This is a genomic window from Microbacterium sp. MF43 (assembly GCF_012847295.1).
Taxonomy (GTDB): Bacteria; Actinomycetota; Actinomycetes; order Actinomycetales; family Microbacteriaceae; genus Microbacterium.
The window spans coordinates 920609-977147 of the sequence record NZ_JABBDY010000001.1; the positions used below are offsets into that span (position 1 = coordinate 920609).

Here is a 56539-nt window from a genome sequence, read left to right on the forward strand (position 1 = left end):
ACGGTGGGCGAGCCGTTCGGCGACCTCGAGAAGCGTGCGTGGACATGGACCCGCACGATGGGCCGCGACGCGCTCTTGGACATGGTCTCCTCCCGCAGCTTCGTGATCACGGCTGCGCCGGTCGAGCGCGAGCGCATCCTGCGCGAGGTCGGCGCCCTGTTCGACGCCACCCGCCGCACCGCGGACGATGGCGGCGAGGTGGTCGACCTGCCGTACCGCACCGAGGCGTTCCGCACCATTCGCTCGTAGCCCGTGTCGGCGCGCGCGACTAGCGTGGCGCCATGCGCGCACTCACCGTCTGCAACTTCGTCACCGTCGACGGCAGGTACGAGGACGACGAGCACGACATCGCGTCCTTCTTCGAGCATCAGCATCCCGACTACGCCGACGCGGACACCTTCGACCACTACACGACGAGCCTGCTGCGCGACGCGGGCACGCTCGTGCTCTCCGGCCGCCGCTCGGCGCTGGGGAACCTCGAGTACTGGACCGGCGTGAGGGGGGATCCGGATGCCTCGGCGATCCGCCGCGAGTTCGCCGACCTGATCCTCGGCGTGGAGAAAGTCGTCGTCTCCGACACCGTCACCGGTGACGACCTCGCACCGTACGAGAATGCCCGGATCGTGCCGGTGGCCGACGCGCGCGGCGAGATCGCACGGCTGAAGGGAGGCGAGGGTTCGGGCATCCTGATCCTCCTCGGACGCGTGCTGTGGAACGACCTCATGCGGGCCGGGCTCGTGGACGAGCTGCACCTCGTGACATTCCCGCTGATCGCGGGCTCGGGAGTGCCGCTCTTCGACGCCCGTCCTCCGGTGGCGCTGAAGCTCCTCGGCACGCGGACGTGGAAGGAGTCGGGCAACGTCCTCATGCGGTGGCGCGTCGACCCGGCGTGAGGCGCCGGTCGAGGCATCCGGCCACACGTAGACTGGATGCCCGTGGCTCTCACCATCGGAATCGTCGGACTGCCCAACGTCGGCAAGTCCACCCTGTTCAACGCCCTGACCAAGAACCAGGTGCTCGCGGCGAACTACCCGTTCGCGACGATCGAGCCCAACATCGGGGTCGTCAACCTTCCCGATCCGCGCCTCGACACGCTCGCCGAGATCTTCCACAGCGAGCGCATCCTGCCCGCGGCGGTGTCGTTCGTCGACATCGCCGGCATCGTCCGCGGTGCATCGGAGGGTGAGGGCCTGGGCAACAAGTTCCTCGCGAACATCCGAGAGGCCGATGCGATCGCCCAGGTGGTGCGCGGTTTCGCCGACGACGACGTCGTGCACGTCGAGGGTGCGGTGAATCCGCAGAGCGACATGGAGACGATCAACGCCGAGCTGCAGCTGGCCGACCTCGAGACGCTCGAGAAGGCGATCGCGCGGTACGAGAAGGAGGTCAAGGGCAAGAAGCTCGATCCCTCGGTGCTCGCCACGGCGATCGAGGCGCGTGACGCGCTGCAGCGCGGTGAGCTGCTGTCGGCGTCCGGAATCGACCTCGCGCCCATCAAGGAGCTCGGTCTGCTGACCGCGAAGCCGTTCATCTTCGTCTTCAACGTCGACGAGGCGGTGCTGACGGATGCCTCGCGCAAGGCGGAGCTCGAAGCGCTCGTCGCCCCGGCGAAGGCCGTGTTCCTCGATGCGAAGATCGAGTCCGAGCTGATCGACCTCGACCCCGCGGATGCCGCCGAACTGCTCGCCTCGACCGGTCAGGAGGAGTCGGGACTCGACCAGCTCGCCCGCATCGGCTTCGACACGCTCGGGCTGCAGACCTATCTCACGGCCGGGCCGAAAGAGGCCCGCGCGTGGACGATCGGCAAAGGCTGGAAGGCCCCGCAGGCGGCGGGCGTCATCCACACCGACTTCGAGAAGGGCTTCATCAAGGCCGAGGTCATCTCGTTCGACGATCTCGTGGCGACCGGCTCGGTCGTCGAGGCGCGCGCCAAGGGCAAGGCCCGCCTCGAGGGCAAGGACTACGTCATGCAGGACGGCGACGTCGTCGAGTTCCGCTTCAACGTCTGACACCCGGCCCCGTCCGCCCCGCATCGCCACCGCCGCGCCCCCGAATCCGTGAGCCCGAGAGGACTTCCGCACACATGACCGACATCCAGATCTTCGAGCCCGACGGACGCGCCGTGCCGTATCTCGTGGAGGGCGAGGGCCCGGTCGCACTCGTGATGGTCCCCGATCGCGGTCAGGACGCCCTCGGCGTCGTCGGTCACTACCTCGCCGAGGAGGCGGGGTTCCATGTCATCCGCATCGGATACCGTGCCGGCTCGAGCGGCCGGCTCGCGGCGGCGGAGCACGCGGAAGACGTCGTCGCCGTCATGGATCACCTGGGGCTCGATCACGCGTGGATCGGCGGTCACGGGTTCGGCGGCACCGTCGCGCGTCAGATCGTCGCGGCCCATCACGACCGCGCGAACGGCCTGCTGCTCCTCGGCGTCGAGGACGTCGACATCCCGCTCGCACCGGTGATCCCCGTGCTGATCATCCAGGGATCCGACGACGACGTGACCCCGCCGGCTCACGGAGAGCGCCTGCAGTCCGCCGCGCCCGAGCGCGCCAGCGTCAAGACGCTCGCCGGGCAGGGGCACTCCTTCCCCTCGACCGATCCGATCGAGACGGCCGTGATCATCGAGGAGTATCTCGACTGGGACTGAGTCCCGTGCGTGGAGCAGAGGAGGAGCGGATGCCGCGGCCCTCGCCTGCCGCGGCATCCGCCCTTCTCACCGGGCCGAGATCCAGACCGTTGTCTCTCCGGGGAGCACCCTCCCATCGAGGGGACCGCTCGACAAGGCGATGTCGGCGTCGGCGGGCAGGTCGAACGGCTCGGTCCCGAAGTTGGTGACGACCGTCCAGCCGTTCGGCCGGTGGAACTGCAGCACGTCGTGGCGCCCCGTCTCCACCCATGTCAGCGCCTCGCCTGTCTGCAGTTCGTGACGAAGCGCGAGCGCGCGGCGGTAGAGCGCCAGCGTCGAAGCAGGGTCGCCGTCCTGCACCGCGACGGCCAGATCGGCGAACCATGCCGGCTGCGGCAGGTGCGCGCCGTCGTCGCCGAAGCCGAACGACGATCCTTCCGCGGTCCAGGGCAGCGGCACGCGGCATCCGTCCCGCCCGATGTCCTCACCGGGGCTGCGGAAGAAGGTCGGGTCCTGACGGTGCTCGTCGTCGATCGCGGCGACCTCGTGCAGTCCCAGCTCCTCTCCCTGGTAGACGTACGCCGATCCGGGCAGTCCCAGCACGAAGAGGCTGGCGGCGCGTGCGCGACGGATGCCGGCAGCGGCGTCGAGCTCCGGCCGGGTTCCGCCTGAGAGCAGCCACTCGTTGCCGTGCTTGCGCAGCGGCCGCCCGTCGGTGCCGCGCTCGGCATCGGGCAGCCCGTAGCGGGTGGCGTGGCGCACCACGTCATGGTTCGACAGCACCCACGTCGTCGACGAGCCGGACTGCGCCGCCAGGGTCAGGTTGTCGGTGACGATGCGCCGGAACTGGGTCGCGTCGAAGTCGGCCTCCAGCAGATCGAAGTTGAACGCCTGCCCGAGGCTCTCGGCGCGCGCGTACAGCGGGATGCGGGACGGCTCGACCCAGGCCTCCGCGACCGCCGTTCGCGGCGGATCGTACGAGTCGAACACTTCGCGCCACTCCGCATACACCTCGTGAACGTCGTCGCGGTCGATCATCGGGTGGTTGCCGTCGCGGGGGATGGCGTCGAGTTCGGCCTGCGACGGCAGCGGGTCGACGAAGTCCTTCGTGAGCATGTGGGCGACGTCGATGCGGAAGCCGTCCACCCCGCGGTCGGACCAGAAGCGCAGGGTGTGGACGAAGTCCGCGCGCACCTGTGGATTCGACCAGTCGAGGTCGGGCTGCTCGACGGCGAAGTTGTGGAAGTACCACTGGCCGTCGCCGACCGGCTCCCACGCGGGGCCGCCGAACACCGACACCCAGTCCGCGGGAGGCTGCGAGCCGTCGGGACCGGCGCCGTCGCGGAAGATGTAGCGCGCACGCGCTGCCGAGCCGCGGCCGGCGGCGAGCGCCTCCTGGAACCACGCGTGCTTGTTCGACGTGTGGTTGGGGACGATGTCGACCACCACTCGGATGCCCTCCGCGTGGAGCGCCTCGACGAGCGCGTCGAAGTCGTCGAGGGTGCCCAGGCGCGGATCGACGTCGCGGTAGTCGGCGACGTCGTAGCCGCCGTCGGCGAGCTCGGACGGATAGAACGGGCTGAGCCAGACCGCGTCGATTCCGAGGTCCGCGAGATAGCGCACACGGGAGAGGATTCCCCGCAGGTCGCCGATGCCGTCGCCGTCGGCATCGGCGAAGCTGCGCGGATACACCTGGTAGACGACGGCTTGCCGCCACCACTCGGGCGGTTCGGGGTCGGTGTGGTCGGAGGTGAGGGGTGCGGTGTGCACGTGGGTCGTCACAGGGACGCAGTCCTTTCGCGGTTGCGTTGTTCGGTTCGATTGTGAGGGAGGGGATGCCTCGGGCCTCAGCCCTTGACAGCGCCCTGGGTGACGCCTTCCACGACCCATCGCTGGGTGAAGAGGTAGACGACGATCGCGGGTGCCATCGCCATGAGGTAGGAGGCGAAGGACACGTTGTAGTTGTTGCTGAACTGCGTCTGGAACTGGTTCTGGACGACCGGCAGCGTCTGCAGCGCGGGATCCGAGATGATCAGCGACGGCATCATGAAGTCGTTCCACGACGCCAGGAAGGCGAAGATGCCCACCGTGGCGCTCATCGGCGCGAGGAGCGGGAAGATCAGTCGCCAGAAGGTCTGCCACGTGGTGGCGCCGTCGATGCGTGCGCTCTCCTCCAGCTCCGCCGGGATCGAGCGCAGAAAGGCGGTGAAGAGCAGAATGCTGAAGCTCAGCTGGAACATCACCTTCAGGATCACCACGCCGGCGGGATTGTCGAGCCCGGTGAGCCCCGTCAGCTGGATCTGCGGGAGGGCGACGACGGGGAACGGCAGGAACATCGCGGCGAGCAGGTAGTAGAACGAGTACCGGAAGAGCTTGCGGTCCCAGTTGCGCGAGATCGCGAAGGATGCGAGCGCCGCGAGGAGGATCGTGCCGACCACGGTGAAGACCGTGATCAGCAGCGAGATCGTGAACGATCGCGGGAAGTTGGTGAGCTCCCAGGCCTCGACGAAGCCGTCCAGGCTCCACGGGGCCGGCCACGAGAACGCGTTGCCGTCGACCGCCTGGGACTGCGTCTTGAACGCCATCATGACCGTGACGTACAGGGGGATGAGCACCGTGACGGCGCACAGCGCCAGCACGATGGTGCCCGGCCAGTTCACGCGCTCCATGGCGAAGCGGGACCGTGCGGGTTTGCGCGCGGCGTCACCGGCGAGCACGCGCTCGGCGGCCATGTCCTCGACAGCGAGGGCGGGTTGCGTTGTCATCAGAACACGTTCCTTCCGCGGGTGAGACGGAGCTGGAGAAGCGACAGGCTGATCGCGATGAGGAAGAAGATCGTCGCGTTGGCCATCTGGTAGGCGTAGTCGCCCCCGGTGAAGCCGGTGAAGATCGTCATCGCGATGGTCCGGGTCGCGGTCCCCGGGCCGCCGTTGGTGAGGCCGACGATGATGTCGTAGGCGTTGAGGAAGTCCTTGAATCCGATGATCACGTTGATCACGACATAGCCGGCCACGAGGGGCAGCGTGATCCGCAGCAGCTGCTGCAGCTTGCCGGCGCCGTCGATGGCGGCCGCCTCGTAGACGTCACCGGGAATCGACAGGAGTCCGGCGATGTAGATGAGCAGCGTTCCGGGGATCGCCTGCCAGGCGGTCACGATCACGATCGCGATCCAAGCGAGGTCGGGATCGGCGAGGATGCTCTCGCTCATCCATCCGATTCCCCAGGCCTGACCGAGAGCCGGGACCGAGTTGGAGAACAGGAAGTTGAAGACGTAAGCGATGATGATGCCCGAGATGACCATCGGGATCACGAAGATCGCCCGCAGCCCGGTCTTGAGGCGCACGCGGGACACGAGCCCCACGGCGAGCAGGAACGCCAGCGCGTTCACGGCGATCACCGTGACCGCGGCGAAGCCGAACGTGAACAGGTAGCTCTGCAGGATCGCCGGGTCGGAGAAGACCGCCACGTAGTTGATGAGGCCGATGAACTCCCATTCGCCGAAGCCGATGGAGTTGGTGAAGCTGAAGAAGATCCCGATCACGGCGGGCACCGTGATCGCGAGCGTGAACAGGATGAGGGCGGGCAGCAGGAAGAGGTAGTAGACCCCCTCCACGCGTCGGCGCGTGCGCGGCATCGTCGCCGCCCCGCTCCGCCGGCTCGTCTTCGGCGCCGTGAGAGCGGCCGTCGTGGTTGCCATGGGTTTCCGTCCCTTCGTATCGCGCTATTGGCGCAACGCCAGGCGTGCCCAGTCGGCGTCCATCACACGCAGCGTGCTCTCGACGTCGGACCCGGTCACGACGCCCTGCATGTAGTTGTCGGTCGGGATGGTCAGCGGAATCGCCTTCGAAGCGCCCTGGTAGAACTTCGCGGAGTCGTAGTACTCCTTCATGCCGAGAATCCGCTCGTCGGTGACGGGTGCGGAGTCGGTCGTCGTGCCGTACCCGAGGAAAGCCGCGTTGTACTCGTCCATGACGTCCTTCCGGAACAGGTAGCTGAGGAAGTCCCGCGCACCCTCCTTCTGATCCGACGCCTCGGGGATCCATGCTGCGAGGTCGATGTTCACTCGCACGCGGAGGTCGTCGGGGTCGTCCGTCATGGGCAGCGGGAACGTGCCGAGATCCAGATCGGGGTCGGTCTTGGCGATCTCGCCGAATGCCCACGGTCCCTGGATGTACATCGCCGCCTCGCCGTTGGCGAAGGCGAGATTGCCATCGCCGTACCCTCGGCTCGCGGCGTCCGGATTCGTGTACTCGCGCGCGAGCTGGGCCATCTTCTCGACAGGCCCCGCCAGCGTCTTCTCGAACGAGACCGGCGAGTCGGGCCCGACCTCTGTGCCCAGCTCGTTCATCTGGTCGTAGAAGTCGGCGACGTCGATCTCGCCGCCCACCGCGTAGTCGAACCAGCCCTGTCCGACGGTCCAGGGATCCTTGAAAGTGGCGTAGAACGGCGTGACGCCCGCGGCCTCGAGAGTGTCGCACACCTCGATCAGCTCGTCCCACGTGGTCGGGACGGCGAGGCCCTGCTCTTCGAAGATCTGCCTGTTGTAGATGACCGACGCGGCCATCACCGAGTACGGGAGGACACTCGTGCGCCCGGGATAGGTGGCGTACTGGTCCACGAGGTCCTGCACCTCGGGGAGGATGCGGTCGGCCTCGGGCATGTCGCTCAGGTCGCTCAGAGCCCCGCGCTCCATGAAGCGCGCCATCTCCATGTTGTAGTTGAGCAGTCCGAGGTCCGGGGGATTGCCCCGGAGGAAGCCCGCCTGCAGGTTGGAAGACGTGTCGAACACCACCTCGACGTCGTCCTGGCTGGCGTTGTACTCCGCGATGAGATCGCGGAAGTAGGGGATCGCCTCGGGTTTGCTCAGGTGGAAACGCACCTCGGCGGGCCCGGCCGGAGCCCCGCAGGCGACGAGCGCCGCTCCGAGGAGCGTCACGATGGCGCCCGCGGAAGCGGCTCGGCGGAGGTGAGTGGGGGAGTCAGGCACGACGTTGTCCCTTCCGTGATCGTGGGGCGATCGTTGGTCCGACGACTAGATTTAGGTATCGAATCAACTGGATGTGAACCATAATGACGGGGAAGCCGCGAAAGGTCAATGCCCCGATGCCTCAGACTCCGCCCAGCTCCGGCGTGCTCCGCCGGGCGAGCCTCGACGCCGTGCTCGGCCACGCGTGGGATGCCGAGGCGTTCACCGCCTCCGACGTTCTCGAGGCCGTGGGCATCACGCGTTCCACGGCGATCGACGTCATCGACGAGCTGGTCGATCGCGGGCTGCTCTCCGAGCTGCCCAACGCGCGCGCGGTCGGGGAGTACCGCAAGGGCCGCCCGGCGCGCCGGTTCGCTTTCCGCGCCGACGCGGCGGTGGTCGTCGGCGTCGATGCCGGTCGCGCGAATCTCACGGCGACCGTCGCCGACCTGAGGGGGGCCGCCCTCGCGGTGCGGCATCTGGCGGTGGACCCGCAGCAGGACTCGCCGGAGCAGCGGCGGCGGGATGCCTCGGCCGTCGTGGACGGCGCGCTGGAGGACGCCGGCCGATCGCGCACCGATGTTGCCGCGGTCTGCGTGGGCGTGCCCGCACCCGTCGATGCGCGGGGGGAATCGCCGCAGCATCGCGACGACTTCTGGCGGCGGATGAATCCCGGCTTCGCCGAGCTGTTCGCCGCGTGGGCGCCTGTGGTGCGCGTCGAGAACGATGCGTCGCTCGCCGCGGTCGCGGAGCACTCGGTCGGCGCCGCGATCGGCCATGACGACTTCGTGACGCTCCTCGCGGGCGAGCGGCTCGGGGCCGGCGTGTGGGTCGACGGCCGGCTGCTGCACGGAGCGCACGGCGGTGCGGCCGAGATGGTCGCATTCGATCACGTCCGCGGTGTGGACGGCGCGTGGGGTCTCGGCTACCGTGCCGCGAACCTGGCCCGTCAGGCGCGGGACGCAGGTGCACTGCCCGCATCGAGCGCGCTGCGGCGGCTGGCGGCCGACGAGATCGACGGCAAGACCGTGCTGTCCCTCGCCTCGGCTGGAGACGAAGGGGCGCTTCTCATCGCGCGGCAGGTGGGGGAGACGCTGGCCGTCGTCGCCGGCGTGCTGGGGAGCCTGTTCGACTCCCGCCTCATCGTCGTGTGCGGCGCCGTGGCGGAGGGTGCCGGCCCCCTCATCGAGGCCGCGCTCGGCGCGCTTCACAGCGAACTCGACCTGCCGGCCCCCGATATCGTCGCCTCCACGCTCGGAGCCGACATCGTGTCGGTCGGCGCCGTGCGCGCCGCCGTCGACGCCGCCCGTGCCGGCATCCTGGGGCTCCCCGCGTTCGCGGCGCCGCTTCAGGAGGCGAGGGCCGGCGCCGATCGCTGACGTCGCGCCGGCACCGCGCAGGCCGGCCGCGCGGCAGGTGCTGTGCGGAGCCGGGCCGCGGGTGTATCGTTCGGGCTGTCCGCTCGCACCGGTGCCGTGGGAGTCCGGTGGAGCCGGCGGATCCCACCTGGGGGTGCGACATGGTCACGAAGCTGCCGTCGTCCGGCGCCATGCCCGCGGGGCAGGAAGCCGGCTGCGACACGTCCGGGCTGATCCTGGTGCACCGGATCTTCCGGTGGCTCTACCGCGAACTTCCGCTGCTGATCCGTGACGTCAAGCCCGGAGACACCGCGAGGGCGGCGATCGTCGGCAGGTATGCGCACCTCGACTTCTTCGCGCTGCACATGCACCACGAGACCGAGGACATGGCGCTGTGGGATCGGCTGACGGCCCGTGATCCGGGATGTGCGCTCCACGTCGACCAGATGCGTGCGCAGCACGCCGAGGTCGCCGCGCTGCTGGCGCGCATCGAGCCGCAGCTCGACCCCTGGGTCGCCTCCGCCGATCCCGAGCTGGGCGAGGCGTTCGCCCGCGACATCGAGACACTGCGCGACACGCTCTCCACGCACCTCGGCCACGAGGAGGAGCTCATCATGCCCGTCGCCGGTGCGGTGCTCTCGCAGCAGGAGTGGGACTGGATGGAAGAGCACACCCGCGCGACGCTGTCCAAGCACCGCAAGGAGCTCGGCAAGGACATCATGGCGCTGCAGGCCGGACTGCTGATCGCCGCCGTTCCCGAGGACGAGCGGGAGGCGTGGATGCGCGCCAACATCCCCGCCCCGATCCGGCTCCTGTATGCGCTCCTCATGAAGCGGCAGTACGAACGCGCGATGCGCGAGCTCTATCCGGATCGGCCCATTCCGGCGATGGTGTGACGATCGTGTGGAAGCGCGTGGTGATCGATGTGCACATGCCGCACCCTCCGTCGCGCGTGTTCCCGCTTCTCGCCGACCCGGGGAGGTGGCCCGACTTCGCGCCGGCCGTCGCCTTCCGCCAGCGCATCGGAGACGATCCGGTCGGGATCGGCGAGCGGTGGTGGGCCGTCGACCGCATCGGGCCGTTCCGCGTGCGCTTCGCCGATGTGCTCGAGAGCCTCGACCCGGGCCGGCGGGTGGTGTGGCACTCGACCTCGCCGTGGAACTCCCGGGTCGAGTACGCGTGCCTGCCCGAGGGAGGCGGGACGCGCGTGCACGCCGAGTACGAGGGCGATATCGCGGGGTGGCTGGGGCTGACGGCGCTGATCCCGGACCTCGTGTGGCAGGGGATCCTGATGCGGGACTTCCACGGTCTGACGCGGCTGCTCCACGCCGAGGATCTCCGGGGTGATGTCGACCGGGGCCGCCGGCCTGCGAACCCGGAGGCTGCCCGGATCACGGGTGCCGGGGCATCCGTCGCCCGCGCCGGCTAGAGCGAGACGTCGTTCTCGATGTCCTCGGCGAGCTCCTCGATCGCGTCGGGGCGCAGCGCGACGCCCGCCGCTTCGAGGCGCTCCCCGAGCACACGACTGACGTCGTCGGTCACCCTGCCGTGACGGATGTCGTCCTCCACCTCGGCGACGACGCGTTCGATCGTCTCGGCGCGATCGTCGTCCAGGGCGCCGCTGAGGTTGCCGTTGTGGATGCTCATGCGCTCACCCTGGCCTCGGCGCCCGGTCGTGCGCACCCCCTTGACGCCGGCCGCGACCCGTGCGTGGACCCGTGTCGGCGGAGGGCGATAGCGTGCACCCATGCCGCTCCCCGAACACCTGCGCGACTGGATGCTCGACTCCGACCCCGCGTTGCGATGGCAGGTGGAGCGCGACCTCCTCGGCACGCCGACGCCGCAGTGGCAGGCCACCCGGGCTCGCGTCGTGACCGACGGGTTCGGTGCCGCGCTGCTGGCCCAGCAGGATCCCGACGGGCAGTGGGCTGGGGGCTCCTTCTTCCCCGCGGGCTTCTTCGACAGTGACGAGCCCGATCAGCCCGGGCAGCCCTGGATCGCGACGACGTGGGTGCTGCGCGACCTGCGTGAGTGGGGAGCGGATGCCTCGGCCCTCGGCGACACGGCGGCCAGGCTCGATGCGAACAGCCGGTGGGACTACGACGACCTGCCCTATTGGGGCGGCGAGATCGACGTCTGCATCAACTCATACACGCTGGCGACCGGGGCCTGGCTCGGCGCCGATGTCTCGTCGCTGGCGGCATGGTTTCCGGAGCACCAGCTCGCCGACGGCGGCTGGAACTGCGAGGCCGAGGAAGGCAGGTCGACGCGCTCATCCTTCCACTCGACGCTCAACGCGCTCCGCGGCATGATGCAGTACGAACGGCTCACAGGCGACACGGGTCTGCGCGAGTCGCGCCGCCGTGGCGAGGAGTACCTGCTCGAGCGGCGGCTGCTCTATCGGGCGACGACGGGCGAGCCGGTCGGCGAGTTCGTCAGCCGCTTCGTGTACCCCAACCGGCACCGTTACAGCGCCCTGTACGCCCTCGACTACTTCCGCGAGGCGTCGCTGTGGGAAGGGCGAGATCCCGACCCGCGACTGGCCGACGCCATCGCCGTGGTGCGCGACGCGCGGCAGCCCGACGGCACCTGGCTGCAGACCACTCCGCTGGCCGGGCGCACGTGGTTCGAAGTGGACGTGCCGGAGGGGCAGCCGTCGAAGTGGCTCACGCTGTTCGGGACGCGAGTGCTGGACTGGTGGGATTCCGTGCGCTGAGCGGCCGCCGACGCCGCGAGCGTCTCCTCTCCTCGGCGCGGGGCGGCACGGTCGGCGGGGGATTCACGCGCTCGCGAGCTCGAGGAGTCGTCGACGGCCGGCGCCGATGATCGCCTTGAGACGTGTGCGCGCTGCGACGACCGCGGGGTCATCCGCGCGATCGGCCGGCACGCGCGCCGGATTGAGGGCGGTCGTGTTGGCCCAGGCGCGGAGGTCGGGCTCCGTCGTCATGGCCAGGGACGCATCTCCGCCGATGACCTGCATGCGCGCCCAGTCCGTGGGGGTGTTCGAGTAGGGAGACGGGCGACAGACCCGGTTCTTCTCCTCGTCGTCGTCGCGAGTCGCCTCGACGTACCCGGCGAGGGCGGCACCGAAGCACGGGAAGCCCACGCGCACCGGCTGCGGTGTGATCGCGGCGCGTGTCCAGATGGGGCGCAGCCCGGGGTACTTCAGGCCGTCCGCCGCGCAGTGGATCACGAGCGCATCGGCCGGCACTCCGACGTCTGCGTCGTCGAAGCGGAGGCGACCCGGCGCGACCGAACGCAGGTGCCCCCGGCGCACCACGTCTTCCACGCTGCGCAGCAGCTCGAGCTCCCAGGTCGCGAGCGTGGGCGTCTTGGCCATCGTGGGCGTGACGCCCGTGTCGATCCTCAGCATGATCCCGGCCTCCTCCAGTCGCCGGAAGACGTCGTCCGCACTTGAGGCCGCCGCAGCCGCCTCCATCGTGTCTGCGGCCATTCCGAGGAAGATGGCGGGGTCGGGCTGCACGACCGCTCGGTTGAGCAGCCACGGGTCACGCGGACGCACCCACGTCAGGTCGTCGGCCGCCACCCCCTGCTGCAGCAGCCACACGCACGCATCGGTCGCCGTCTTGCCCGCGCCGACGATCACGAAGTGCGGCGGAGGCGATTCCACGCGCGCCACGTCGTTGACGGAGATCACGCGCGTATCGTCCTCGACCGCGAACGGCGGGGGAGTGAGGGAGGGGATGCTCGGCGAGAGGTAACGGGCATCGACGACGCGCGCTCGTGGCGCGATGAACCCCGCGCCGCTCACCATCGACAGGAAGCGCCCGTCGCCGACGTATTCGCACATGCCGTGGAAGTCGACGCGACCGGTGGCCAGCAGGTGTTCGAGGACGCGGTCGTAGTAGGCGCAGACCTCCGCGCCGCTCGCCCGCTCGTGCAGGCCGCGCTCGGGCCCTACGCCCTGCAGACGACCGTCGCCGAGGAGCGTCGAGGCGACGCCGTAGAACGCGGATGCCTGATGCAGCCGGACGAACCCGTACGCATCGCGCCAGTGTCCGCCTGCCGCTGGACGTCGATCGACGATCGCGACGGATGCCTCCGCGTTCGCGCTCACGAGGGAATCGATGAACGCCATCCCCATCGCGCCGGCACCGACCACGAGGTAGTCGACGTCGACGACCGACTCCATGGGCCTATGAGAGCACCGGCTCCGAAGCGCGTCAATGGCACCCTCGCACGGTCAGTGCGCGGCATCCGTCGACTCGGCCTCCACCTCGTCCAGCCCGGACCCGCCCGCGGCCTCCCAGCGGAGGAGGTCGCCGGGCTGGCAGTCGAGCGCTTCGCACAGTGCGTCGAGGGTCGAGAAGCGCACCGCCTTGGCGCGCCCGTTCTTGAGCACGGCGAGGTTCGCGGGCGTCACGCCGACCCGCTCGGCGAGTGCGCCGACCGACATCTTGCGCCGTGCGAGCATCACGTCGATGTCCACGATGATGGGCATCAGATCACCTCGTCCATCTCGGAGCGCAGCGCGCGCGCCTCGGCGTCGCGGTCGATCGCCTGCCTGAGCAGCATGCGCATCACCACGACGAGCAGCGCCATGCCGAACAGCGCGAGCGAGAAGCCGCACACGATGCCCACCGCCCCGGGAGCCGCTTCGCCGAGCGCCATCAGCACGGCGAGCCCGAACAGGGCGATCGCGGCCGCGATGATGCTCCCGATGATGATGTTCACCCATATGAAGGCCGCAGGCGAGAACACCGCGCCGCGACGCACGAGGGTCAGAAGCTGCCACACGCACACCGCGAAGACCTGCATGGTCAGCACGCCGAACACGATGATGATCATGAGCGTGATGCGGCGCCACAGCTGCCCGCCCTCGGTGTCCTCCCAGAGCAGCGGCACGATGACCGTCTGCACCACGAGCGATCCCGCGAGCGACAGCGCGATCACGACGCGCAGCGTCAGAATCGTGAACCTTCCCATTTACCGGCCTCTCGCTTCAGTAACGAGAGAAATCTATCGAAAGTCGATAGGTAATGCAAGAGGAACGATAGGTGGAGCGGCCCTCATGACCTCACTGCACGGCGAACGAGAGGTGGCGGGCTCGCGCCGAGAAGCGTTCGGGCGAGCATCGTCGCCCCGGCCACCGCCGCAGGCATCGTGGCGACGGCTCCGAGCGGCACCATGAAGCACAGCTGGGTGGCGACACCGAAGCCCAGGACCCGCAGCCGGTGGGTCCGCAGAATCCGGCGCCGAGCCGCCGCCGGGATCCCGCGGGCACTGAGGGCTCGAGACGTCAGCTCGTCGGCGACGAGCCAGCCGGTCAGCGAGACCGCGAAGACGGTGCCGAGCACACCGCCCACGACCGGGATGAGTGCGATGAGTGCGGCCAGCGCGGCGACGGCGATACCCCGCGAGATGAGCCAGATCCCGTCCGCCACGGAGCGCCAGAACCCGTACGGCACGTCCGGAGCGTCGCCGTCGTGCTCGGCCTCGATCGCCCGCCAGATGCGCTCGTAGAAGGGATCGCCGATCACCAGAGTGAGCGCGGTGAAGGACACCGCGACCAGGACGAGCGCGGCGCCGAACAGTGCGGTGCCGATCGTGACCCGGATCACCGTCGCCCATACGCCGGGCCAGGTGTCGGCGAACGGGGTCATCGCCTCGGTGATCGCGGGAAGGAAGGCGCCGAGGGCGATGAGCCCCGACAGGAACAGCACTCCGACGATCGCAGCGGGGACGAGCCCGAGCGCCATCAGGCCGGGCCGGCGCCGCCAATACGCGAAGCCGCGCCCGAGCAGCCTCACACCTTCGGCGAGTTCGCGCACGCGCTCAGCCTAGATCGGGCCCGATGGATTCACTCCGACCTGGCGCAGCGGAACCCGATGTGCGTCGCCGCCGAGTCGTCGGCCTGCGGGGACCGCGCGGCCGGCCGGAACCTCAGGCAGTAGTCGGGGGAGCAGAGGTACGACCCGCCCTTGAGCACACGCCGAGGCATGCGGGATCCCGGCTCGGCGCTCGCCGCGGCGAGGAGCTCCGGCCGGTGCTCCCGGTAGAGGGCCGCCGTGGTGGGGAACCGGTGGCGCGGAAGGTAGTAGTCCGTGGTCCATTCCCACACGTTGCCGATCGCATCGAAGAGACCGAAGCCGTTCGCCGGATACGAGCCCACCGGCGCCGTCGACCCGCCGTGATCTCCCTGGACGTCGTACGGGAACCGCCCGAGCCAGCTGTTCGCCTGCGCCACGCCGCCGGGATATGCCTCGTCGCCCCACGCGAACGCCGTGGCGGTGCCGCCCCGCGCCGCATACTCGAACTCGGCCTCGGTCGGCAGGCGCTTGCCCCTCCAGGCCGCGTAGGCGGCGGCATCCTCGAACGCCACCTGCACCACGGGATGCGACATCCGCCCGTCGATCGATGAATCGGGGCCCTCGGGATGGCGCCACTGCGCGCCGGGCTGCCAGCGCCACCACTGTCGCCAGTCGCGCAGGTCGACGGGTCCCGTCGCCGGGGTGAACACCATCGAGCCGGGCGCGAGGTCGTCGAGGTCCACGTCGGGGAAGTCCGCCGGATCGAGGCCCCGCTCGGCCACCGTGAGGTATCCGGTGTCGGCCACGAACTCCGAGAACGCCGCGTTGGTCACCTGATGCGTGTCGATCCAGAACGGGTCGACGGATGCCTCGTGCGCCGGCCGTTCGTCCGGATAGAAGTCGTCGCTGCCCATCGTGAACGAGCCGCCGGGGAGCAGCACCATGCCGTCCACGATCAAGCCGCCCCGCCCGTCACGACGCGTACGCCACGTGGAACCGCTGGATCGTTCCGTCGAACGTGAACGGCATCCGGTCGGCGTACGCGCGCGACACGGCTCCGCCGTAGGCGCGTCCGACGTCGAGGCAGTCATTGGCGGAGAACAGCAGCGGGGCACTGACGGGCACGACACCCGACGCGACCTCGTCGCCGTCCACGCGCAGCGCCACGGTGAGCGGACCGCCGGGCCGCGGCTCGACGTACGACGTCGCGACCTCGATCGTGTGCGTGCCCGCGGTGAGCGGCGAGGGTGCTGCCACCGTCGTGCGCTGCACCAGGAACAGGTTGTACTCGTACGTCAGCACGCCGTCCACGACGAACAGCGTGAGACCGCCGCCGGCCCCGCCGAGCTTGTACAGCACGCCGTTGGCGTGCTCGCCCACGTCGACGGCGATCGTGACCGAGTTCGGCTTGTTCCCCAGCGCCGGAGCACAGAACTCCGGAACGCGGGTCGTCTCGCCCGAGAACTCCCATTGCGAGTACGGCGGGGTGATGCGGAACTCCGGATGATAGACGGGCACCCACAGCCCGGCGCCGACGGGGAGCACCTTGTTCTTCGCCGCCTCGATCGCGAAGAGCTCCTTGAGCGCTGCGAGCTTCTCGGGGTGCTCGTCGGCGAGGTCGTGTGCCTGGCTCCAGTCCGCGTCGAGGTGGTACAGCTCCCACGTGTCCTCATCCGGAGTCCACGTGCGGATTCCGGGCGGCGCGCCCGGCACCCAGGGGAGGCGCGGGCCAGGGGTCGACGCGATCCAGCCGTCCTCGTAGATCGATCGGCTCGCCATGATCTCGAAGTACTGGACCCGGTGGCGACCCTCGGCCGTCTTGTCGTCGATCGAGTACGCGAAGCTCGTGCCGTCGATCGGGTCCTGATGGATGCCGTTCACCGTCTCGGGAGCGGAGATGCCGAGGATCTCGTAGATCGTCGGGGCCAGATCGATGACGTGGTGGAACTGCGTGCGAGGCACCGGGTCGTGCTCGATCCGGCCGGGCCACTGGATGAACATCGGATTGCGCGTGCCGCCGAGGTGCGAGGCCATGAGCTTCATGCCCTGGTAGGGCGTCGACCCCGCCCATGCCCACGCCGCGTGGTACTGGTTGTCGGTCGCCGGCGTGCCGAGCGCGTCGAGCCCGCCGAGCTCCTCGAGCGCCGCGATGTGCTGGTCGACGGTGGTCGGGATCATGTTCTGCGCGAGGAGCTCGCTGATCGTGCCGTTCTGGCCCTCGCCCGACGAGCCGTTGTCTCCCCAGATGTACACCACGATGGTGTTGTCGCCGTAGCCCAGCCGTTCGAGCTCGTCGATCACGCGACCCGCCTGCACGTCGGCGTGTTCGCCGAACCCCGCGCACACCTCCATGAGGCGCGCCTGGAACGGCTTCTGGTGGTCAGGGATCTCATCCCAGCCCTGCAGAGAGTCCGGGCGTGGCGTGAGCACCGCGTCCTCCGGCACCCAACCCGCCGCCTTGGCACCCGCGAGCGCTTCCTCGCGGTAGACGTCCCAGCCGTCGTCGAAGGCTCCCGCGTATTTGTCGGCCCACTCCTTCATGATGTGGTGCGGGCCGTGGATCGCGCCGGTCGCCCAGTACATGAAGAACGGCTTGTCCGGCGAGAGCGCCTTGTGGTCGCGCAGCCACGAGATCGCGTCGTCCGCGATGTCCTCGCTGAGGTGGTAGCCGTCTTCCGGGGACTTCGGGGGCAGGACGCTGGTCGTGTTCCGCACGAGGTTCGGTTCGTAATGGGATGCCTCGCCGGCGAGGAATCCGTAGAAGTACTCGAACCCGTTCCCGGTCGGCCAGTTGTCGTAAGGACCGGCCTTCGTCGTCTCCTCGGCGGGCGTGTTGTGCCATTTGCCCCACGCGGCGGTGGAGTACCCGTAGTTGCGCAGCACCTCGGCGATCGTCGCGCTGCTCTTGGGGATGTGGCCGGAGTACCCGTCCCAGTCGTTGGCGAGCTCGGCGATCTGACCGGCGCCGACGCGGTGGTGATTGCGCCCGGTGAGCAGCGCGGCCCGAGTGGGGGAGCACATCGAGGTGGTGTGGAAGCGGTTGTAGCCGATGCCGGCCGAGCGGATGCGCTCGAGGGTGGGGGTATCGATCCTGCCGCCGAGCGGAGCGGGCAGCGCGGGCCCCGCGTCGTCGATGAGGATCACCAGAACGTTCGGGGCGTCGTCGGGAAGGTGCTTCTGCGGCGCGACCGGGGAGTAGGTCGACTCGCCGAGCGTCCTGCCGGCGATGCTTCCCGAGGGTGCGGGGGCGAACGGCAGCGTCCGTGCCGGCGGGAGCGGAGCTCCGGCAACCGAGGGCGTGGCATCCGTCATGATCTCTCCTCACCGTGCTGGAATCGCCCCAGCCCGGGTGCCACGGTACGGGCAGGTGGCACGGTGCTCATCACGCCGATGGGGTGAGATCCGAGCGCTCCTGATCGAGTCGCTCGCCGAATTCGACGATGAGGCCCTCGGGTCCGCGGACGTCGCAGACGAGCCACACATCCTCGTCGTTCACGACCTCGCCGACGAGGCCGTCACGCCGCGATCGAAGCCGAGCAGTCCGAAGAAGTCCGCAACCCGGTCCAGTCACGGACGACGATGCCGATGTGCTCGAAGCTGCGCACGCCCATGCGGCGATGCTACGGGCGTCGGCCGGGTGACGGGAGGCCTCGAACCGCACCGGGCCACCCCGCTCAGCGACGCAGGGTGACCGAGGGGTGCTCGCCGAACGCTGCGGCGTACTGCTGGGCGAAGCGACCCGGGTGCGTGAAGCCCCACCGCAGCGCGACCTCGCGCACCGACAGCCGCGGATCCGATGACGCCAGCAGCTCCTCCCGGGCCATCCGCAGTCGCAGGCGCCGCAGGTACTGCATGGGCGTCATGTCGTACGCGCGCCGGAACGCCGTCTGAAGCGACCTCGTCGTCGTGCCGGCCGCGATCGCCACGTCGCCGACGGTGATCGGTTCGTGGGCGTGCGCCTCGAGGTACGACACGGCCATGCGGACCCGACGGGACTGGATGCCTCGATCCGGCCGCCGGTCGAGGTCGACGAGCGGGTAGGAGCTGAGGATCGACACCACGGCATGGCGCAGCAGCTGCGCGCGCACGAGTGCCGCGTCGCGCAGCACGGACTCCGACAGGAGCATCGCCTCCAGGCTCGAGATCGACTCGGTGACCAGAGCGGGGTGACGTCGGTGGGTATTGACACCCTCGGGACGGAACGGCGCATCGGGGTTCCCGCTGAGGGACTCCGCGATCCGCCGCACGTAGCCGGTGTCCAGTCCCACGGTGCGCACGTGGGCACCGGTGAACTCGACGCGCATCTCGACGCCCGGCGGGACCATGAACGGCACCGCGCCGTTGCCGCGCTCGTCGCCGACGCGCCACTGGTGCGTGCCCCGGACGGCGTGGGCGATCATCGCGTCCGAGAACGACTCGGCGCCGGAACGGCAACGCCCCTCGAAGCGCAGCGACGCGACGGACGCCGTGCCGTCCGATGCCGCCGTCATCGCGTACGCGAACCGACGGTCGGGCGTGGCGGACAGGTCCATCGCCGTCTCGTAGAGCTCGCTCATCGACCGCTGCGCGTCTGCGAGGCTCGTGGTTCGCGCGGAGTGCCAGCGGATCTCGTCTGAAGATGCCGTCGTCACCGGGGGGCCCCCGGCGATCCCGCTGTGCCGGCCCTCGGTGGAGTCGGGCCCGGGCTCACCGCTCCTCGCCCGCGCGGTCGACCTGGACGTGCCGCAGGATCCGGTCTTCCGGATCGACGCGCACGTCGTTGCCGTCGATGAACCGTCGCATGAACCCTCCGGTCACAGACTCGCTCACCCCGGCAGCTCGAAGAACGGCGATGGCCGCCCCGCGAGACGGCGGGACAGTGCGCGAAAGCGGATGCGGCTGGAAGGACGAAGACGTCTACGGCGCCGCCTGGGCAGGGCGGCGGAGGGACGTGCGGCATGACGGCTCCGGGACGGTCGGGACGAGCGGACAGGCTAATCTCCGTCGGCGATTTCGACTCGTCAAGGTGGTTGACAAGCGGGCGCGCCGTATGCATGAAGCGCGCCGCTGGCCCTGTCGACCCTGATCGAATCTCCTGCCACGAGGACGGAGATGTCAACCCCCTTCGAAAGAGGTCGCGCACGCCGCATGCTCGGGGGAGGAGGTTGACCAATGACTCGCTCGACCGGGCCCCGAGGCATCCGTCCCACCGAACAGGGAGAGGACGGGGCTGCACGCCCCGAGACCGGCACCGGCCAGGCGGGCGCCGCTGAGCGCCGACGGCGCAGGTGGGATCTGCCCGAGGAGCGCAAGCTTCCGCGCGAGCGGTACGAGTGACGAGCCGCGGCGTCGCCGGGCGGGGCGATCGAGGCGCCGCGCATCAGCGCTCGGGGTCGTGCCCGCTCCGGCTCCAGTTGTCGCCCTCGGCGGCCGGATCGGATTCGTCCGGGATCGGGATCACCGCGATGGGAGTACCCGGGGTGAGCATCAGATAGGCCGTCCGGGGCGCGCCCTCCCCGTCATTCACCTCGAGCCAGGCCACGCCGCTCTCGAGCCCGGCCGCGATCTCCGCGCGAAGCTTCTCGGGGTCGCGGCCGCCGACGCTGTAGTGCTCGCCGCCGTAGCGGATGTCAATTCGCTTCATCCTCGTCCTCCCCGTTGCCGAAGGCGATCGATTCGGATGGCTCGGGGACGAGATACAGACCCCCGGGAGAATTGGCCGTGAACGCGAGGGCGTCGATCCACGCCGCGTTGAGTCGCGGACGGCGGCTGCCGTAGTACTTGTAGACGAGCGAGCACCGCGGATGCACCCAGACGGTCGTGCGTCCGTCGCCGATGCTGGTGTCGTCCTTCCACGTGAAGTGGAAGGGCTCGCCACGCCGCAGCTTCGAGCCGATCACGATCTGAAGGTGGGCGAGGGTGCGGTCGTCGAAATCCACCTTGATGGTTCCGTCGTAGATGAACTTGCCCACCGTCTGCCTCCGAGATTCCTACCGGGCGAGCGCGGCGAGTGGGGATGGGCGGCCGCCGGAACGCATCCATCATCGCGCGCTCTCGCGTCGACCTCCACAGGGTTGACACGCTCGAGGCGAGGAATGTAGCCGGCTGACCGGGTGCCGGTGCCGTGCCCGAGCGCGCCCGCGGTGCGTGTCAAGGCTTCCGGGTCTGCCGCCTACCCGCGTATACAGGGCTCATGCACTCCACCGACGGTGACCTTGAGATCCTCCCCATCGGCCCCGACGACGCCGGTGAGACCCTCACCCTCCAGCGTGCCGCATTCGTGCAGGAGGCGCTCATCTACAACAGCGTGCAGATGCCTCCGCTCACACAGACGCTCGAGGAGCTGCAGGCCGAGCTCATCGACAATCTCGGCTGCGTCGTGCGGGACGGGGGGCGCATGGTGGGCGCGGCCCGCGCCAAGCGCGACGGCGAGCTTCTCCTCATCGGCCGCATCGCCATCGCGCCGGATCAGCAGGGCCGAGGCATCGGGAGCCGGCTGCTGGCGGCAGTCGAGGAAAGGGGACGGGAGGTCGGATGCCTCGAGGCCGAGCTGTTCACGGGGTCCCTCAGCGAGGCGAACCTGCGCCTCTACCAGCGCGAGGGTTACCGCGAGACCAGTCGCGTGGACGGCGATGACGGCATCCAGCAGGTGTTCCTGCGCAGGTCTCTGCGCTGACTCCCGCGTGTCGGCGGCGGATGCCAGGATGAGCACATGCCGGAGTCTCCCGAGGTCCAGGTGCTGGCGGAGTTCCTCGCCGAGCACGCGACCGGTCGTCGCGTCGCGGATGCCGACGTGCTCGAGTTCCGCGCGATCAAGACACGCACACGGCCGCCGTCGACGCTCGCCGGCCGCGAGATCACGGGGGCGGCACGACACGGCAAGCACGTGTCGCTGGCCTTGGGCGACCAGACCCAGCTCGTGATCTCGCTCGGTCGCCACGGGTGGGTGCGGTGGCTCGCTCCGGGCGAGGAGGCTCCTCCGGCATCCGAGGCTCCGCCCGCGCTCGCGCAGATCGGGCTCGATTCGGGTGAGACGGTCGAGGTGACGGATGCCGGCACCTGGGTATCGGTGGGACTGTTCGTGGTCGATGACCCCTTCGCCGTGCCGGCGATCGCGAAGCTCGGGCCCGACCCCGCCGACCCGGCGTTCTCACCGGCCGACTTCGATGCGGCGCTGGGCGGCAGGCGCAAGCAGGTGAAGGCGATCCTGCAGGAGCAGGAGTCTCTCGCAGGCATCGGCAACGCCTACTCCGACGAGATCCTCCACGCCGCTCGCGTCTCGCCGGTCGTGCACGCGGCGCTCCTCGACGACGAGGCGACGCAGCGGCTCTACACGGCGACCGTCGAGACGGTGAGGGGCGCGATCGAGGCGCGCCGGGGCATCCCCATCCATGCTCTGAAGGCAGCGAAGGTCGCTTCGATGCGCGTGCACGGCCGCGCCGGCGAGCCGTGCCCGGTGTGCGGCGACACCATCCGCGACTTCGCCTTCGCCAGCACCACCGCCCAGTACTGCCCGACGTGCCAGACCGGAGGCGCCGTGCTGTGAAGCCACGTCCCGCGCGCGCAGGTAGCATGGCGGAATGACCACGTCGCAGCTTCCCACCCCCAGCGCCCTCCAGCCCGTCGCCGACGAGAAGAACCTGCTCAGCGTCGTCGAGTCCGGCGGGTCCTGCTGCGGCGGCGGCAGCTGCAGCTCCGTCTGAGGCCTCGGCCCCCTCGCCCGGGACGACGTCCTCGATGAGCGACGAACAGCAGCTCCACACGACACCGCGCGTCGCGCGCGTGCTCATGACGGAGGAGGCGATCTACGGACTCATCCTCGTGTCCGGGATGATCGTCGTCAGCGCGGGCAGCACCTCGCTCGTCGCCTTCCTCACCGTCGCGATCACCGTGATCGTGTTCTACGCCGCACACGTGTACGCCGGCACGCTGGGGCGGCTCGCGGTCAGCGAAGGTCAGCGGGGACTCGGCTCGAGTCTCGCGGCGGCGGCACGCCAGTCCTCGGGAATGCTCATCGCCTCCGTCGCTCCCCTCGCCGCGCTTCTCCTCGGCACCACCCGTGTGATCGCCGACGATCTGGCCCTGTGGGTCGCGCTCATCGTCAACACGCTCATCCTCGCCGGGCTCGGCTGGACCGCGGTTGCGCGCTGGAGCACCCACTGGTGGGCGCGCCTGCTGAGTGCGCTCCTCACGGCGGCATTCGGCGGAGTGCTGATCCTGCTGAAGGCGGTCATCCACCACTGAGCCGGTCGCCCGGATCCAGCGGCCACACCGCTGCAGACGCAGGATGCCCCGCCCTCGAGTCGAGAGGGCGGGGCATCCTGCCGATATCAGCGGGGAATCTCAGTGCGCCGGCGCGCCCATGGGCTGGTCGGCCGGCTTGCGGATGAGGAAGGCACCGACGAGGAGGGGCAGCGAGAGGATCGCGGCGACGAGGAACGCCGCCTGCGTTCCCGCGGCGCCCGCCGTCACGGCGTCGGCGCCCGACTCGGCTGCGGCGGCCCCCGCGGCCGCCATCACGCCGAACATGAGCGCGATGCCCGCGGCACCCGCCACCTGCTGCGCGGTGCCCACGACGGCCGAGCCGTACGAGTAGAACCGGGGCTGCAGGGAGCCGAGGGAGGCCGTGAACAGCGGAGTGAACGACAGGGCGAGCCCGATCGACAGGACCGTCTGGGCGATCGCGATGACCCACACCGGCGTCTGTGTGCCGAAGGTCGTGTAGACCCACAGCATGCCGCTCGTGATGATGGCGCCGGGGACGAGGAGGATCCTGGTGCCCCAGCGGTCGTAGACGCGTCCGATGAACGGTCCCGCGAGTCCCATCGCGAGCGCGCCGGGCAGCACGATCAGGCCGGTCGTGAGGGGATCGACGCCGAGGACGTCCTGCACGTACAGCGGCACCACGGTGATGGCGCCGAAGAACGCCATCGACATGATGACCATCTGCGCGATCGACAGCGAGAAGTTGCCGCTGCGGAACACGCGCAGGTCGAGCAGGGCGTCGTCGGTGCGCTGCAGGACGATCTGACGCCACCCGAACAGTCCGAGCGCGACGATGCCGACGCCGATCGAGACGAAGAGCGTGGTCGTCGACGCGGCCGCGGCGGCCGCGGCATCCGCTCCGCCTCCGTGCCCACCCGCGCCCAGCTGGCTCAGCCCGAAGACCAGCCCGCCGAACCCGAGCGCCGAAAGGATGACGGAGAGCACATCGATCGGGGCGTGCGTCTGCTCACCGAGGTTGTGGATCCAGCGGGCGCCCACGACGAGCGCCACGACCGCGATCGGCAGGACGACGCCGAAGATCCACCGCCACTCGAAGTTGTTGAGCAGGGCGCCGGCGAGCGTCGGTCCGATCGCGGGAGCCAGCGAGATCACGATGCTCACCCGGCCCATCATGCGGCCGCGGATCGCCGGCGGCACCACCGTCATGAGCGTCGTCATCAGCAGCGGCATCATGACCGCCGTGCCCGAAGCCTGCACGACGCGCGCGACGAGCAGGACGGGGAAGCCCGGCGCCAGGAACGCGATGAGCGTGCCGAGGGTGAACAGGCTCATCGCGGCGACGAACATCGTGCGCGTGCTGAAGCGGCGGAGCAGGAATCCCGTGATCGGGATGATCACGGCCATCGTCAGCATGAACGCCGTCGTCAGCCACTGGGCCGACAGCGCGGTGATCCCGAGATCGGTGATGAGGTGCGGGATCGCGACCCCCATCGTCGTCTCGTTGAGGATCGCGACGAAGGCCGCACCCAGGAGCAGCCAGATGACGCGTGACTCCTCGCGGCCGAGCGTGGGAACAGGGGCGACCGGCAGCGCAGCGCTGCCGGTCGAAGGCGGTGTGGTGTCGGTCGAGGCCATAAGGGGTCTCCTCGGAAGGTGCGGCGGGCGAGGTGCGGACACGCGGGAACGGCGCGCGGCGCAGGACGGTCAGTCCTCAGAAAACGGCAAGCCCTCAGGCTAACCGAGGGCACGGACACGGCATTCCCGATCCGCTGTGAGCGGCGGGTGCCGAGGGGGCGCCACGCGGGTCACGCGCGGCGGGAGGCGCTCAGTTCTCGAGCGTCTCCTCGGAGGCGGGGCGGTCCCACTTCTCGGAGCCGATGGCGTCGGTCGCGTGCGGCGTGGGCTCGCGCTCCTCGACGCTCCGGGGAAGCGGGTTGAGGAGCTCCTCCTCGGGGATCGCCTTCAGCTCGTCGATCTCCGCACGGAGGGCGGCCAGATCGGAGCCGTCGTGGGCGGGCTTGTCGGCAGGCGAGGTCATGTGGCAAGCCTAGCCCTCGGGGGCGCGAGCGTCAGTAGCCTCTTAAGGGTGAGCATGCGCGGCGGTGGCGGGGGCGGAGGGCACCCGGGCTTCCGGCCGGTCGACATCGAGGCGCAGAAGAAGCTCAACGCCGCCGCGCCGAAGATCCCGCACCTGGGTCGCCGGGTCATGGCGCTGTTCCGTCCCTACACGGCGCAGCTCGTCGTCACGGCGATCCTGGTGGTCGTCGGTGCGGGCCTCGCCGTGATCCCGCCTCTCATCGTGCAGCGCATCTTCGACGACGCGCTCTTCCCCGTCGACGGCTCGCCCCCCGACATGCCGCTGCTGTGGCGGCTCGTCGGGCTCATGATCGCGCTGTTCCTCGCGTCCGCCGGCCTCGGCGTGCTGCAGACGTGGTTCACCTCGACGGTGGGCAACAAGGTCACCGGCGACCTGCGCGTGCAACTGTTCGAGCACCTGCAGGCGATGGAGCTCGGGTTCTTCACGAGGACGAAGACCGGCGTCATCCAGTCCCGGCTGCAGAACGACGTCGGCGGCGTCTCCGGCGTGCTCACCAACACCCTCACCAGCATCCTCGGCAACGCCGTGACGGTGATCGCGTCGCTCGTGGCGATGATCATCATCGACTGGCGGCTCACGATCATCGCGGTCGTCCTCATGCCGATCCTCGTGATCGTCCAGCGCCGCGTCGGACAGGTGAGGGCGCGGATCGCAGGGGAGACGCAGGAGTCGCTGTCCGAGCTCACCTCGATCACGCAGGAGACGCTGAGCGTGTCGGGCATCCTCCTGTCGAAGTCGTTCAATCGCCAGCGCGCGGAGTCTGCCCGCTACGCCGACGAGAACCGCAACCAGGTCCGCCTCCAGGTGCGCCGGGCGATGAGCGGCCAGGGATTCTTCGCGGTGGTGCAGGTGCTGATGGCGAGCGTCCCCGCGGTGATCTACCTCGTGTCGGGCTACTTCCTCACGGACGGCGACGTCGTCATCACCGCCGGCACGATCGTCGCCTTCACCACCGTGCAGGCGCGGCTTCTCATGCCGCTCATGGGCCTCATGCGCGTGAGCCTCGACCTGCAGACCTCCGCGGCGCTCTTCGCCCGCATCTTCGAGTACCTCGACCTCGAGCCGGCGATCCGCGACGCCCCGGACGCGATCCCGGTCGAGCGCGCGCCCGGTCCGCTCGGGCGCATCGAGTTCCGGGACGTGGTCTTCCGGTATCCGGATGCCGCGCCCGACGCCCGCCCGACGCTCCAGGGCGTGACCTTCACGGCCGAGCCGGGCCAGCACGTCGCGTTCGTCGGCCCGTCGGGGGCGGGCAAGACAACGGTGCTCTACCTGACGCCGCGGATGTACGAGGCATCCGATGGCTCGGTCCTCTTCGCCGGCGAGGACGTGCGCCACCTGCAGCAGGAGTCGATCATCGACCAGGTCGGCATCGTCTCGCAGGAGACGTACCTGTTCCACGCGACGATCCGCGAGAACCTCCGCTACGCCAGACCCGACGCGACGGATGCCGAGCTCGAGGCGGCGTGCCGCGCTGCGAACATCCACCACGTCATCGAGGGCTTCGACCTCGGGTACGACACCGTCGTCGGCGAGCGCGGCTATCGCCTCTCAGGCGGCGAGAAGCAGCGCATCGCGATCGCACGGGTGCTCCTGAAGGATCCGCCGGTGCTGCTCCTGGACGAGGCCACCTCGGCACTGGACACCGTCTCGGAGCGCGTCGTGCAGGAGGCGCTCGACGCCGCCGCGCGGGGCCGGACGACGCTGTCGATCGCCCACCGCCTCTCCACCGTCATCGCCGCCGACGTGATCCACGTCATCGAGGCGGGGCGCATCGTCGAGTCGGGCACGCACGCCTCGCTCATCGAGCGGGGCGGCCTCTACGCCGAGCTCGCGGCCCAGCAGCTCGCCACGTCCCGGATCCTCGAGACCGAGGACGGGGAGGAACCCGCCGACCACCCGGACCGCCGGGCCGATCGGCCGCCCGCCGAGGCGCGCGCGAGCGTCGCGCCCGCGCCGATCCCGGCCGAGCCCTGGGTGCCCACACCGGAAGTGCCCGGAACCTGAGGCCCTACCAGGCGAGCGCGTCCTGCAGCGCGGGGTCGAGCGCCGGGGCGCTGTCGCGCCGGGTGAGCGCCCGCACGAAGGCGCCGAGCGCGCGGCGGTACTCGTCGTCGGGGTGGTGCCGGGCGATCTCGACGAGCGGGGGGACGTCCATCGACAGGATGAGTCGCACGCGGGATGCCGCGGCGCGCGGCTCGTCCGCGGCGTCCAGCACCGCGATGCCCCCCGCGAGAGCCTCGAGGTAGTCCCGGAGCACCGGCAGCTCGCTCTTGTGCTGCGTGATGGAGGAACCGTCCGCGCGCTCGCGCCACTCGACGACGACGTCGGGGATCACGTCGAACGCCCGTGCCCGCGTGTACATCTGCTGGGCGACGATCTGGTCCTCGTACGCCTTCCCGACCGGGAATCGCAGGGCGGCGCGGCGCCACAGCTCGGTGCGGCTCACCTTGGACCAGGCCACGATGTTGCCGGATGCCTCGGGATGCTCGCTCAGCGTCGTGGCGGTGCGCGCGGGGTCGGTCGCCGCTGCCACCCACGGCTGCACATGGCCGGCCGCGTACCCTCCGGCCGTATCGGGGCGCAGGCGCACGTACGCCCCCAGCGCGAAGTCGCTGCCGCTGGCGGTCACTGTGCCGACCAGGCGTTCGAGCGCTCTGGGCGTATACCGGTCGTCGGCGTCGAGGAACGCGGTGAGGGGTGTCTCGACGAGATCGAGTCCGGTGTTGCGAGCGGCGCTCAGCCCGGCCTGCGCGGCGTGGTGCACGACGCGGAACCGCGGATCGGCAGCCACCGCTGCGTCGAAGATCGCGCCGGTCGCGTCGGTGGACGCGTCGTCGACGAGCACCGCAGTCCACGCGGTGAGGGTCTGCGCGCGCAGTGAGTCGATCGCCTCCTGCGCGAACTCGGCGACATCGAAGCCCGGCACGACGACGGTCACGACGGGCTCGGCAGGCGGGGTCACCCGCCCGATCGTACAGCGGCGACGGATGCCTCGACCGCCGCCGCGACGGCGTCGAGCGGCTGGCTCAGCGCGGCCGGGAGGGTGAACCGCACCGCCGTCTGGGCGATCTCCGGCGCGATGCCCATCGCCACGAGAACATGCGACGGCTCGTCGCTTCCCGCCGCGCACGCCGATCCGCTCGACGACACGATTCCGCGGCGCTCGAGCTCGAGGAGCACCGCCTCTCCCGACGTCCCGGCGAACGTGAAGCTGGCGGTTCCCGGCAGGCGGTGCACCGGGTCTCCGGTGAGGGAGGCCGCGGGCACCGACGCGAGCACCTGGGCCGTGAACCGGTCGCGCAGGGCGGTGAGGCGAGCGGATGCCTCCGCCCGCCCCGCCTCGGCCAGCTCGAGCGCCGTCGCGAAGCCCACGGCGCCCGCCACGTCCTCGGTGCCGCTGCGGCGGCCGCGCTCCTGGCCCCCGCCGTGGAGGAGGGGCTCGAGCGGCACGCGCCCGCGCACCGCCAGGACGCCGGTGCCCTTGGGGGCGCCCAGCTTGTGCCCCGCGAGAGAGAGGGCGTCCACGCCCAGCTCGGCGGCCGACAGCGGCAGCCAGCCGGCGGCCTGCACGGCGTCGATGTGGACGGGGACCCTGCGCGCGCGTGCGACGGCCGCGAGGGCGGGCACGTCCTGCACCGTGCCGACCTCGTTGTTGGCGTAGCCGAACGTGAAGAGCGCGGTGTCGTCGCGCAGCGCGGCGGCCGCGGCATCCGGATCCACCCTGCCGTACGCGTCGACGGGCAGGCGGGTGACCTCGAAGCCGTGCAGTCGCTCGAGATAGGCGACCGACTCGAGGATCGACTCGTGCTCGATCGGGGTCGTCACGACGTGCCGTGCGCCGGAGTGCTGCCAGCGCCCGAGCGCGATGCCCTTCACCGCGAGGTTGTTCGCCTCGGTGCCGCCCGACGTGAAGACGATGTCGCTCGCGCGCAGCCCGAGGATGCGCGCGACGCGCGCGCGTGCGTCCGCCAGCGCACCGGCGGCGTCCTCGCCGACGGTGTGGTGGCTCGACGGGTTGCCGAAGCGCTGCGTCAGGTAGGGCATCATCGCCTCGAGCACCTCCGGCTTGACGGGGGTGGTCGCGGCGTTGTCGAGGTAGAGCATGCCCATGTCGCGCCTCAGGGAGCGTCGATGCGCACGTCGAGCCCGAGGTCGAGGGCGCGTGCGGAGTGGGTGAGCGCGCCGACGGAGATCACATCGACACCGGTCTCGGCGATCGCTCGCACGGTGTCGAGGGAGACGCCGCCGGATGCCTCGACCGTCGCGCGCCCGGCCACCTGCGCCACGCCGACACGCAGGTCGTCGAGCGAGAAGTTGTCGAGCATGATCGTCCCGACCCCCGCCGCGAGCACCGGCTCGATCTGCTCGAGTCGGTCCACCTCGACCTCCAGGTGCGCCGTGTGGGGCAGGCGCTCCTTCGCCGCGCGGAGCGCACGCGTCAGCGCGGCCTCCCACCCGCCGTCGACGGCACCGCGCGTGAGCAGGGCGAGGTGGTTGTCCTTGGCCATGACGGCATCGGACAGCGAGTACCGGTGGTTGCGGCCGCCGCCGTCGCGCACCGCCTTGCGTTCGAAGGCGCGCAGGCCCGGCGTCGTCTTGCGCGTGTCGGCGATGGATGCCCGGGTGTGGGCGACCTCGGCGACGTAGCGGCCCGTCAGGGTGGCGATGCCCGACATCCGCTGCGTGAAGTTCAGTCCGACCCGTTCGGCCGTGAGGACGCCGCGCGCCGGCCCGGTGACCACCGCCAGCACGGCGCCCGGTTCGAACCACTCGCCGTCCTCGACGATGAGCTGCACCTCGATGCGCGGATCGGTCAGGCGGAACGCCGCCTCGAACACCTCGCCGCCACTGAAGACCCCCCGTTCACGGGCGACCAGATCGGCGCGCGCCTGCGCCGTCTCGACGATGAGGTACTCGCTCGTGAGGTCGCCCCACGGGGCGTCCTCCTCGAGCGCGGCAGCGACGACACGGTCGATCGTGGCGCGGTTCAGCATGCGACCGCCTCCCGCGGTGCGGGGACGACGGCGGTATCGCGGCGGAAGTGCGCGCCGACCGATTCGCGTCGTGCGCTCGCCGCCTGCACGAGCTCCTGCGCGACGAGCAGGAGGTTCTCGTTCTCGTACTCGGTCTCCGTACGCGGGGAGCGCGCTTCGGAGCGCCAGCGGGCCAGCACCGCGGCAGCGCGCGCGAGGCCCTCGCCGTCGCGCACGAGGCCCGCCTCCTCCCACATCAGCTCCTGCAGTGCTTCGCGTGAGAACAGCGGCGCATCGACCGCGGGTGCGACCGGGCCGGCGGCGGCCGCGCGGGCGGCGGGTGCGGGCCACGAGCCGGACGCCGCGTCCGCGGCGATCGTGTCCCCGGCCCGGGCACCGAAGACAGCGCCCTCGAGGAGGGAATTGGACGCCAGACGGTTGGCGCCGTGGACGCCGGTGCGCGCGACCTCGCCGACGGCGTACAGCCCGGGAACGGTCGTGCGCCCCAAGAGATCGGTCGTGACGCCGCCCATGAGGTAGTGCGCGGCGGGCGTCACGGGTATCGGCTCGACCGCCCAGTCGAGACCGCGCTCGCGCACGGCCCGGTCGATGGTCGGGAAGCGGCGCGCCAGGAAAGCGGCGCGATCGGCGGCATCCGCGGTGTGCAGGTGCGTGGCGTCCAGCAGCACAGGGCGCCCGCCCTGCGCCTCCATCTGATGGGCGATCGCGCGGGCGACCACGTCGCGCGGCGCGAGCTCCCCGTCGGGATGCGCGTCGAACGCGAACCGGCGGCCGTGCTCGTCGAGGAGCGTCGCGCCCTCGCCGCGCACCGCCTCCGACACGAGGAACGCGTCCGCCTCGACGTCGGCGGGAAGAACGGTCGGGTGGAACTGGAAGAACTCCAGATCCTGCACGTCGGCGCCCGCGCGCAGTGCCGCGGCGATGCCGTCGCCGGTCGCGACCGGCGGATTGGTGGAGTGCGCGTAGAGCTCACCGGCTCCGCCGGTGGCCAGGACGACCGCGTCGGCAGCGACCGCCTGCCGACGTCCGGCTGAGCCGGGCGTCTCGCCCACGATCAGGTCGACCCCCCGCACGCGCCCGTCCTCCGTGCGGAGGCCGACCAGGAACGCGTGCTCGATGACGTCGACCCTGCTCGCACGCAGGCGCGCGACGAGGGCCTTCTCGATGGCCGTTCCGGTCGCATCGCCGCCGGCATGCAGGATGCGGGGGTACGAGTGGGCCGCCTCGAGGCCCTTGACGAATCCGCCGTCGTCGTCGCGGTCGAACCCGACGCCGAGGGCGATCAGCTCGCGTATGCGCGCCGGGCCTTCCTCGGCGAGCACGCGCACCGCCGCGGGGTCGTTGAGTCCGGCGCCGGCGACGACCGTGTCGCGGATGTGGTCCTCGACGCGATCGTCGTCGAACATGACGCCCGCGATCCCGCCCTGCGCGTAACGGGTGTTCGCGTGCTCGAGCACGTCCTTCGTCACGAGCGTCACCCGGCATCCGTGGTCGACGGCGTGGAGCGCGACGGTGAGCCCCGCGATGCCCGAGCCCACCACGACGGCGTGGGCGGTCGCCGCCGGCGCCGCGCTCATGAGGCGTTCTCCCACGCCGCGGCGGGCGCCGCCGGAGGCTTGGCGGCGAGCATGCGCTCGAGCGCGACGCGGGCCGGGTCCGCGACGTCATCCGGCACGACGATGCGATTGCGAACCTCGCCCGCCACGAGTCCCTCCAGCACCCAGGCGAGGTAGCCCGGGTGGATGCGGTACATCGTCGAGCAGGGGCACACGACGGGGTCGAGGCAGAAGATCTCGTGCTGCGGGTTCTGTGCGGCGAGGCGCTGCACGAGGTTCACCTCCGTGCCGATGGCGAAGGTGGCGGGTTCGGTCGCGCCCTCGATCGCCTTGCGGATGTAGTCGGTCGACCCCGACTCGTCCGCGGCGTCCACGACCTCCATCGGGCACTCGGGGTGCACGATCACGCGGACGCCGGGATGCTCGGCCCGCGCCTTCTCGATCTGGTCGACCGAGAAGCGCCGGTGCACCGAGCAGAAGCCGTGCCACAGGATCACCCGGGCGTCCGCGAGCGTCGCGGCGGTCGAGCCTCCGAACGGCTTGCGCGGGTTCCACATCGGCATCTGCCCCAGGGGGACGCCCATCGCCTTGGCGGTGTTGCGGCCGAGGTGCTGGTCCGGGAAGAAGAGCACCCGCCGGCCGCGTGCGAACGCCCACTCGAGCACCGTGCGGGCGTTCGACGAGGTGCAGACGATCCCGCCGTGGCGTCCGACGAAGCCCTTGATGGCGGCGGACGAGTTCATGTACGTCACGGGGATCACGGGCACCAGGCCGTCGGCGTCGGGGGTGTCGAGGTCGCCGTAGACCTCGGCGAGCTGCTCCCAGCACTCCTCGACCTGGTTGATGTCGGCCATGTCGGCCATCGAGCAGCCGGCGGCGAGGTTGGGCAGGATGACGGCCTGCTCGGGGCGCGAGAGGAGGTCGGCGGTCTCGGCCATGAAGTGCACGCCGCAGAAGACGATCGCCTCGGCGTCCGGGTGCTCGAGTGCGGCGTTGGCCAGCTGGAACGAATCGCCCACGTAGTCGGCGTGCTCGACGACCTCTTCGCGCTGGTAGAAGTGCCCCAGCACCACGACGCGGTCGCCGAGGGTCGCCTTGGCCGCGCGGATCCGCTCGTCCAGCTCGGCTTCGGAGGCCTCCCGGTATTCGCGCGGCAGCTCGCCCTGGCGCGGCGACCCGGTGGGGATCACGTCGCCCATCGAGGACCCCGGACCGTAGCCGGGCCGGACGTCGAAGTCCCACGGGCCGGACGCCAGGTCGGTGTTGCACGTCTCGGCGGTAGATGCCCCGGCGACGATCGCCTGGATCGCGTGGTCGACGGAGGGGTCGACCTCGGGGCGGGGCTGGAGGGTGATGTTGACGGCGGGCATGTCGGGCTCTTTCAGTGGCGGCCGCCGAGCGGGCCGCGATCGGCGAGCTCGACGTCCTGGTTGTAGCGGTACAGCCGTGCGGGTCGGTGGCTGCCGGTGCGGAAGCGGTCGGTCGGGATGAGGGTTCCGGAGTTCTCGACCTGGCGACGGAAGTTCGCCGGGTCGAGGCGGCGCTGGAGGATCGACTCGTACACCTCGCGCAGCTCGGCGAGGGTGAACTCGTCGGCGAGGAGCCCGTGCGCGATGCGGCTGTAGCCGACCTTGTTGCGCAGGCGCCACAGTGCGTAGTCGACGATCTCGTTGTGGTCGAAAGCCAGGCGCGGCAGCGATGCCGCATCGAACCACTGGACGTTCTCGACCGACTCGTCCGGCACTTCGTCGGGGCGGATGAGCGCCCAGTAGACGATCGAGATCACCCGCGTGGGGGAGCGGTCGACGGCGCCGAAGGCGTAGAGCTGTTCGAGATAGCTCGGTGCCAGCCCGGTCGTCTCCCCGAGAGTTCGGGATGCCGCGGCATCCAGCCCCTCGCTGGCATCGAGCCACCCGCCCGGCAGCGCCCACTGTCCTTCGTGCGGGTCGCGTGTGCGGCGCACGAGGGGGAGCGCGACCGTCGGCGTCTCGGCGCCTGAGGTGCGGCGCAGCGTGAAGATCACCGTCGAGACGGCGACGCGCGTCGTGTCGGCGGCGTTGTCCGCCGTCGGTGTGAGGGTGCTGGTTCTGGTCATGGTGACTATTACTCCGCTGCCATCTTAGTGTCACTATGACACGAAGGGCAAACCGGGGTCGTCACACAGGTTCGATGCGTACTCTGGCGAGGTCCGCACCCCGCCCGCTCGCCCGAGGGAGACCGCATGATCGTCGTCGACGTTCTGCTCCTCGTGATCCTCGTGATCGGCCTCGTCGGCGGCATCGGCCGCGGCCTGTCCGGGAGCATCGGACTGCTGCTCGGGCTCGCCGTCGGCGGCGCGGCGGCGATCTGGCTCGTGCCGCTCGTCAACGATGCGCTGCCCACACAGCAGTGGCGGCCCGCTCTCGTCCTCGCCACCGCCGCCGCGCTCGTGATCGGCGGCGCCGCGCTGGGCGCCGCCGCGGGATCCGCGCTGCGCCGGGGAGTCGACCGGGTGCGTCCGCTGCGGGCCGTCGACCGGATCCTCGGGGGAGTCGCCGGGGTCGTCGTCGCCGCGCTCGCGATGTCGCTCGCCGGCGCGAGTCTCGCCGCCACGGGCATGCCGATCGTCTCCTCGGCGGTGTCGTCGTCCAGCGTCCTGCGGACGATCGATCGGCTCACCCCGCCACCGGTCTCGGCCGCGCTCGCCGAACTGCGGGGGTTCGTCTCCGACGAGGGCCTCCCGGCACTCGGAGACCTGCTCGAAGCGCCGTCCGTCGACATTGCGCCGGTCGACCTCGACGACCCCGAGCTCGCGCGGGCCGCGGCATCCGTCGCCCGCGTCTCCGGAACCGCGTTCGCATGCGGCCGCAGCTCGACGGGAAGCGGATTCGTCGTCGCGCCCGACCGCGTCGTGACCAACGCCCACGTCGTCGCCGGTGTCGACACCCCGGTCGTGGAGCTGCCCGGCGTCGCCGCGCGGGAAGGGCGCGTCGTGTACTTCGACCCGATCGACGACCTCGCGGTGATCGCCGTCGACGACCTCGGCGTGGCGCCGCTGCCCTTCGCGGCCACGCTCCCTCCGGGCTCGCCGGCGGTCGTGCAGGGGTATCCGCTCGGCGGACCGTTCACGTCGCTCGGGGCCGGAGTGCTCTCGACCGGAACGGTCCCGGTCCCCGACATCTACGACGAGAGCGCCGCACCGCGCGAGATCTACGCGCTGCAGGCCGCGGTGCGTCCGGGCAACTCCGGCGGCCCGCTCCTCACCGGGGACGGCGCGGTGGCGGGCGTCGTGTTCGCGCGTGCCGAGAACGACGCCCAGCGCGGGTATGCGATGACGATGGCCGAGCTCACGCCGGTGTCCGCGCAGGCCGAGTCCCTCACGCAGCCGGTGTCGTCGGGCCGCTGCGTCGGCTGACGCCACGGACCGGTATGCTGACACGGCAAGTCAATACCGGCCAACGACCCGGGCGGGAGAGCCTCGGCAGCAGCGCTGCCGAGCACCGAAGGAGCAAGCCTCCCCGCCAATCTCTCAGGTACGCGTACCGTTCGGGTGAGGCCGACTCTGGAAAGCGGGATCGGGCTGTGCCCGGTCCCCGCCGAAGGTGAAACCCCGCACGACTCCTCGAGACGCGCGGGCGAAACTCTCAGGCCCATGACAGAGGGGGAGTTCCACGGCGCCGTCCGGCGTCCGCCCGACCGCGAACGGGAGAACTCATGACAGACCCCCGCACCACCCCGCTGCACGACCGACATGTCGCCCTCGGCGCCTCGTTCACCGACTTCGGCGGCTGGTCCATGCCGGTGCGCTACAGCTCGGATCTCGCCGAGCACCATGCCGTGCGCACCGCCGCGGGCATCTTCGACATCTCCCACATGGCGGAGTTCCTCGTCGAAGGCGGCGAGGCGGGCGCGTTCCTGGACTACGCACTGGCGGGGCGGCTGTCGACGCTCGTCGACGATCAGGCCAAGTACAGCCTCGTGCTCGACGCGGACGGCGGCATCATCGACGACGTCATCGTCTACCGTCATCACGCCGATCGGCTGATGGTCGTCGCGAACGCGGGCAACCGCGAGGCGGTCGCCGCGGCGCTCGCCGAGCGCGCGCAGTCCTTCGACGTCGAGGTGACGGACGCGACCGACCGCATCTCGCTCATCGCCGTCCAGGGGCCGGCGGCGCAGGCGATCCTCGAGGCCACGCCCGAGCTCGTCGACGTCGCGGCGCCCCTCGACGCGCTCAAGTACTACCGCATGACCCACGCCCGCTTCGCGGCTGACGGCGAGGAGCCGGTCGCCGTCGACATCGGCCGGACCGGGTACACCGGCGAGGACGGCTTCGAGCTCTACGTTCCGGCGACCTCGGCCGGCCCCGTGTGGGACGCGCTGATGCGCGCGGGCGCGGCGCACGGCCTCGTGCCCGCGGGCCTCGCGTCGCGCGACACGCTGCGCCTGGAGGCCGGGATGCCCCTCTACGGACACGAGCTGTCGCTCGACATCGTTCCCGCGCAGGCCGGCCTCGGCCGCGTCGTCGCCGTGGACAAGGACGACTTCGTCGGCCGGGCGGGTCTGTCGGCGGTCGTCGCCTCCGATGCCCCCGTGCTCGTCGGTCTCGTCTCCGGGGGCAAGCGCGCCGGGCGCGCCGGCTACGCGGTGCTCCACGGCGATGACGTCGTGGGAGAGGTCACCAGCGGGGCGCTGAGCCCCACGCTGGGGCATCCGATCGCCATGGCGTTCGTCGCACCCGCCGTCGCCGAACCCGGCACGGAGCTCTTCCTGGACGTGCGCGGGACGAAGATCCCGGCGACCGTCACCTCCCTTCCCTTCTACCGTCGCGCCAAGTGACCCACGCCCGCACCCCACCGGAGGATCAAGTGACCGATCTGAACAGCCTCAAGTACACCGAAGAGCACGAGTGGATCGCCCTCGAGGGCGACGTCGCGACCGTCGGCATCACCGACTACGCCGCCGACAAGCTCGGCGACGTCGTCTTCGTCGAGCTGCCCGCCGTGGGCTCCGACGTCACCGCGGCCACGGTCGTCGGCGAGATCGAGTCGACCAAGTCGGTGGGCGAGCTCTACGCGCCGCTCACGGGTGAGGTCGTCGAGATCAACGAGGCGGCCGTCGACGACCCCTCGCTGGTCAACTCCGACCCGTTCGGCGACGGCTGGCTCGTCAAGCTCCGCGTCGAGGCGGGGGCGGTCGACGGCCTGCTCGACCGCGCGGCCTACGTCGCGCTCACCGGCGGCGACGAATGACGGGCGCTTTCGCGGCGCGGCACATCGGGACGGATGCCGCGGCACAGCGCGCGATGCTCGATGCCCTCGGCTACGACAGCGTCGATGCGCTCGTGCGCCGGGCGGTGCCGGCATCGATCCACGTCGCGCCCCGTGACACGAGCGACATCCCGCCCGCGGCCACCGAGGCCGAGGCGCTCGCCGAGCTTCGCGTGCTCGCGTCGCAGAACCGCACCGCCCGCCCGATGATCGGCCTCGGCTACTACGACACCTTCACTCCGTCGGTCATCGCGCGCAACGTGCTCGAGAACCCCTCCTGGTACACCGCGTACACGCCGTACCAGCCCGAGATCTCGCAGGGGCGCCTCGAGGCGCTCATCAACTTCCAGACCATGGTCACCGACCTCACCGGGCTCGCGACCGCGAACGCGTCGATGCTCGACGAGGCGACAGCGGTGGTCGAGGGAATGCTCGTGGCCCGTCGCGCCTCGAAGTCGGCATCGAACGTGTTCGTCGTCGACACCGATGCCCTGCCGCAGACCAAGGCGCTCCTCGCGCACCGGGCGGCCGCCGTCGGCATCGAGCTCGTGCAGCGCGACCTCGGGGGCGGCCAGACCCTCCCCGAGGAGCTGTTCGGCGTCTTCGTGCAGTACCCCGGCGCGACCGGGCGCGTATGGGACCCCTCGGGGGTCGTTGACGCGGCGCACGTCGCGGGCGGGCTCGTGGTCGTCGCCGCCGATCTCCTCGCGCTGACGCTCCTGCGGTCGCCGGGGTCGTTCGGTGCCGACGTCGCCGTCGGCACGACGCAGCGGTTCGGCGTGCCGCTCGGCTTCGGCGGTCCGCACGCCGGCTACATGGCCGTGCGCACCGGCCTGGAGCGGCAGCTGCCCGGCCGGCTCGTCGGGGTCTCGCAGGACGCCGCCGGTCACCCGGCGTACCGCCTCGCGCTCCAGACTCGCGAGCAGCACATCCGGCGCGAGAAGGCGACATCCAACATCTGCACCTCGCAGGTGCTGCTGGCCGTCATGGCGTCGATGTATGCGGTCTACCACGGCCCGGACGGACTGCGGGCGATCGCGACGGAGGTCGCCAAGAAGGCCGAGGCGCTCGCCGGCGTGCTGCGCTCGTACGGCCTCACGCTGGCATCCGACTCCTTCTTCGACACGCTCCGCGTGCGGGTGCCCGGATCGGCGCGGCGCGTCATCGAGCGAGCGCGCGAGCGCGGGTTCCAGCTGTTCTGGGCAGACGACGCGTCGGTGGGGGTCTCAGTGGACGAGACCACGACCGCCGACGACCTGGCCGCGGTCGCGTGGGCCTTCGGCCTGCCGGAGGCCGAGTTCCTGGGCGCCGGTGAACAGGGGGAGCGCACGGTCCCGTTCGCCGACGCCGTCGCGCTGGCGGCAGTGCCGGCGTCGCTGCATCGCGTGGAGGAGTTCCTCACGCACCCGGTGTTCAACGCGCATCGGTCCGAGACGGCGATGATGCGCTACCTCAAGCAGCTGGCCGATCGCGACTATGCGCTCGACCGCGGCATGATCCCGCTCGGCTCGTGCACCATGAAGCTCAACGCCGCGACCGAGATGGCCGCGGTCTCGTGGCCGGAGTTCTCGCGCGTGCATCCGTTCGCCCCCGAGGCCGACGTGCACGGCTACCTCGCGATGATCGAGCAGCTCGAGGTGTGGCTCGCCGAGGTCACCGGCTACGACGCCGTCTCGCTGCAGCCGAACGCCGGCTCGCAGGGCGAGCTCGCGGGTCTGATGGCGATCCGCGGCTACCACCGTGCCAACGGCGACCTCGACCGCACGGTGTGCCTCATTCCGTCCTCGGCCCACGGCACCAACGCGGCCTCGGCGGTGCTGGCAGGCATGAAGGTCGTCGTCGTCGCGTGCGACGACCAGGGCAACGTCGATCTCGACGACCTGCGCGCCAAGATCGCGGCGCACGCCGAGGCACTCGCGGCGCTCATGATCACCTACCCCTCGACGCACGGGGTATACGAGCACGACGTGCTCGAGATCACCCAGGCGGTGCACGACGCGGGCGGGCAGGTGTACGTCGACGGCGCGAACCTCAACGCGCTCCTCGGCTACGCGCGCTTCGGCGACCTCGGCGGGGACGTCTCGCACCTGAACCTCCACAAGACGTTCGCCATCCCGCACGGCGGCGGGGGACCGGGCGTCGGCCCGGTCGCCGCCAAGGCGCACCTGGCGCCGTACCTGCCCTCGCATCCGCTGTCGCAGCGGCGCGACCACCCGGGCGGCGTCTTCGACGGCGGGCCCATCTCCGCCGCCCCGAACGGGTCGGCGGGCATCCTGCCCATCTCATGGGCGTACGTGCGCATGATGGGCGCCGAGGGTCTGCGCGATGCGACGGCCGCCGCCGTGCTGGCGGCCAACTACATCGCGTTCCGCCTGCGCGAGCACTATCCGGTGCTCTACACGGGCGAGGACGGCCTCGTGGCCCACGAGTGCATCCTCGACCTGCGCCCGCTGCGCGAGGCGACGGGGGTGACCGTGGACGACGTCGCGAAGCGCCTCATCGACTACGGCTTCCATGCCCCCACGATGTCGTTCCCGGTCGCCGGCACGCTCATGGTGGAGCCGACCGAGTCGGAGGACCTCGCCGAGATCGAACGGTTCATCGAGGCGATGATCGCGATCAAGGCCGAGGCCGACGCCGTCGGTGCAGGGGAGTGGCCCGCCGGCGACAACCCGCTCGCGAACGCGCCGCACACCGCGGAGTCCGTCGTGGCGGGGGAGTGGACCCACCCCTACACGCGTGAGACCGCCGTCTATCCGGTGCACTCGCTCGTGCGCACCAAGTACTGGCCCCCGGTGCGTCGCATCGATCAGGCGTACGGCGACCGCAACCTCGTGTGCGCGTGCCCGCCGATCGAGGCGTTCGCCTAGACCGAGTGGAGGGGCGGATGCCTCGGCCGCCGCAGCCGAGGCATCCGCCCCCGCTCGCTACGACGCGACCGTCGGCGACGGCGAGATCGTCGGGACGGGTGAGTTCGTCGGGGCGGGCACGGGACCGAACAGCCCTGGCCAGAGTGCGACGGCGAGGGGATATCCGATGAAGGCGACGATGTCGATGATCGTGTGCGCCACCACGAGCGGCATCACGCGGCCCCACCTCCGGTAGCACCAGCCGAAGACCACGCCCATCACGAGGTTCCCGATGATCGGACCGATGCCCTGATAGGCGTGATACGCGGCGCGCAGGGCGGCGGTGGTGAGGATGGTCGACCACCACCCCCAGCCGAGCCGGCGAAGGCGATCGAAGAGGTATCCGATGAAGATGACCTCCTCGGTGAGCCCCGCGCGCAGGGCTGCCAAGAGGAGGAGGGGGACCGTCCACCACGCGGCATCGAGCGGGGATGCCTGGACCTGAACCGTGATGCCGAGCGCACGGCCGATCGCGTACAGCGCGAGACCCGGGACGCCGATGGCGAGGGCCAGCAGGAGGCCACGCCCGACATCGCCGCCGAAGCGCGTGAAGTCCAGCCCGATGCGCCGCAGCGCATTGGTGCCGGGCTCCCACAGCAGGTAGACGACCAGGGCGACGAGCGCCAGCCCGAAGAACACCGACAGGAGGGTGTAGAGGACGTCCCAGAAGGGGGTGACGTCGAGCGGCGGGTTGAGCTGCGTCTGCTGATCGCCGATCGGCGTGGGGCGCAGGAGGGCCCGCACGAGTGACAGCACCGAGTACAGTGCCGCCTGCCCGACGGTCACCGCCAGGACGATCCAGATCTCCCACCGCAGGCGTACGCGGGTTGCATGATCTATGGGGGCGGTGTCGGGCAGATTCCCAGACGCGATTGCGTGCACGTTGTCAGATTGTCACACACGTGTCGCGTTGAGTTAAGGATATGTAACGGTTTGCTGTTCTGTTTTGCCTTGCTCGCACCGCGTGCTTAGTGTGTCCGTGTCCGTGTCCAGAGCTGCCACAGGCTGGGCACTCAACCCTTGCACAGGAGGAAATGTGAAGATCGCGCGTCTTATGGCGGGCGTGGGGGTCGTGGCTGCGGGAGCACTCGTGCTTTCGGGTTGCGGCAACCCATACCAGTCTGAGGTCGTGGAGGGAACCGAGATCACCACCGCGTACAACTCGGGCTTTTTCCACTTCAACGACGACAGCTCGGCCGGAAACAACACGGCAAACGGCAACGTCAAGTACATGACGGACACCACGTTCGCGTACTACAACAACACGCCCGAGCTGGTGAAGAACACCGACTTCGGCTCGTACGAGAAGACCAGCGATGACCCGCTGACCGTCAAGTACACCGTCACCGCCGACGCGGTCTGGTCGGACGGCGTGCCGATCGACGAGGCCGACATGCTCATGCAGTGGGCGGCGATGTCGGGCAACGTCAACGAGGCGTTCTCGCCAGCGGCGACCACCGGCTACAACCTGGTCACCGAGACGCCCGAGACCGGCGAGAAGGAGATCACGTTCGTCTTCGACGAGCCGTACGTGGACTGGGAGCTCATCAACCCGCTCGGTGTCTCGGCACACGGCACCTACGCACTCGCCTTCCCGGACGAGTACTCGGACGTCCAGGCTGCGTACGACACGTGGAAGGAGTCGGGCGAGGAAGGCGACTTCACCAAGTACACCGACGCCGCCAAGAAGTTCGCGGAAGACGCCAAGCAGAAGGTCATCGACGCCATCACCGAGGGTGACGAGGAAGTCCTCACGGCACTGGGCGACGCCTGGAGCAACGAGTACGGCTACACCACGCTGCCCGACAGCCCCGCCGCGGCGCTGACGAGCGGTCCGTACATCGTCGACGACATCGTCGAGGACCAGTACATCTCGATCTCCGCGAACCCGCTGTTCACGTGGGGCCCCTCGCCGAAGTTCGAGAAGATCACGATCCGCACGATCGCCGACTCGACCACCGCGCTCCAGGCTCTGGAGTCGGGCGAGCTCGACATCTGGTCGGGTCAGCCGACGGCGGACATCCTCCAGCTCGCCAACGAGATCGACACCGCGACCGTTCAGACCGGTGACCAGGCCTCGCACGAGCACGTCGACCTGACGGTCAACAACGGCGGTCCGTTCGACCCCGCGACCTACGGTGGCGACGAGGAGAAGGCTCTCAAGGTTCGCCAGGCGTTCCTGAAGACCATCCCGCGTCAGGAAATCGTCGACAAGATCATCAAGCCGCTCAACCCCGAGGCCGTCGTGCGCAACACGCACCTCGTCTCGATCGCCGACCCGGAGCGCTACCCGGTTCTGTCCGAGTCCAACGGCTCGGCTGACTACGCCGAGGTCGACATCGACGGCGCCAAGGCGCTGCTCGCCGAGGCCGGCGTGACCGGTCCGGTCGAGGTCGGCTTCTGGTACCCCGAGGGCAACGTCCGTCGTGGCCAGGAGTTCGAGCTGATCTCCGCTTCGGCTGCGCTGGCCGGCTTCGAGCTGGTCGACGAGAGCGAGCCGGACTGGGTCTTCACCGACCCGGCTCAGGCGCCGATCAACCCGCACGACGCGACGCTGTTCGCGTGGTCGCAGACGAGCCTCGCCGTCGGTGGCTCGGACCAGATCTACGCGTGCTACGACGACCCGTCGGCTAAGGGCGGCAACTACAACGGCTACTGCGACGAGGAGGTCACCGACGCGCTGAAGACGCTGAACGTGACGTCGGACTTCGACGAGCAGACCGGTCTGCTGGAGACCGCTGAGGCGGGCATCTGGGCCGACGCCGTGTCGATCCCGATCTTCCAGTTCCCCGGCCTGACGGTGAACAGCGACAAGGTCACCGAGGTCAAGGCGATGCCGCTGAGCCCGGACTACTTCTGGAACTTCTGGGAGTGGACCCCGGCTGACGCCAGCGCGGAGTAACCCGTGCCATGCCCGGGTGGACGTCTCATCGTCCACCCGGGCAGACATCGAACCAACTGTGGGTGCCGAGGCGAACCCTTGGCACCCACAGTCATGTCCCCCCGGGGCTGAGCAGCGCACACAGGTGCCGCTCAGTCCCCCTCGTAGTAGTTTTGGGGCGCCGCACCGGCGCCCCGGAGCGGACGTAAAATCATGACCTCAGCCCCATATCCGAGAGGGCTTCCGTGCTGACCTTCATCCTGCGACGCCTGGGCGCCATCGCCCTCGTCCTCCTCGTCGCCTCCTTCATCGTCTACACCCTGACGGCGATCTCGACAGATCCGCTGGCCGACCTCAAGGCCAGCAACTCGCCGAACCGCCAGGAGATGATCGACAACCGCATCGAGTTGCTCCGACTCGATCTCCACCCCGTCATCCGCTACTTCACGTGGCTCGGCGGTGCGGCCAAGTGCTTCATCGGGCAGTGCGATCTCGGGATCGCCTTCACGCGAAGCAACCAGCCGGTCACCGAAGCCGTCGCGACAGCTGCATCATCGACGATCCAGCTTGTGACCGCCGCGACCATCGTGGCGATCATCTTCGGTCTCACGATCGGCATCCTGACCGCACTGCGCCAGTACAGCGGCTTCGACTACTCGGTCACCTTCCTGACCTTCATCGTCTACTCGCTTCCGATCTTCTGGATCGCGGTGCTTCTCAAGGAGTACGGCGCGATCCGCTTCAACGAGTTCCTCGCTGACCCGGTCGTGACGATCCAGGCGATCCTCATCACGGGACTGATCGCCGGTCTGCTGTTCATGGCGATCATCGGCGGCGCGTGGAAGAAGCGCCTCATCACGTTCGCATCCGCGTTCGTCGCGGCCGGCGGACTGCTGGCGCTCCTCGGGTTCACCGGCTGGTTCACCACTCCGACGATCGGCATCGTCGGAGTGATCATCACCGGAATCGGCGCCGCCGTCGGCGTGACGGCGCTGTCCACGGGACTGGCGAACCGCCGCACACTGTACGCGTCGCTGATCACCGTGGGTGTCTGGGCGGCGCTGTACTTCCCGCTCCAGTACCTGTTCTTCTACGTCCCCACCGGCTGGATGCTGGTCCTGCTCGGCATCGTCGCGATCGCGATCGGCATCGGCGTCGGTCTTCTCGTCGGAGGCGACGGCAAGAAGGAGGCGGCGCGCACGGCGGCGATCGTCAGCTTCATCACGTTCTTCGTGATCGTCGTCGACCGCGTGATGCTGGTGTACCCCGACTATGTCGACCGCATCCCCCAGAGCGGCGTGATCGCCACGATCGGCTCGAAGACCCCGGGTCTCGAAGGCGACATGTGGTTCCAGATCCTCGACGGCTTCGCGCACCTCGTGCTTCCGACGATCGCCCTCGCGCTCGTCTCGATCGCCGCATACACCCGTTACTCGCGCTCGAGCCTGCTCGAGGTGATGAACCAGGACTACGTTCGCACCGCGCGAGCCAAGGGCCTCACCGAGCGCACGGTCGTCATGCGGCATGCGATGCGCAACGCCCTCATCCCGATCGCCACGATCATCGCGTTCGACATCGGCGCCCTCATCGGCGGCGCCGTCATCACCGAGACGATCTTCGCGTGGAAGGGCATGGGCGCGCTGTTCGTCGACGGCCTCAACCACGGCGACGTCAACCTCGTCATGGGCTTCTTCGTCGTGACGGGTGTCCTCGCCGTGATCTTCAACCTCATCGCGGACCTGCTGTACTCCGCGCTCGACCCCAGGATCCGGGTGAGCTGACATGGTTACTACGATTCCCACCGACGCACCGCAGGATCGCGGCAGCGAGCAGTCGATCGAGCAGAAGGCCGTCGCCGGACTGAGCCAGGGCGCGCTCGTGCGCCGTCGGTTCTTCCGTCACGCCGGCGCCATGGTGGCACTGGTCGTCCTGGTCCTCGTCATCATCCTGGCGTTCACCTCGGTCGGCACCGTCATCGGCGGCACGGGCAAACTCCAGCCCGCCGGCGACGGATCCCTGTCGATCAACGGCTTCCGCATCCCCGGATGGTGGCCCCTGGACTGGTACACCAGCTATCCGATCGTCAACGGCGGCCAGCCCACCCTGACGTGGTTCCCGTTCAGCATGGGGGAGCACCCCTTCGGCCAGGACACGCTCGGCAAGGACGTCTTCGCTCAGGTGATGCGCGGCACGCAGCAGTCCATCACGGTCATGTTCCTCGTCGGCGTCGTGTCGCTCGTCCTCGGCGTGCTCTTCGGCGCACTGTCGGGCTACTTCCGCGGCTGGGTCGACTCGCTGATCATGCGCTTCACTGACGTGATCATCATCATCCCGATCATCGTGATCGGCTCGATCATCGGAAACATCCTCGGCGGAAGCAGTGCCGTGGTGTTCGGCATCTTCCTCGGAATCCTGAGCTGGACGGGCCTCGCACGCCTCGTGCGAGGAGACTTCCTCGCCCTGCGCGAGCGCGAGTTCGTCGACGCCGCCCGTGTGGCCGGCGCCAGCAACGGCCGGATCATCTTCCGCCACATCCTGCCCAATGCCGTCGGCATCATCATCGTCAACACGACACTGCTCATGAGCGCAGCCGTGCTGACGGAGGCGGCGCTGAGCTTCATCGGGTTCGGCATCACGGCCCCCGATGTCTCGCTCGGCCAGATCATCAGTGAGTACCGCGAAGCATTCCGCACGCGGCCGTGGCTGTTCTGGTGGCCGGGCCTGTTCATCGTGATCCTCGCCCTGTGCATCAACTTCATCGGCGACGGCCTGCGTGACGCCTTCGACCCCCGCCAGCAGGCGAAGGTCAGCGCGCGCAAGGCCAACCGCGCGGTGGCGGCGATCCCGTCGGTGCAGGCCGTGCAGATGGTCGAAGCGCCGACGTCCAGTGACGACGAGCGCTACATGGACGAGTTCGGCGGCGGCTCGCTGCCCGAGCCCGATGCCGTGAACAAGCGCCGCTTCGGACGCCGGAAGGGCGATCAGTCGTGAGGCAGCGCGAGGCTCAGCACCGCGGCCGCCAGCAGGACCGCGGTCACGCCGATCACCGGGATGTTGAGGGTCGTCACCGTGCCACCGCTCGCGGCGGAGCCGCCCTCGCGTCGGTACTGCTCGAGGGTGCGCCGGACCAGCGCGGTGGCATCGCCGCTGGCGGTGCCCATCGCGTCGGCGGGACGACGGTAGTCGCCCTCGCCGGGCGTGCCGGCAACCTCCTCTCGGCGCGTCGAGAGCGCCTGGCGCGCGCTCGGCGCGGGCGCGGCCCATGCGCGGATGCGACGGCCGTCGGCCGTCTCGACCGTGAGGGCGTAGCGCGAGTCGACCTCGGCCACGTCGCCCCACGGCACTCGGTGGGTGCGGAACACGTTGCCGATCTCGATGAATCCTTCGTTGACGAGGACGTACGGGCGGATGTACAGGAGCCACGCCAGCCACGCGACGAGGACGATCGGCCACGCCCACGCGATGAGGCTGGGCACTCCATCCGTGAGGGCGATGTAGACGAGTCCGACCGCGCAGACGCCGATCGCCACCCAGGCGAGGATCTGGCCGCCGCGCGGACGAAAAGTGACCGGTTCGGGCATGCGCCCATCCTGACACGGGAGGCGAACCGATGAACATGAAAGAGGGATCCCGCATGCGCGGACACGTCGTCCAGGAGGGCGGCCCGGTGCTCTCCGTCAAGAACCTGGGCGTGGAGTTCTGGGTCGGCGGCAAGTGGGCCGCAGCGGCCAAGCACGTCACGTACGACCTCATGCCGGGAAAGGTGCTCGCCATCGTCGGCGAGTCCGGCTCGGGCAAGAGCACGAGCTCGATGGCGATCATGGGACTGCTCCCCAAGAACGCCCGTGTGCACGGCAGCGCCGTGCTCGCCGGCCGTGAGCTGATCGGCGCGCGACCCGAGGTGCTGCGTCAGGTTCGCGGAGAGGGCATCGCGGCGATCTTCCAGGAGCCGATGACGGCGCTGAACCCCGTCTACACGATCGGTTTCCAGATCTCCGAGACGATCCTGACCCACCGGCCGGGCATGACCCGCAAGCAGGCGAAGGCGCGTGCGATCGAGCTGCTCGGCCTGGTCGAGATGCCCGATCCGATGAAGGCGTACAACTCGTACCCGCACCAGCTGTCGGGCGGCCAGCGCCAGCGTGCGATGATCGCGCAGTCGATCTCGCTCGACCCGCGCGTGCTCATCGCCGACGAGCCGACGACGGCTCTGGACGTCACGGTGCAGGCCGAGATCCTCGACCTCCTGCGCCACCTGCACCAGAAGCTCGATTCGGCGATCATCCTCATCACCCACGACATGGGCGTTGTGGCCGACATGGCCGATGACGTCATGGTGATGAAGGACGGCGACGTCGTCGAGCACGGCTCGGCCGCGAAGCTGTTCACGGCCCCCGATCACCCGTACACGCGCGCGCTCATGGCGTCGGTGCCCCACCTGGGTCTCGGCACCGCGGTCGCCGATGTGGCGTCGAGCAGCGACGACACCACGGCGGCCCTGCTGCTGGAGAACGTGTCGATCGACTATCCGAAGCGCGGTCGTGTGCCGGCGTTCCGGGCGGTGGCGGATGCCTCGATCTCGATCCAGCCGGGCGAAGTGCTGGGCCTCGTGGGCGAGTCCGGCTCGGGCAAGACGACGATCGCGCGAGCGATCGTCGGCCTCGTGCCGATCGCCGAAGGGCAGCTGCGCGTCGCGGGCCAGGAGATGGTCGGCGTCGACCCGAAGCAGCTGCGCGCCGTGCGCCGCAAGCTGGGCATCGTGTTCCAGGATCCGGGATCGTCGCTCAATCCGCGCTGGCCGGTCGGCCAGTCGATCGGCGAGCCGCTCGAGCTCGCGGGCCGCGATCGCAAAGAGATCGGCACGCGCGTGACCGAGCTGCTCGACATGGTCGAGCTGCCGCGCGACTTCCGCAACCGCTACCCGCACGAGCTCTCGGGCGGTCAGCGTCAGCGCATCGGCATCGCCCGGGCACTGGCACTGGACCCGCAGGTGCTCGTCGCCGACGAGCCGACCAGCGCGCTGGACGTATCGGTCCAGGCCCGCGTTCTGGAGCTGCTGCAGAACATCCAGAAGGAGAAGCAGTTCGCGACGCTTTTCGTGACGCACGACCTGGCGGTCGTCGATCTCCTCGCCGACCGCATCGCGGTGATGCAGCACGGCAAGATCGTGGAGCAGGGAAGCAAGGAGCAGATCCTCCGCAACCCGCAGGACCCGTACACGCAGCGCCTCATCGCCGCCGTGCCGGTGCCGGACCCCGCCGAGCAGCGCATCCGCCGAGAGGCGCGCGCGGCGCTCCTGGCGGCGCAGGACTGACTGATCACGAAAGCGACCTGGGGGCTGTACGCCCTCAGGTCGCTTTCGGCTCCCTGCGATAAGGTGAGGGTGCCGGCATCCCGGCCCATTCCCTCTCCTGCAAGGATTCCTTCATGGCCCGCGCCCTCCGTCCGGACCTCCGAAACGTCGCCATCGTCGCGCACGTCGACCACGGCAAGACGACCCTCGTCGACGCCATGCTCCGCCAGACCGGCTCCTTCGGCTCGCACGAGCACCTGGAAGAGCGCGCGATGGACTCGAACGACCTCGAGCGTGAAAAGGGCATCACGATCCTCGCCAAGAACACGGCGATCACCTACAAGGGCGTTCACACCGACGTCCCGGTGACCATCAACGTCATCGACACCCCCGGTCACGCGGACTTCGGCGGCGAGGTCGAGCGCGGCCTCTCGATGGTCGACGGCGTCGTGCTGCTCGTCGATGCGAGCGAGGGCCCGCTTCCCCAGACTCGCTTCGTGCTGCGCAAGGCACTCGAGGCCAAGCTCCCGGTCATCCTCCTCGTGAACAAGACCGACCGCCCCGACGCGCGTATCGCCGAGGTCGAGGAGGAGGCGCACGATCTGCTCCTCGGACTGGCCTCCGACCTGCACGAGGACGTGCCCGACCTCGATGTGGACGCGCTCCTCGACGTGCCGGTGGTCTACGCGTCCGGACGTGCGGGCGCGGCATCCCGCAACCGGCCCGCCAACGGCGAGCTCCCCGACAACGGCGACCTCGAGCCCCTGTTCGAGGCGATCCTCGAGCATGTGCCCGCCCCGTCGTACGACGACGAGGCGCCGCTGCAGGCGTGGGTCACCAACCTCGACTCGAGCCCCTTCCTCGGCCGTCTCGCGCTGCTGCGCGTCTTCAACGGCACCCTCAAGAAGGGTCAGACCGTCGCGTGGGTCCGCCACGACGGCTCGCACTCGAACGCCCGCATCACCGAGCTTCTCAAGACCCGCGCGCTCGAGCGCTACCCGGCGGAGTCCGCCGGTCCCGGCGACATCGTCGCGATCGCCGGCATCGAGGAGATCACGATCGGCGAGACGATCGCCGATCCCGAGGACGTGCGCCCCCTTCCCGCCATCACGGTCGACGACCCGGCGATCTCGATGACGATCGGCACCAACACGTCGCCGCTCGTCGGGAAGGTCAAGGGGCACAAGCTCACCGCCCGCATGGTGAAGGACCGGCTGGACCGCGAGCTCATCGGCAACGTGTCGCTCAAGGTCGTCGACATCGGACGCCCCGACGCGTGGGAGGTGCAGGGCCGAGGCGAGCTCGCCCTGGCGATCCTCGTCGAGAACATGCGTCGCGAGGGCTTCGAGCTCACCGTCGGCAAGCCCCAGGTCGTCACGCGCAAGGGCGAGGACGGCAAGGTCCAGGAGCCGTTCGAGCACCTCACCATCGACGCACCCGAGGAGTACCTCGGCTCGATCACTCAGCTCATGGCCGCCCGCAAGGGACGCATGGAGACCATGACGAACCATGGCACCGGCTGGGTTCGCATGGAGTTCGTCGTCCCCTCGCGCGGTCTCATCGGCTTCCGCACCGAGTTCCTGTCGACGACTCGCGGGACCGGCATCGCCAACGCGATCTCGCACGGCTACGACGACTGGGCCGGCCACATCCAGGCCCGCCAGAACGGCTCGATCGTCGCCGACCGCGCGGGTGTGGTGACCCCCTTCGCGATGATGGCGCTGCAGGAGCGCATGAGCTTCTTCGTGCGGCCCACGGAGGAGGTCTACGAGGGCATGGTCGTCGGCGAGAACACCCGCGCCGATGACATGGACGTGAACATCACCAAGGAGAAGAAGCTCACCAACATGCGCTCGTCGACCGCCGACGAGCTCGAGCGACTGACTCCGCCCCGCCAGCTCTCGCTCGAGGAGAGCCTCGAGTTCGCACGCGACGACGAATGCGTCGAGGTCACGCCCGAGAAGGTGCGCATCCGCAAGGTCGTCCTCGACGCGACCGAGCGCGGTCGCGCAGCCTCCCGGCTGAAGCGCCAGGACGCCAACGCCTGAGCCGCGGAGTTCATCGCGACGGATGCCTCGCCCGCCGTTCCGACGGCATCGAGGCATCCGTCGCCTTCTGTGGCAGGGATCAGGCCACGGATGACCGACCGGCCCGCACGCGCCGCCGCGGGCCGTCGGTAGCATCGAGCGGGTGACCCTCGACCCGCACTTCGACGATGCGCACAGCGCGGGGGAGGGGCGGCGCGCAGCCCGCGAGGGAATCGGCGTCGCGCTCGCCACGAGCGCCTACGGCGTCTCATTCGGAGCGCTGGCCGTGGCATCCGGTCTCGACGTCTGGCAGACCTGCGTGCTGAGCCTGCTGATGTTCACCGGTGGGTCGCAGTTCGCGTTCGTGGGCGTCGTGGGCGCGGGCGGCCTCGCGGCGGCGCCGGCGGCCATCGTGTCGGCCGGTCTCCTGGGCGTGCGCAACGCCGCGTACGGCATGCGCATGTCGCCGGTCATCGGACCCGGGTTCTGGCGGCGCGCGGCCGCCGCTCACTTCACCATCGACGAGTCCACCGCCGTCTCGCTCGCGCAGCGGACGCCGCATGCCCGCACCATCGGGTTCTGGGTGACCGGCATCGGCATCTATGTGGGATGGAATCTGTCCACGCTCGCGGGTGCCCTGCTGGGCGACGTCCTCGGGGATCCGCGCGCGTACGGGCTGGATGCCGCGGCCGCTGCGGCATTCCTCGCCCTGCTGTGGCCACGGCTGCGGCGTCGGCAGCCCATTGTCGTGGGGATCGCTGCGGCAGTGGTGGCGACGATCCTCACCCCTGTGCTCATGCCCGGGCTTCCGGTGATCATCGCCGCCGTGGTGGCGATCGCTGTCGGGTGGCTCAACTGGCTGGGGAATGACGACCCGGCCGTCTCGGAATGGGACGAGCCCGAGGACGTCGCCGAGAGGGAGGGACTGCCGTGACCATGTGGACCGCCCTCCTGGTGGCCGCCATCGTCTGCGTGGCGCTCAAGACCACCGGATATCTGGTGCCGCCGGCGTGGCTGGAAGCACCCCGCCCGATGCGCATCGCCGACCTTCTCACCGTCGCCCTCCTCTCCGCGCTGGTCGCGGTGCAGACTCTCGGTGCGGGCCAGGCCATCCAGGTCGACGCACGCGTGCCCGCCGTGCTCGTGGCGGCAGGGCTGCTCCTCGTGCGCGCACCGTTCCTGGTCGTGGTCGCTGCGGCGGCGGTCACCGCGGCCCTGCTGCGACTGTGGGGCTGGGCCGCGTGAGATCCGGGCGCGGGTAGAGTTCTCGGGTGCGCTCCTCCGTTCCCGCCCGTATCGGCACCTGGGTGGTGGCCTTTCTGGTGGGAATCGTCTACGGACTGGCCGGCACCATCGCGCACGCTTATGAGCTCGGCTGGTTCCCGCTCGGTCTGGTCCTGGCGGTCGTCGGCTGCGCGGCGCTGCTCGCGGCGGTCCGCCTCCTCACGGCCGATCGGTGGGCGGCGCTCGCGACGGGCCTGGGCATGATGGCGTCCACGCTGGTGTTCTCGGGCAAAGGGCCGGGCGGCTCGGTGATCGTCCCGGAAGGCCCGCTCGGCACGATCTGGACGGTCGCGCTGCCGATCCTCGTGGCGGTCGTCGTCGCGTGGCCGGACCGCATCCGACCGCTCGCGGAGAACTAGACTGGCATCGTGACGTATGTGATCGCCCTTCCCTGTGTGGACGTGAAAGACCGCGCATGCATCGACGAATGCCCGGTGGACTGCATCTACGAGGGCGAACGGTCGCTGTACATCCACCCCGACGAGTGCGTCGACTGCGGCGCCTGCGAGCCGGTGTGCCCCGTCGAAGCGATCTACTACGAGGACGACCTGCCCGACGAGTGGCAGGACTACTACAAGGCCAACGTCGAGTTCTTCGACGACATCGGCTCGCCCGGCGGCGCCGCCAAGGTCGGCGTGATCCACAAGGACCACCCGATCATCGCCGCACTCCCGCCGCAGGCAGAGTGACCGCTTCGTTCGAGGGGGCCCGCTGATGGGTGTCTCCGACCTCGCCGACTACCCGTGGGACGCCGTGGCACCCTATGCCGCACGAGCGCGCAACCACGGGGGTGGGATCGTCGATCTGTCGATCGGATCCCCGGTCGACGAGACCCCCGACGTCGTCGCCGCGGCACTGCGTGCCGCGACGGATGCCCACGCCTATCCGCAGACCGTGGGTACGCCCGCGCTGCGCACCGCGATCGCCGACTGGTACGCCCGTCGTCGGGGTGTTCGGGGACTCACGGCTGATCACGTGCTCCCCACCGTCGGCTCGAAAGAGCTCGTGGCGCTCCTTCCGCTGCTGCTCGGCCTCGGACCGGGCGACGTCGTCGTCCACCCCCGCGCCGCCTACCCGACGTACGAGGTCGGGGCCCGGCTCGTGGGGGCCACTCCGATGGCATCCGACGACCCCGCCGCGTGGCCGGCCGAGACCCGGCTGGCCTGGGTGAACTCTCCCGGCAATCCCGACGGGCGCGTGCTCGATGTTGCGGCCCTGCAGGCCGCCGTCGCGCGTACCCGCGTGCTCGGGGCTGTGCTCGCATCGGACGAGTGCTACGCGGAACTCGGGTGGGACGCACCGTGGGATCGCGAGCCGATCCCGTCCGCGCTGGATCCTCGCGTGACCGGCGGCGATCTCACCGGCATCCTGTCGGTGTACTCGCTCAGCAAGCAGTCGAACCTCGCGGGGTACCGTGCGGCGTTCCTCGCCGGCGACCCGGCGATCGTGGCGCGGCTCCTCACGGCGCGCAAGCACCTCGGTCTCATGCTGCCCGCCCCGGTGCAGGCAGCGATGGTCGCCGCGCTCGGCGACGACGACCACGTCAAGGTCCAGCGCGAGCGCTACCGCCGCCGGCGTGCGGTGCTCAAGCCGGCACTCGAGGCGGCGGGGTTCCGCGTGGACTCGAGCGAGGCCGGGCTCTACCTCTGGGCGACGGAGGGCCGCGACGCGTGGGACAGCCTCGGTCGGCTGGCGGACCTCGGGATCCTCGCGGGCCCCGGCCACTTCTACGGCACCCACTTCCCGCAGCACGTGCGCCTGTCCCTGACGGCGCCCGATGAGCGCGTCGCCGCCGCCGCGGCGCGGCTCGCCGACGGTGCGTGAGGATTCCTCCATCGGATGCCGGGACCCTTTGGCGGTGTCCGCAGTAGGCCTGCGAGCGCACTAGGCTGTAATGACGCGGCGGCGCGGCATCCCCGTCCCCGCTGCCGTTCTCGGAAGGCGCCTCCTGTGCGTCCGCGAGGCGGACGACACCCCCAACACGACAGAAATCGCGAGGAGGCGCCGTGAGCGACGCGGGCACCCAGCACGACAAGGCCACCCTCTCGATCGGCGACACGACCGCCGAGTTCCCGCTCCTTCGCGGCACCGACGGAACGCCGAGCATCGACTTCTCGACGCTGACGCGCCAGACCGGCCACACGGCGCTGGACTACGGCTTCGTCAACACCGCGGCGACGAAGTCCGCGATCACCTACATCGACGGCGACCAGGGCATCCTGCGCTACCGCGGCTACCCGATCGAGCAGCTGGCGAAGAACAGCACGTACCTCGAGGTCGCCTGGCTGCTGATCTACGGCGAGCTGCCGTCGGCCGATGAGCTTGCGGCGTTCGACGACCGCATCCGTCACCACACCCTCTTGCACGAAGACCTCAAGCGGTTCTTCTCGGCACTGCCCCACACCGCGCACCCGATGTCGGTGCTGTCGTCAGCCGTGTCGGCCCTCTCGACGTACTACGAGGCCGAGTCCGACCCGAACAACCCCGAGCACGTCGAGCTCAACACGATCCGCATGCTCGCGAAGCTGCCCGTGATCGCGGCGTACGCGCACAAGAAGTCGATCGGGCAGGCGTTCCTGTACCCCGACAACTCGCTCGGCTTCGTCGACAACTTCCTCAAGCTCAACTTCGGCGTGCTGTCCGAGATCTACGAGGTGAACCCGGTGATGTCGCGGGCGCTGGAGCGCCTGCTCATCCTGCACGAGGACCACGAGCAGAACGCGTCCACGTCCACTGTCCGCCTGGTCGGATCGACCGGCGCGAACCAGTTCTCGTCGATCTCCGCCGGGATCAATGCGCTGTACGGGCCGCTGCATGGCGGCGCGAACGAGGCCGTCCTCGACATGCTCGGACGCATCCGCGACTCCGGTGAGAGCGTGCAGCGATTCGTCGAGCGCGTGAAGAACAAGGAAGACGGCGTGAAGCTCATGGGCTTCGGGCACCGCGTGTACAAGAACTACGATCCTCGCGCGAAGCTGGTCAAGGAGTCCGCCGACGAGGTTCTCGAGGCCCTCGGCGTGAGCGATCCGCTCCTCGACCTCGCCAAGCAGCTCGAGGAGATCGCTCTCAGCGACGACTACTTCAAGGAGCGCCGCCTCTATCCGAACGTCGACTTCTACACGGGTGTGATCTACAAGGCCATGGGCTTCCCGACCCGGATGTTCACCGTGCTCTTCGCGATCGGGCGCCTGCCGGGCTGGCTCGCGCAGTGGCGCGAGGCCGCCGGTGACGCGCAGACGAAGATCGGCCGTCCGCAGCAGCTGTACATCGGCGCAGGCGAGCGCAACTACCCCGGGGTCTGAGCGCCTGCCCACGCGTGCCGGGCGGCGCGCGTCCGGGGCGTTATGGTGTGGTCATGGTCGGTGCTGACTTCATGCCTCCCGTCGATCCGGAGATCGTGAACCCGGGGTTGCCCGCGGCCTTCGCGGGGATCTTCGCCGTGTTCTTCGTCATCGCCCTGATCGGCCTGGCCGTCTCGGTCTATATCGGCATCCGCAAGTACGCGGTCATCAAGAGGGCGGGCCACGACCCGCTCACGGTCGATGCGGCGCTCGCTGCGAAGGTGCTCGACAGCGACGTGCTGCGCCCGGCGCCGGCCGAGGCTGCGGGCGGGCGCGCGCCCGCGAAGTCGCTCGAGGAGCGCCTGTCCGAGATCGACGACCTGCATACGCGTGGTGTCATCTCGGATGACGAACGAGGCGCGGCGCGAGCGGCGATCCTGGGTGGCTGAGCGGATGCCCCGGCAGGGGACGCCCGGCGGGGTTCGTCCTTCGGCGGGGTCAGCCCATGCACGGTCTGCCCCCGCGGAGCCACCGCCCGGCGGGGTCGCCCCGACGCCGAAGCGCGATCCGCTCAGGCGTGCAGGGCCTCGTTGAGCGTGACGCCGACGCCGGCGCGGCGTACCGCCTCGACCGCGCCCGTCACCGAGTTGCGGCGGAACAGGATGCCGTTACGGCCCGAGAGCTCGGCGCCCTTCGCGGTGACCGGCGTGCCGTCGGGGCGCGTCGGCTCGTCCACGAGCACCACCTTCGTGCCCGCCGTGACGTAGAGGCCGGCCTCGACGACGCAGTCGTCTCCGAGCGAGATGCCGATGCCGGCGTTCGCGCCGAGCAGGGTGCGAGCGCCGACCGAGACCTTGAGCGCGCCTCCGCCCGAGAGCGTCCCCATGATGGAGGCGCCACCGCCGATGTCGCTGCCGTCGCCGACGACGACGCCCTGAGAGATGCGACCCTCGACCATGCTCTGCCCGAGAGTGCCGGCGTTGAAGTTCACGAAGCCCTCATGCATCACCGTCGTGCCGGGGGAGAGGTAGGCGCCGAGCCGCACGCGCGACGCGTCGGCGATGCGGACGCCGGGAGGGGTGACGTAGTCGAGCAGGCGCGGGAACTTGTCCAGTCCCTGCACCTGGATCCCCTCGCGCACGAGGAAGGGACGGATCTTCGCCAGCGTCTCCGGGTGCACGGGGCCGGCGTTGGTCCAGGCGACATTCGGCAGATGGCCGAAGATGCCGTCGAGGTTGAGCTGGTTCGGCGCGACGAGCCGGTGCGAGAGGGCGTGCAGACGCAGATAGGCGTCGCTCGTCGACGCCGGAGCTGCGTCGAGGTCGACCTCGAGCGACACCACGTCGACCGTGACCGCGCGGCGCGGGTCGGGGACGGCGAGGCGCTCGAGCTCATCCGGCGGCATGGCGGGGTCGAAGCCCAGCGGCAGTCGGCCGGTCTCCGGGGAGGGGAACCACGTGTCGAGAACCGTGCCGTCTTCCGCCATCGTCGCGAGGCCGACGCCCCACACCCATCGTTCGTCGCTCATCCCTCCACGCTAGCGCGGCCGCATCGGACGGGCAGGTCGTGTTGCGCCGCACGACGAGCGGTCGGTACCGGATGCCTCGACCCTGCACTTCTGGTCTGATCTGGGCCTTCCCCCGAGTGGTCGGTGTCCGACACGCCCGGGGTGCTGCCCCGATTCGACGTCCGCGCCCACGTCGCGTAATGTTCTTGTTGTTCGCCCCACAGGGAAGCGGAGAGGCCCAGAGCCTTACCCCCCTCAAGCGGCGGACCACCTCCCTTTCGAGTCACCTCTGTTGAGGCGATCGACCTCCGGGTCTAGACTGGGAGTCTTCCTTCTCAGGACGTGATCCCCGAACATGCTCGTCAGACCTCTCGGTCGCGGCGCGCCGGTTTGACATCACGACTGCGACGGATAAGATTGTGAAGTTGCCCTGCTGTGCTGGTCTGTGTGGCTGGTTGGTGGGTGCGTCCGATCCTTGAGAACTCAACAGCGTGCACTTGTCAAATGCCAAATAACCTCGTCCTGACC

The 56539-nt window shown here is 69.9% G+C and carries 56 protein-coding genes and 1 riboswitch (1 of these 57 only partly in view); of the genes, 30 read left to right on the forward strand and 26 right to left on the reverse strand.

What is annotated here, in order from left to right; genetic code table 11:
* The 4 genes from HF323_RS04100 to HF323_RS04115 form a co-directional block, all read left to right on the forward strand.
* A protein-coding gene (locus HF323_RS04100; protein ID WP_169581248.1) for a class I SAM-dependent methyltransferase crosses the window boundary here: on the forward strand, window positions 1-249 show its end. It extends 510 nt beyond the left edge of the window; 249 of the gene's 759 nt are visible here — the last part of the coding sequence; its start codon lies off the left edge, out of view; the stop codon is at window positions 247-249.
* A gap of 32 nt (window positions 250-281) precedes the next feature.
* Window positions 282-893, forward strand: a complete 612-nt coding sequence (locus HF323_RS04105; protein ID WP_169581249.1) for a dihydrofolate reductase family protein — start codon at window positions 282-284, stop codon at window positions 891-893.
* A 42-nt stretch (window positions 894-935) separates the two neighbouring features.
* A complete protein-coding gene (gene ychF / locus HF323_RS04110) occupies window positions 936-2009 on the forward strand; it encodes a redox-regulated ATPase YchF (RefSeq protein ID WP_169581250.1) in 1074 nt (357 codons plus the stop codon).
* Between the two features lie 74 nt (window positions 2010-2083).
* On the forward strand, window positions 2084-2650 hold the full coding sequence (locus tag HF323_RS04115) for an alpha/beta hydrolase (RefSeq protein WP_169581251.1): 567 nt from the start codon (window positions 2084-2086) through the stop codon (window positions 2648-2650).
* 66 nt (window positions 2651-2716) lie between these two features.
* Here the strand turns inward: HF323_RS04115 and HF323_RS04120 are convergent, their stop codons facing one another.
* The 4 genes from HF323_RS04120 to HF323_RS04135 form a co-directional block, all read right to left on the reverse strand.
* Window positions 2717-4399 (reverse strand): glycoside hydrolase family 13 protein, encoded by a 1683-nt coding sequence (locus HF323_RS04120; RefSeq protein ID WP_317450996.1) that lies wholly within the window; start codon window positions 4397-4399, stop codon window positions 2717-2719.
* Between the two features lie 77 nt (window positions 4400-4476).
* The gene (locus HF323_RS04125; protein WP_223169198.1) at window positions 4477-5298 is read right to left on the reverse strand and encodes a carbohydrate ABC transporter permease; all 822 of its coding nucleotides are present in this window, start codon (window positions 5296-5298) and stop codon (window positions 4477-4479) included.
* A 95-nt stretch (window positions 5299-5393) separates the two neighbouring features.
* Window positions 5394-6326 (reverse strand): sugar ABC transporter permease, encoded by a 933-nt coding sequence (locus HF323_RS04130; RefSeq protein ID WP_169581254.1) that lies wholly within the window; start codon window positions 6324-6326, stop codon window positions 5394-5396.
* Window positions 6327-6350: 24 nt separating this feature from the next.
* Window positions 6351-7568, reverse strand: a complete 1218-nt coding sequence (locus tag HF323_RS04135; protein ID WP_317450997.1) for an extracellular solute-binding protein — start codon at window positions 7566-7568, stop codon at window positions 6351-6353.
* Between the two features lie 164 nt (window positions 7569-7732).
* Between HF323_RS04135 and HF323_RS04140 the strand changes: the two genes are divergently transcribed.
* The 3 genes from HF323_RS04140 to HF323_RS04150 all read left to right on the forward strand — a co-directional run bounded on the left by HF323_RS04140 (window position 7733) and on the right by HF323_RS04150 (window position 10382).
* Window positions 7733-8974, forward strand: a complete 1242-nt coding sequence (locus HF323_RS04140; protein ID WP_169581256.1) for an ROK family protein — start codon at window positions 7733-7735, stop codon at window positions 8972-8974.
* A gap of 140 nt (window positions 8975-9114) precedes the next feature.
* The gene (locus HF323_RS04145) at window positions 9115-9849 is read left to right on the forward strand and encodes a hemerythrin domain-containing protein (protein WP_169581257.1); all 735 of its coding nucleotides are present in this window, start codon (window positions 9115-9117) and stop codon (window positions 9847-9849) included.
* A complete protein-coding gene (locus HF323_RS04150; protein ID WP_169581258.1) occupies window positions 9846-10382 on the forward strand; it encodes an SRPBCC family protein in 537 nt (178 codons plus the stop codon). The genes HF323_RS04145 and HF323_RS04150 overlap by 4 nt, the downstream gene beginning before the upstream one ends.
* Here HF323_RS04150 and HF323_RS04155 read toward each other — a convergent pair.
* Window positions 10379-10600 carry a hypothetical protein gene (locus tag HF323_RS04155; RefSeq protein ID WP_169581259.1) on the reverse strand — a complete coding sequence of 74 codons (222 nt, stop codon included), beginning with the start codon at window positions 10598-10600 and terminating at the stop codon, window positions 10379-10381. The two genes, HF323_RS04150 and HF323_RS04155, sit on opposite strands and share 4 nt — an antisense overlap.
* A gap of 100 nt (window positions 10601-10700) precedes the next feature.
* On the opposite strand from HF323_RS04155, the gene HF323_RS04160 reads away from it, so the two are divergent.
* Window positions 10701-11669, forward strand: a complete 969-nt coding sequence (locus tag HF323_RS04160; RefSeq protein ID WP_169581260.1) for a squalene cyclase — start codon at window positions 10701-10703, stop codon at window positions 11667-11669.
* Between the two features lie 63 nt (window positions 11670-11732).
* Here HF323_RS04160 and HF323_RS04165 read toward each other — a convergent pair whose 3' ends face one another.
* The 8 genes from HF323_RS04165 to HF323_RS15580 all read right to left on the reverse strand — a co-directional run bounded on the left by HF323_RS04165 (window position 11733) and on the right by HF323_RS15580 (window position 19533).
* Entirely contained in the window at window positions 11733-13106 is a 1374-nt protein-coding gene (locus HF323_RS04165) for a pyridine nucleotide-disulfide oxidoreductase (RefSeq protein ID WP_169581261.1), read from the reverse strand.
* 51 nt (window positions 13107-13157) lie between these two features.
* Window positions 13158-13415, reverse strand: coding sequence for a helix-turn-helix transcriptional regulator (locus tag HF323_RS04170; RefSeq protein WP_169581262.1), 258 nt, complete (start codon window positions 13413-13415; stop codon window positions 13158-13160).
* Window positions 13415-13900, reverse strand: a complete 486-nt coding sequence (locus HF323_RS04175; RefSeq protein WP_169581263.1) for a DUF2975 domain-containing protein — start codon at window positions 13898-13900, stop codon at window positions 13415-13417. Before HF323_RS04175 ends, HF323_RS04170 begins: the two co-directional genes overlap by 1 nt.
* Window positions 13901-13983: 83 nt before the next feature.
* The gene (locus HF323_RS04180; RefSeq protein ID WP_317450986.1) at window positions 13984-14745 is read right to left on the reverse strand and encodes an EI24 domain-containing protein; all 762 of its coding nucleotides are present in this window, start codon (window positions 14743-14745) and stop codon (window positions 13984-13986) included.
* Window positions 14746-14774: 29 nt separating this feature from the next.
* On the reverse strand, window positions 14775-15668 hold the full coding sequence (locus tag HF323_RS04185) for a formylglycine-generating enzyme family protein (RefSeq protein ID WP_188241636.1): 894 nt from the start codon (window positions 15666-15668) through the stop codon (window positions 14775-14777).
* Between the two features lie 28 nt (window positions 15669-15696).
* A complete protein-coding gene (locus HF323_RS04190) occupies window positions 15697-18036 on the reverse strand; it encodes an arylsulfatase (protein ID WP_169581265.1) in 2340 nt (779 codons plus the stop codon).
* 362 nt (window positions 18037-18398) lie between these two features.
* Window positions 18399-19280 (reverse strand): helix-turn-helix domain-containing protein, encoded by an 882-nt coding sequence (locus tag HF323_RS15575; RefSeq protein ID WP_169581266.1) that lies wholly within the window; start codon window positions 19278-19280, stop codon window positions 18399-18401.
* Window positions 19281-19410: 130 nt separating this feature from the next.
* Complete coding sequence (locus tag HF323_RS15580; RefSeq protein ID WP_262926859.1) at window positions 19411-19533, reverse strand: hypothetical protein; 123 nt, start codon at window positions 19531-19533, stop codon at window positions 19411-19413.
* Between the two features lie 342 nt (window positions 19534-19875).
* On the opposite strand from HF323_RS15580, the gene HF323_RS04200 reads away from it, so the two are divergent.
* On the forward strand, window positions 19876-20040 hold the full coding sequence (locus HF323_RS04200) for a hypothetical protein (RefSeq protein ID WP_169581267.1): 165 nt from the start codon (window positions 19876-19878) through the stop codon (window positions 20038-20040).
* Window positions 20041-20083: 43 nt separating this feature from the next.
* On the opposite strand, the gene HF323_RS04205 is transcribed toward HF323_RS04200, so the two are convergent.
* On the reverse strand, window positions 20084-20347 hold the full coding sequence (locus HF323_RS04205; protein WP_169581268.1) for a hypothetical protein: 264 nt from the start codon (window positions 20345-20347) through the stop codon (window positions 20084-20086).
* Window positions 20334-20675, reverse strand: a complete 342-nt coding sequence (locus HF323_RS04210) for an ATP-dependent DNA ligase (protein ID WP_169581269.1) — start codon at window positions 20673-20675, stop codon at window positions 20334-20336. The genes HF323_RS04205 and HF323_RS04210 overlap by 14 nt, the downstream gene beginning before the upstream one ends.
* 221 nt (window positions 20676-20896) lie before the next feature.
* Here HF323_RS04210 and HF323_RS04215 point away from each other — a divergent pair, with 221 nt between their 5' ends.
* Genes HF323_RS04215 through HF323_RS04225 form a run of 4 tightly spaced genes read left to right on the forward strand, consistent with a single transcriptional unit; the run spans window position 20897 to window position 22947 of the window.
* Complete coding sequence (locus HF323_RS04215; protein ID WP_169581270.1) at window positions 20897-21379, forward strand: GNAT family N-acetyltransferase; 483 nt, start codon at window positions 20897-20899, stop codon at window positions 21377-21379.
* 36 nt (window positions 21380-21415) lie between these two features.
* Window positions 21416-22249: a DNA-formamidopyrimidine glycosylase family protein gene (locus HF323_RS04220; RefSeq protein ID WP_169581271.1), complete on the forward strand. Its 834-nt coding sequence runs from the start codon at window positions 21416-21418 to the stop codon at window positions 22247-22249.
* Window positions 22250-22283: 34 nt separating this feature from the next.
* The gene (locus HF323_RS15585) at window positions 22284-22406 is read left to right on the forward strand and encodes a hypothetical protein (protein WP_262926860.1); all 123 of its coding nucleotides are present in this window, start codon (window positions 22284-22286) and stop codon (window positions 22404-22406) included.
* A gap of 34 nt (window positions 22407-22440) precedes the next feature.
* Window positions 22441-22947: a hypothetical protein gene (locus HF323_RS04225; protein ID WP_169581272.1), complete on the forward strand. Its 507-nt coding sequence runs from the start codon at window positions 22441-22443 to the stop codon at window positions 22945-22947.
* 99 nt (window positions 22948-23046) lie between these two features.
* Here the strand turns inward: HF323_RS04225 and HF323_RS04230 are convergent, their stop codons facing one another.
* Together HF323_RS04230 and HF323_RS04235 are read right to left on the reverse strand one after the other, a co-directional pair.
* Entirely contained in the window at window positions 23047-24564 is a 1518-nt protein-coding gene (locus HF323_RS04230) for an MDR family MFS transporter (protein WP_169581273.1), read from the reverse strand.
* 190 nt (window positions 24565-24754) lie between these two features.
* A complete protein-coding gene (locus HF323_RS04235; protein WP_169581274.1) occupies window positions 24755-24967 on the reverse strand; it encodes a hypothetical protein in 213 nt (70 codons plus the stop codon).
* 54 nt (window positions 24968-25021) lie between these two features.
* Here HF323_RS04235 and HF323_RS04240 point away from each other — a divergent pair, with 54 nt between their 5' ends.
* Complete coding sequence (locus HF323_RS04240) at window positions 25022-27034, forward strand: ABC transporter ATP-binding protein (protein WP_169581374.1); 2013 nt, start codon at window positions 25022-25024, stop codon at window positions 27032-27034.
* Window positions 27035-27038: 4 nt separating this feature from the next.
* Here HF323_RS04240 and HF323_RS04245 read toward each other — a convergent pair whose 3' ends face one another.
* The 6 genes from HF323_RS04245 to HF323_RS04270 are packed head-to-tail and all read right to left on the reverse strand — an operon-like array spanning window position 27039 to window position 33675.
* Window positions 27039-27992 (reverse strand): glycosyltransferase family 2 protein, encoded by a 954-nt coding sequence (locus HF323_RS04245; RefSeq protein WP_169581275.1) that lies wholly within the window; start codon window positions 27990-27992, stop codon window positions 27039-27041.
* On the reverse strand, window positions 27989-29134 hold the full coding sequence (locus tag HF323_RS04250; RefSeq protein WP_169581375.1) for a cysteine desulfurase family protein: 1146 nt from the start codon (window positions 29132-29134) through the stop codon (window positions 27989-27991). Before HF323_RS04250 ends, HF323_RS04245 begins: the two co-directional genes overlap by 4 nt.
* A gap of 14 nt (window positions 29135-29148) precedes the next feature.
* A complete protein-coding gene (nadC, locus tag HF323_RS04255; protein ID WP_169581276.1) occupies window positions 29149-30024 on the reverse strand; it encodes a carboxylating nicotinate-nucleotide diphosphorylase in 876 nt (291 codons plus the stop codon).
* The gene (nadB, locus tag HF323_RS04260; protein ID WP_169581277.1) at window positions 30018-31601 is read right to left on the reverse strand and encodes an L-aspartate oxidase; all 1584 of its coding nucleotides are present in this window, start codon (window positions 31599-31601) and stop codon (window positions 30018-30020) included. Before nadB ends, nadC begins: the two co-directional genes overlap by 7 nt.
* Complete coding sequence (gene nadA, locus HF323_RS04265; RefSeq protein WP_169581278.1) at window positions 31598-32950, reverse strand: quinolinate synthase NadA; 1353 nt, start codon at window positions 32948-32950, stop codon at window positions 31598-31600. The genes nadB and nadA overlap by 4 nt, the downstream gene beginning before the upstream one ends.
* 11 nt (window positions 32951-32961) lie before the next feature.
* Entirely contained in the window at window positions 32962-33675 is a 714-nt protein-coding gene (locus HF323_RS04270) for an NUDIX domain-containing protein (protein ID WP_169581279.1), read from the reverse strand.
* Window positions 33676-33801: 126 nt separating this feature from the next.
* Between HF323_RS04270 and HF323_RS04275 the strand changes: the two genes are divergently transcribed.
* The 4 genes from HF323_RS04275 (at window position 33802) to gcvP (ending at window position 39699) form a co-directional block, all read left to right on the forward strand.
* Window positions 33802-34974, forward strand: a complete 1173-nt coding sequence (locus HF323_RS04275) for a MarP family serine protease (protein WP_169581280.1) — start codon at window positions 33802-33804, stop codon at window positions 34972-34974.
* Between the two features lie 43 nt (window positions 34975-35017).
* Window positions 35018-35114, forward strand: a riboswitch (glycine riboswitch).
* A 159-nt stretch (window positions 35115-35273) separates the two neighbouring features.
* Window positions 35274-36398, forward strand: coding sequence for a glycine cleavage system aminomethyltransferase GcvT (gcvT, locus tag HF323_RS04280; RefSeq protein ID WP_169581281.1), 1125 nt, complete (start codon window positions 35274-35276; stop codon window positions 36396-36398).
* A gap of 29 nt (window positions 36399-36427) precedes the next feature.
* A complete protein-coding gene (gene gcvH, locus HF323_RS04285; RefSeq protein ID WP_169581282.1) occupies window positions 36428-36811 on the forward strand; it encodes a glycine cleavage system protein GcvH in 384 nt (127 codons plus the stop codon).
* The gene (gcvP, locus tag HF323_RS04290; RefSeq protein WP_169581283.1) at window positions 36808-39699 is read left to right on the forward strand and encodes an aminomethyl-transferring glycine dehydrogenase; all 2892 of its coding nucleotides are present in this window, start codon (window positions 36808-36810) and stop codon (window positions 39697-39699) included. The genes gcvH and gcvP overlap by 4 nt, the downstream gene beginning before the upstream one ends.
* A 57-nt stretch (window positions 39700-39756) precedes the next feature.
* Here gcvP and HF323_RS04295 read toward each other — a convergent pair whose 3' ends face one another.
* A complete protein-coding gene (locus HF323_RS04295) occupies window positions 39757-40620 on the reverse strand; it encodes a CPBP family intramembrane glutamic endopeptidase (protein ID WP_317450988.1) in 864 nt (287 codons plus the stop codon).
* Window positions 40621-40867: 247 nt separating this feature from the next.
* Here HF323_RS04295 and HF323_RS04300 point away from each other — a divergent pair, with 247 nt between their 5' ends.
* The 3 genes from HF323_RS04300 to HF323_RS04310 all read left to right on the forward strand — a co-directional run bounded on the left by HF323_RS04300 (window position 40868) and on the right by HF323_RS04310 (window position 45610).
* On the forward strand, window positions 40868-42640 hold the full coding sequence (locus HF323_RS04300; RefSeq protein WP_317450989.1) for an ABC transporter family substrate-binding protein: 1773 nt from the start codon (window positions 40868-40870) through the stop codon (window positions 42638-42640).
* A 224-nt stretch (window positions 42641-42864) separates the two neighbouring features.
* On the forward strand, window positions 42865-44400 hold the full coding sequence (locus HF323_RS04305; RefSeq protein ID WP_169581285.1) for an ABC transporter permease: 1536 nt from the start codon (window positions 42865-42867) through the stop codon (window positions 44398-44400).
* Between the two features lies 1 nt (window position 44401).
* Window positions 44402-45610, forward strand: a complete 1209-nt coding sequence (locus HF323_RS04310; RefSeq protein WP_169581286.1) for an ABC transporter permease — start codon at window positions 44402-44404, stop codon at window positions 45608-45610.
* On the opposite strand, the gene HF323_RS04315 is transcribed toward HF323_RS04310, so the two are convergent.
* Window positions 45601-46200: a PH domain-containing protein gene (locus tag HF323_RS04315; protein ID WP_169581287.1), complete on the reverse strand. Its 600-nt coding sequence runs from the start codon at window positions 46198-46200 to the stop codon at window positions 45601-45603. The two genes, HF323_RS04310 and HF323_RS04315, sit on opposite strands and share 10 nt — an antisense overlap.
* A gap of 53 nt (window positions 46201-46253) precedes the next feature.
* Between HF323_RS04315 and HF323_RS04320 the strand changes: the two genes are divergently transcribed.
* The 9 genes from HF323_RS04320 to HF323_RS04360 all read left to right on the forward strand — a co-directional run bounded on the left by HF323_RS04320 (window position 46254) and on the right by HF323_RS04360 (window position 54953).
* Window positions 46254-47933: an ABC transporter ATP-binding protein gene (locus tag HF323_RS04320; protein ID WP_169581288.1), complete on the forward strand. Its 1680-nt coding sequence runs from the start codon at window positions 46254-46256 to the stop codon at window positions 47931-47933.
* Window positions 47934-48046: 113 nt separating this feature from the next.
* Window positions 48047-49960, forward strand: coding sequence for a translational GTPase TypA (typA, locus tag HF323_RS04325; protein WP_169581289.1), 1914 nt, complete (start codon window positions 48047-48049; stop codon window positions 49958-49960).
* A 142-nt stretch (window positions 49961-50102) separates the two neighbouring features.
* Entirely contained in the window at window positions 50103-50873 is a 771-nt protein-coding gene (locus tag HF323_RS04330) for an AzlC family ABC transporter permease (protein ID WP_169581290.1), read from the forward strand.
* On the forward strand, window positions 50870-51184 hold the full coding sequence (locus HF323_RS04335) for an AzlD domain-containing protein (RefSeq protein WP_169581291.1): 315 nt from the start codon (window positions 50870-50872) through the stop codon (window positions 51182-51184). The genes HF323_RS04330 and HF323_RS04335 overlap by 4 nt, the downstream gene beginning before the upstream one ends.
* A 26-nt stretch (window positions 51185-51210) precedes the next feature.
* Window positions 51211-51582, forward strand: a complete 372-nt coding sequence (locus tag HF323_RS04340; protein WP_169581292.1) for a DUF6113 family protein — start codon at window positions 51211-51213, stop codon at window positions 51580-51582.
* Between the two features lie 9 nt (window positions 51583-51591).
* Window positions 51592-51912, forward strand: a complete 321-nt coding sequence (gene fdxA, locus HF323_RS04345) for a ferredoxin (protein WP_169581293.1) — start codon at window positions 51592-51594, stop codon at window positions 51910-51912.
* Window positions 51913-51937: 25 nt separating this feature from the next.
* Window positions 51938-53047: a succinyldiaminopimelate transaminase gene (dapC, locus tag HF323_RS04350; RefSeq protein ID WP_169581294.1), complete on the forward strand. Its 1110-nt coding sequence runs from the start codon at window positions 51938-51940 to the stop codon at window positions 53045-53047.
* 182 nt (window positions 53048-53229) lie between these two features.
* The gene (locus HF323_RS04355; protein ID WP_169581295.1) at window positions 53230-54525 is read left to right on the forward strand and encodes a citrate synthase; all 1296 of its coding nucleotides are present in this window, start codon (window positions 53230-53232) and stop codon (window positions 54523-54525) included.
* A gap of 53 nt (window positions 54526-54578) precedes the next feature.
* Window positions 54579-54953, forward strand: coding sequence for an SHOCT domain-containing protein (locus HF323_RS04360; protein ID WP_169581296.1), 375 nt, complete (start codon window positions 54579-54581; stop codon window positions 54951-54953).
* Window positions 54954-55075: 122 nt separating this feature from the next.
* On the opposite strand, the gene dapD is transcribed toward HF323_RS04360, so the two are convergent.
* The gene (gene dapD / locus HF323_RS04365; protein ID WP_169581297.1) at window positions 55076-56032 is read right to left on the reverse strand and encodes a 2,3,4,5-tetrahydropyridine-2,6-dicarboxylate N-succinyltransferase; all 957 of its coding nucleotides are present in this window, start codon (window positions 56030-56032) and stop codon (window positions 55076-55078) included.
* Window positions 56033-56539: the final 507 nt, after the last annotated feature.

Excerpts from the sequence above, each read along its gene's own strand:
- HF323_RS04105 (WP_169581249.1), top strand. The coding sequence starts at position 282 with ATGCGCGCACTCACCGTCTGCAACTTCGTCACCGTCGACGGCAGGTAC.
- HF323_RS04115 (WP_169581251.1), top strand. The coding sequence starts at position 2,084 with ATGACCGACATCCAGATCTTCGAGCCCGACGGACGCGCCGTGCCGTAT.
- HF323_RS04125 (WP_223169198.1), bottom strand. The coding sequence starts at position 5,298 with ATGGAGCGCGTGAACTGGCCGGGCACCATCGTGCTGGCGCTGTGCGCC.
- HF323_RS04130 (WP_169581254.1), bottom strand. The coding sequence starts at position 6,326 with ATGGCAACCACGACGGCCGCTCTCACGGCGCCGAAGACGAGCCGGCGG.
- HF323_RS04140 (WP_169581256.1), top strand. The coding sequence starts at position 7,733 with ATGCCTCAGACTCCGCCCAGCTCCGGCGTGCTCCGCCGGGCGAGCCTC.
- HF323_RS04145 (WP_169581257.1), top strand. The coding sequence starts at position 9,115 with ATGGTCACGAAGCTGCCGTCGTCCGGCGCCATGCCCGCGGGGCAGGAA.
- HF323_RS04155 (WP_169581259.1), bottom strand. The coding sequence starts at position 10,600 with ATGAGCATCCACAACGGCAACCTCAGCGGCGCCCTGGACGACGATCGC.
- HF323_RS04160 (WP_169581260.1), top strand. The coding sequence starts at position 10,701 with ATGCCGCTCCCCGAACACCTGCGCGACTGGATGCTCGACTCCGACCCC.
- HF323_RS04165 (WP_169581261.1), bottom strand. The coding sequence starts at position 13,106 with ATGGAGTCGGTCGTCGACGTCGACTACCTCGTGGTCGGTGCCGGCGCG.
- HF323_RS04170 (WP_169581262.1), bottom strand. The coding sequence starts at position 13,415 with ATGCCCATCATCGTGGACATCGACGTGATGCTCGCACGGCGCAAGATG.
- HF323_RS04175 (WP_169581263.1), bottom strand. The coding sequence starts at position 13,900 with ATGGGAAGGTTCACGATTCTGACGCTGCGCGTCGTGATCGCGCTGTCG.
- HF323_RS04185 (WP_188241636.1), bottom strand. The coding sequence starts at position 15,668 with ATGGTGCTGCTCCCCGGCGGCTCGTTCACGATGGGCAGCGACGACTTC.
- HF323_RS04190 (WP_169581265.1), bottom strand. The coding sequence starts at position 18,036 with ATGACGGATGCCACGCCCTCGGTTGCCGGAGCTCCGCTCCCGCCGGCA.
- HF323_RS15575 (WP_169581266.1), bottom strand. The coding sequence starts at position 19,280 with ATGAGCGAGCTCTACGAGACGGCGATGGACCTGTCCGCCACGCCCGAC.
- HF323_RS04200 (WP_169581267.1), top strand. The coding sequence starts at position 19,876 with ATGACTCGCTCGACCGGGCCCCGAGGCATCCGTCCCACCGAACAGGGA.
- HF323_RS04205 (WP_169581268.1), bottom strand. The coding sequence starts at position 20,347 with ATGAAGCGAATTGACATCCGCTACGGCGGCGAGCACTACAGCGTCGGC.
- HF323_RS04215 (WP_169581270.1), top strand. The coding sequence starts at position 20,897 with ATGCACTCCACCGACGGTGACCTTGAGATCCTCCCCATCGGCCCCGAC.
- HF323_RS04220 (WP_169581271.1), top strand. The coding sequence starts at position 21,416 with ATGCCGGAGTCTCCCGAGGTCCAGGTGCTGGCGGAGTTCCTCGCCGAG.
- HF323_RS15585 (WP_262926860.1), top strand. The coding sequence starts at position 22,284 with ATGACCACGTCGCAGCTTCCCACCCCCAGCGCCCTCCAGCCCGTCGCC.
- HF323_RS04225 (WP_169581272.1), top strand. The coding sequence starts at position 22,441 with ATGAGCGACGAACAGCAGCTCCACACGACACCGCGCGTCGCGCGCGTG.
- HF323_RS04230 (WP_169581273.1), bottom strand. The coding sequence starts at position 24,564 with ATGGCCTCGACCGACACCACACCGCCTTCGACCGGCAGCGCTGCGCTG.
- HF323_RS04235 (WP_169581274.1), bottom strand. The coding sequence starts at position 24,967 with ATGACCTCGCCTGCCGACAAGCCCGCCCACGACGGCTCCGATCTGGCC.
- HF323_RS04240 (WP_169581374.1), top strand. The coding sequence starts at position 25,022 with ATGCGCGGCGGTGGCGGGGGCGGAGGGCACCCGGGCTTCCGGCCGGTC.
- HF323_RS04250 (WP_169581375.1), bottom strand. The coding sequence starts at position 29,134 with ATGCTCTACCTCGACAACGCCGCGACCACCCCCGTCAAGCCGGAGGTG.
- nadC (WP_169581276.1), bottom strand. The coding sequence starts at position 30,024 with ATGCTGAACCGCGCCACGATCGACCGTGTCGTCGCTGCCGCGCTCGAG.
- nadB (WP_169581277.1), bottom strand. The coding sequence starts at position 31,601 with ATGAGCGCGGCGCCGGCGGCGACCGCCCACGCCGTCGTGGTGGGCTCG.
- nadA (WP_169581278.1), bottom strand. The coding sequence starts at position 32,950 with ATGCCCGCCGTCAACATCACCCTCCAGCCCCGCCCCGAGGTCGACCCC.
- HF323_RS04270 (WP_169581279.1), bottom strand. The coding sequence starts at position 33,675 with ATGACCAGAACCAGCACCCTCACACCGACGGCGGACAACGCCGCCGAC.
- HF323_RS04275 (WP_169581280.1), top strand. The coding sequence starts at position 33,802 with ATGATCGTCGTCGACGTTCTGCTCCTCGTGATCCTCGTGATCGGCCTC.
- gcvT (WP_169581281.1), top strand. The coding sequence starts at position 35,274 with ATGACAGACCCCCGCACCACCCCGCTGCACGACCGACATGTCGCCCTC.
- gcvP (WP_169581283.1), top strand. The coding sequence starts at position 36,808 with ATGACGGGCGCTTTCGCGGCGCGGCACATCGGGACGGATGCCGCGGCA.
- HF323_RS04310 (WP_169581286.1), top strand. The coding sequence starts at position 44,402 with ATGGTTACTACGATTCCCACCGACGCACCGCAGGATCGCGGCAGCGAG.
- HF323_RS04315 (WP_169581287.1), bottom strand. The coding sequence starts at position 46,200 with ATGCCCGAACCGGTCACTTTTCGTCCGCGCGGCGGCCAGATCCTCGCC.
- HF323_RS04320 (WP_169581288.1), top strand. The coding sequence starts at position 46,254 with ATGCGCGGACACGTCGTCCAGGAGGGCGGCCCGGTGCTCTCCGTCAAG.
- typA (WP_169581289.1), top strand. The coding sequence starts at position 48,047 with ATGGCCCGCGCCCTCCGTCCGGACCTCCGAAACGTCGCCATCGTCGCG.
- dapC (WP_169581294.1), top strand. The coding sequence starts at position 51,938 with ATGGGTGTCTCCGACCTCGCCGACTACCCGTGGGACGCCGTGGCACCC.
- HF323_RS04360 (WP_169581296.1), top strand. The coding sequence starts at position 54,579 with ATGGTCGGTGCTGACTTCATGCCTCCCGTCGATCCGGAGATCGTGAAC.
- dapD (WP_169581297.1), bottom strand. The coding sequence starts at position 56,032 with ATGAGCGACGAACGATGGGTGTGGGGCGTCGGCCTCGCGACGATGGCG.